Below are 45962 nucleotides of genomic sequence, written 5' to 3'. Positions count from 1 at the left end.
AGCGCTTTTTGCGGTGGCTTGTTTGCATTGCGTATTTTTACTCGCACTGTTTTCTCAATTCTTCTCTTGACATTTACTTTGCAGGCTTATAATTTCTTGCCTGTGCCCTAGCATTGTGCATATTGTCTAGTTAATAATAATTTGATAATGATAACCGTTATCAATAATAGCATAACTGGTCGATCTTGTCAATTCCTTTCTGGCAAACAAAGCTGCGCTTCCGGCAAACTGCCAGGCGTACAAAAATCCCGGTAAGGATCTCAAATCACTGAAATGGCAAAGGCCGAAGGTCTGCTTACCGGATGGTAAACAAACCTTCGGCCTTTTATATTAGTAAACAAACATTAGAACGTACCTGCAAATTATCCAAATTAAGGCTACTTTTCTACAAGTCTTCATTACTGCCGGCTTATCTGTGCTCGCCAGGAGCGCCGCTGCGGCCTTGCCTTACGAAAAAATCCCCATAATTTTTATCTGCAAAATCTATTCTCTGAATTTCCTGATCTGCCACACACTAACCCCAAAAAACAACAGAAAATAGAAGATCAATACCAGCAGCGACTCCCAGGCAATAGCATGCCCGCCGGCGATCCCGCGCAAAACCTGGCTGGTGTGAGTCAGCGGCAACAGCTCAATCAGCCAGCGAATCCAGTCAGGGAAATGAGCGGTCGAAAAAAAGGTGGCACAAAGAAACGACATGGGCAACAGCACATAAGTCCCGAAGTTGCTCATATCCTCGTGGGAATTGAGCAACATGGCCGCCACAAAACCGAGCGCGGCAAACAGCGCACAGTTCAATACCAATACTAAAAGGAACCAACCGCTTATAGCAAATTTAGCCCCAAATACATACGACAAAAAAATAATCACCGCCGAGGAAATCAGGCCCCGCAACACCCCGGACAGAATTTTTCCCGTAACAAACGAAGCTGCTCCGATCGGTGCAATCAAATACTCTTCCAGGGTCTTATGGTACAGCCGGCTCATATTGAGCGGCGAACCGACCGCATTGAAACTGATTGTCATAGAGTTTAGGGCAATAATGCCCGGTACGATATAATCAAGATAATTGGTTTGCCCAACCGGAATGTTACGCCCCACTCCCCAGCCAAAGGCAACCAAATACAGCATGGGTGATATCATCCGGGCAAAAATGTAACGGCCCAGACGCCGCCGCAGAACAATCCAGTCACGCCAAAATACCGTCCAAATATCGACAAGCATCAGCCGGTCACCTTCCTTCCGGTCAGCTCAACAAACACATCCTCCAAATTAGAATGCCTGATAGCCGCCGCACAGGACAAGGTCCCGACGAACTGGGCCGCCGCTTCACGACTGGCAAAGAACTGCGTCCGCAGCGCATCGGCTTCCGTCCATTCCACAACAAACTGCCCAACCCGGTGGCACAGTTCCTTGGGGCTATCCAAAGCAATGAGCCTCCCTTTATCGACAATGGCTACCCGGCTGCATAAATGCTCGGCCTCCTCAATATAATGGGTGGTCAGCAGCACGGTAATTCCCTCTTCATTCATCCGCCGGATTAAATCCCATAACCGGCGCCTTACCTGCGGGTCCAGACCTACTGTCGGTTCATCCAAGAACAGTACCTGCGGCCGGTGCAGCAAGGCGCGGGCGATCATCAGGCGTCGCTTCATCCCGCCGGAAAACTTACCGACCGGATCCTTGGCCCGATCGTCCAGCTCCACATATTCCAGCAGGCTTGTAATCCTTTGCCGCCGTTCAGCCTTGTCCATATGGTGCAGTCTGCCGTGCAGTTCAAGATTTTCCTCGGCTGTAAGCTCGTTGTCCAAATTGAAAAACTGCGGCACTACACCGATCAGCGACTTTATTTTTTGTTCGTCCTCCGGCAGGGAAAACCCGGCAATCCGTACGCTTCCGGCGGTAGCTCTGGTCAGCATGGTCAAAATGCGGATGGTCGTCGTTTTTCCCGCACCGTTAGGGCCTAAGAGACCAAAGGTCTCTCCTTTTTGAATGGTAACGGTCAGGCGATCAATGACCGTCCTGTCACCAAATCGTTTGACCAATTCTTTCAGTTCTATCATGTAGTTGTGTCCACCTTACTTTCCCCAGCCTCTTTCTGTTTTGACACGCCCTGCATAACAAACAAAGGGCGCCGTCCGGTATCCCGCAGAACTTCGGCTTCCACCCGAAACACTTCCCGCAGCACGCCGGCTGTGACCGTTGCCGACGCCGGCCCGGCACTCAAAATCTGCCCCTCTTGCAGTACAACGGCAAAGTCGGCGTACCGTACAGCCTGGTTGATATCGTGCAGGACCATAACAACCGTCATAGCACTGTTTTGATTCAGGCCGGACACCAGTTCCAGCACCTCAATCTGGTGGCAAATATCCAGATAAGTGGTCGGCTCATCCAGGAGCAGCACCTCCGGACGCTGGGCCAGGGCCATGGCAATCCAGGCGCGCTGACGCTCACCGCCGGACAAGGTGCTAAGCAGCCGGTCGGCAAACATTATCATCCCTGTTTCCGCCAGCGACTGCTCCACAACCGCCCTGTCCTCAGCCGAGCCGCCCTGCCACCAGCGACGATGCGGAAAGCGGCCATGCTCCACCAGATCACGGACAGTGATATCCGGCGGTGACTGGGGCGACTGCGGCAATATGGCCAGACTGCGGGCCAGCTCGCTATGGGACAGGGCGGCAATATCCCTGCCCTTAAAATATATTGCCCCCTGAGCCAGGGGCAGATTCTTGGAAAATGCCTTGAGCAGCGTGCTTTTACCGGAACCGTTAGGTCCGATGATGGCTGTGACCTTACCGGCCGGCAGCGTGACACTGACCTGTTTCAATATATTTTTCGCACCAAGCCGCACTGTGACGGCATCGGCGGCCAATATGCCCATCTACATTTCCCTCCTTAACAGGTAAAGAAAAAAGGGGGCGCCGGCGAAAGCCATGATAATGCCCACCGGAAGCTCCACCGGTGCCAGCATGATCCGGGCCAGGGTATCGCTCAGCATAACCACCCCCATACCCAGCAAAGCCGATGCGGGCAATAAAAAGCGGTAATCCGAACCGATCAGCAGCCTGGCTGCATGAGGTACGATAAGTCCGACAAAGCCGAGCAAGCCGGCGACACTGACGGCGCTGGCAGCCAGCAGTGCGGCCACCGCTGTCATGACGGTACGGGTCACTTCCACATCCAGTCCGAGGCCACGGGCCGTATCGTCGCCCAACTGCAGCAGATTCAGGCGGGCGGCCCCCAGATAGGCCAACAGGCTGCCCAACACCGTATAAGGCCAGATAACGGCCACATGGGGCCAACTGCGGGCCGATAAGCCTCCCACCATCCACATGAGCGCCCCATGCACCCGGTCACTGTAAAAAATCATCAAGGCGGAAATACCTGACCCTAAAAAGGCAGAAACCGCCACCCCGGCTAAGATCATCCGCACCGGCCGGATACCGCCCTTCCAGGCCAGGCTGTAGATGGCGGCAGCAGCCAGCATAGCCCCGATAAAGGCGCCCGGCGTAATCAGCGCTTCCAGCTCAGGATAGAGAATCATAACGGCCACTCCGGCCAACCCGGCACCGGCGGAAATCCCGATAATATGAGGATCAGCCAGCGGGTTGCGCATAACGGCCTGCAAAATTGCCCCTGCCACCGCCAGATTACAGCCTACCAAGGCTCCCACAATAGTGCGGGGCAGCCTGATGTTCCAAATGACCTGACTGTAAGCATCCGTTCCTTGATTGACAAGCGTGCGCCATACCCCGGCCGGGCTGATATATACGGCTCCCTTGACAATGCTGAGCAAAGCTCCGCCAAGGGCAATAACGACCAACAAGCCAAGCAGAAAAAAACGCTTGGCTTGCCTGGACCTGCTAAATCGTTCGTCTTTACCCAGAGAAATGACTTCCCTACTGTCCATTCTGTACCGCCCCTGGATAAGCAAGTTTTGCCATATACTCAATGGCTTCCGGATATTTAAGACCCGGATGCAGCAGGAACAGTTCCTGGGGTAAATAATACACCTTGTGTTGTTTAACCGCCGTCAGGCCTGCCCAGGCCGGATTGCTCTCCACATCGGCACGCATTCTTTTTTCAATCTCCGCCGTCTGACCCATGGTGGTCACCATGATCATATCAGGATTGGCTTCCACCAGCTTTTCCAGACTAAACGGAGCGGAATCGGGGTCGGCTCCCGCCATCGTTCCGGCTGCAATATTGGTCAATTTAAGTTCCTTAGCCACATTACCGGCAATACTATTTTCCAGTTCCACCGTAACCGATTTGGCAGTAGTATGTAAAATAGCCACTTTGACCGGCTGTTTAGGCAGGCTGCCCAGCAGCTTCTGTACCCGCCCGTCCATTTGGGCGGCAACTTCTTCGCCCTTTTGCGGCGTTCCGGCAATAGCCCCGAATAATTTCAGCTTGTCCAGAATGTCCTGGTAGGTTTTCAACCTTACCATAATATATGGAATATGGTTGCTTTCCAACAGAGGAATGAGTTTTTCATGAATGCCCTGATAGGCAATGACCAGATCGGGCTGCAACGCCGCAACCTGTTCCATGTTGATGTTATAGACATAACCTATTTCGGTTACCTGCTGGGCAGCGGCCGGGATGTCCCCATTCTTGGAACTGGGCCGCCCCACAGCCTTGCCGCCTACGGCATACAATACATCAAGAAAAGAAGGTGACAGCACCACAATTTTTTCCGGTTTATGCTCCAGCACTACGTCCCGGCCACTATCGTCCTTGATGGTCAGAAAAGCTTTACCGCCGGAACTGTCCTGACTAGCCGCCGGCGCTTTGCCACAGCCGGCCAGCAGGACTGCCAACAGGATAAATACCGTAAACATCCGCCAAACAGGCATTTTCGTTTTCAATGTAAACACCTCACTTATTGTTGGGTCCGCTTACCCCCGGCGCGACAGGATGGTGGACAGATAGTTTATCTTTCTGCCTTTCAGACTGTCCAGATCACAAATAACCTCTTCCTCCGGCAAACCACAGCGGCTGATCATCACTGCCTGGCCGGATAAATTATGTTGGTGCAGTTTATCAACTATGTCGTTTACATTCTTATATACTTTCATAAGCACCACATTATCCGTTACGGACAAAGCCTTGTCCACCTTATCCGGCGAAGCCGTTGCCGGAATAATGCTTAAGATATCATTGCCTTCCACCAGCGGATAGCCAAGTTTACTACCGATAGCGCAAAAGGCCGGCACGCCGGGTATAGTCTCAATCGGATAGCCACAATTCTCCAGTAAGCGGAACACATAAATATAAGTACTATAAAACATCGGATCACCCAAGGTAAGAAAAATCACCTTTTTCCCGGCTTTCAACAAATCGACAATCACATTTTTGTTGTACTCCCACGCTTCAGACAGGGTATCACTGTCCGATACCATCGGAAATACCAGTTTTACAATTTGCACATTTTCTTTTACATATGGGGCAGCGATGGAAAGGGCCACACTGTCCTCTTTTTTTTCCGTCTTCGGCGCAATAATAACATCTGCCTCCCGGATGACGGAAACTGCCTTTAAGGTTAGTAATTCAGGATCTCCCGGGCCCACGCCAATACCATAAAATATACCTGCCATGCCTATCTCCTGCTTTCTTTGTTAAAAAATAAAAACCGGCCTAAATCAGCCGGGAACACGCACATCTCGTGTATAATCCCCTTCCCCATCGCTCGTAGGTAAAAACGGTGACTGTCAAACAGGCAGTTCTCCTGGCTCTGGTTCATCACGCCCTCAACCTTCCCAGAACCATAGTTCCAGTGGCATATTTTGAGGTTGCTCCCCATTACAGTGGCGGGACCGCGCCGGAATAAAACCGGACTTCCCTATTAAGCCCTAGTGCTCTGCCAACTTTGGAACTGAAAAATAATGGCGGGACGAAATTTTGGCCGTCAGCAATTTCTGCTTTCAAGGTTGGTAGAGCACTACGGGCACCTGTTTCATCGGTATGTAGTTGCAAACAGCTTTATAGTACCACATTTCTTGGGAATAGGTCAATCGAACCGGCTAAAACTCCACCCCTTTTTGCGCCTTGATACCCGCCTTATAAGGATGCTTTACTTCTTTCATTTCGGTAACCAAATCGGCCGTCTCAATAATTTTCGGCCGGGCATTGCGGCCGGTCAATACTACGTGTACCAGGTCCGGTTTATGAGAAATCAGTTGCAGAGCCGCTTCTTCGCTGATCAGGTCCATACCGATAGCATAGTTAATCTCGTCCAAAACCACCATATCCCATCGACCGGAAGCCAATTCCTCGCCTGCCGCCTGCATCGCTTCAGCCGCCGCCTGTTTATGTTCTTCCATCATGCTTTCCGACGAACCTCGGACAAAGCCCTCGCCCATCTGCCGGATCACCAGATTAGGGCCCAGCTTTTCCGCTGCCTTTAATTCGCCATACTCCCAGCCGCCTTTTATAAATTGCAGGATGAGCACCCGCATTCCCTGTCCCCAGGCCCGCAATGCCATCCCTAAGGCAGCAGTCGTCTTGCCCTTGCCATTCCCTGTATGCACAATAACTAAACCCTTGTTGTTCATATTCATACTGTTACCTCAATCTGTTTTTGACACTTACTTTTTCATTATAGCACAGAATATAATTTAAATTGGCGTGTAACTCTATTTGCGCAAATTAAATACGACATCGCGCGTTGGATAACTCACAAAAGCCTGCCCGGTGCTGCGATACTTTGCCGGAGTAAAGCGCCATTTTTTCACCCCGGCCACTGCCGCCGCATCCAAATCGGTGTAGCCGCTGGAAACCGCCACTTCTACCGTTCCCGGCAAACCGTCGGTTAAAATTTGAATCCGCACCCTCACTGTGCCTTGCCGTCCTTCCTCGCGAGCCGTCATTGGGTAGGACGGCTCGGGTGAAGAAACGATGCTGGGTGGAATAATCCCTCCCGGCACGGCAGAACCGGAGCCCTGACCGGCCCCGTTGCTGCTGCCTGCACCGCTGCCTGACTGGCTGCCCTGGCCGGACTCCGTGCCAGTTCCAATGCCGCCGCCAGTTCCACCGCCACTGCTATTACCGGCGGAATACCCCTGGCTGCCACTTACTCCGCTCATCAGATGAACTTTTCTCGTCACTTTTTGCGGTAATGGGTTAGATAAATTGGCTTGGTAAGCTTCATTATCACGGCTTTCATCCGGCGAAAACTCATCGTTGTTATCGGTCATTTGATCCAGCGACCCCAGCGCCATGCCTCCTCCGCCACCGCCCCCATCCTCAGCCAGTTCTAATTCCAGATAAGGCTCCGGTTCAACTTCCTTTACCTGAGTCAGGGGAAACAGCCAGCTAAACACGGCAATCACCAGGCCATGGAACAGCAAAGACACAAGCGCAGCCTTCCGTCCCCGGGTTAATGTATACACTGACCTCATCCCCCTGCTCCGGCTTTTTCCACAGCCACCACCACACGCTGTGCCCCGCCACTTTTCAGCGTATCCAAAACAGCGATCACTTGACCATAGGGTAGATTTCGGTCGGCCTGCAATAGAATAACCATATTTCCCTGCCGGCGGACGATTTCCTGTTTTATCCGCTGCTGCAGCAATTCCAGCGGGATCGCTTCTTCACCGAACTGAATCTGTCCATTTTCAGTTACGGTTACAATCACCTTCTCGCCGGTATCAGCCGTTGCCGTTGCCGCCTGCGGCAAAGCGACAGGCAGGCTGCGCTGCTCAACCATATATAAGGTGCTCATCATAAAAAATACTAAAAGAAAAAAGATAATATCAATCATGGGAATAATCATCAACTTAGGCTGGCTTTCACTGCGAAGATTACGAAGCTTCATAATCCCGGTTCCTTTCCAGCACCAGCAGGCAAATCTCTTCCATGGCCGTCACAATTCCGTCCAGACGATGGTTAAAATAACTGTATGCCAGCATCGCCACGGTAGCTACGCAAAGCCCGGTGGCCGTGGCAACCAGTGCCTCGCCCACACCACCGGTAATGGCCAGCGGCTGGCCGTTTTTAATATTAAGAACACTGAACGAACCGATCATGCCGATTACCGTTCCCAGCAAGCCCAATAGCGGGGCAATCGTTACAATGGTATCCAAAAGGCGCAAATGCTTGCGCAGTTGATTGGCCAGCAGGGATGCTTCTCCCTCCAGGACACTTTCCAGATGCCGGCTCTTGCCTTGCTCGCACTGTAATCCTTTTTCGGCCAACCGCGCTACAAAGCCGCCATTTTCCCGGCACAAACGAAGAGCATCACTTACCTCACCTGTTTGCAGCACTCTTTGAAAGTCCCGGGTAAACCGTTCCGGCTTATCCGCTACCGCCCGGTAGAATAAAAACCGCTCCACAGCAATTCCGATAACAGTCAAAGAGCACAATAACAGCAAATACATAACCGGTCCGCCTTTCTGAAACAGCAGCAGACTCTCTCTGATAGATTCCATGACACTCTCTCCCTTCTCCATTTATTACATAACATATTGTTTTTTCTTACCGGCCGAGGAATGGCCGCCGCTGTCCATATATTGCTGCCAAAGATTCTTTACCCAATAAGCGGCTCCCCTTAATCCCATAAAGGGCTGCCGGGGCGCTTCTTCCTCATCAAATACCGGCCGGGCAATCGTTTGACAGCAGGCCAGGCTGACGCCGCGCTGCTGTGCCAAGGCTTCTTCATAGCTACTGGCCAGCAAAAAACCGTTTTCCAGTTTATTCAGACGACCGGCTAACCAGGCTCCAGAAAAAGCCAGTGAAGGCTCCTCGGCGGTTTTCCAGACATTGGCCCTTCCTGTTTGCTGCAGCACCATTAACGAACCAACCTTACCCCATTCGGTTCGCAAGGCACTGGCTACCGCTTCGCCGACCAAGCCGGGAGCACTGATCAGACCGCTCGGAAAATACAGGCTGCCCCAGTTCTTTTCCCAGCGCTTCACCTGTTGGCGCATTGTTCGCCAGACCGCATTGGCTTCCTTCCCGACTGCCTGATGACTTCGCTCACCCATCCACATAACCTGGCCAATAGCCCGAAGCCACCCCAGCGACCCTTCGACACCGTAAGGCAAAAGCGGCAGCGACAAGTAAGGAATGCCATACTCTGTTTGCAATTGTTTGGCCAAAGCCAAGCCTAATTCGGGATGTACCACCAGATTCATTTCGGCCTGCGTCATAACGGAAATTTCCTGCCAGGTACTGCCGGCGCCAGGGCAAGCCAGTATTTGATAGCCGGCCAGCTCCAGTATACGTTTTAACTCGTTTACATCATTTTTTCCGTTGTAGTACCCGTCGGACACGCCTAGCAGATTTAGCGAACAGGGAATGACCATGCTGCGCGACCGCAGTTCAACGGCAGAAAAATAAGCCGCTGCCGCCGCGCAATATCCTTCGGCAAAATCACCGTCCCGCCAGTTTTCTTGCAAAGTGAGCCCCGGACAGTTTGTTCCGGTCCCGCTAAGATAGTCCGCTAACGTTTCTCCCTGTTTATCAGTTAAAAAGGCGGCGAATTGGCTGCTATCTTTTATTTCCTGCAAAACAGCGAAACTTTTTTCAGCCCGTCCGGCTTGAGCTTCTTCCACCTCTTGATACCATCCAGGTGCAGAGTGAATAAAGCAGAAACCTCTATCTATTTGATCAACACTAACCAGCACAGCCGTATCGGTAAACCCGGTAAAAAATGAAACGGCACCGGCCAGCTTTTCCGGCAACTGCCTGGGAACGATCTGATTTTCCTTCATAAATAAGTCCCTGCTTTCTTTATAGTACAAGATACTATAAACTTCTTTTTTCAACAGCCCGCAGCAATTCGTCCAGCTTCATAACCGTAGTCTCCGGTCTGGCAGTTAACTGACGGTATAATAGGGCTGCTTCCCCGGCTGTGCCGTCACGGTTGTCAACCGGGCTGTCTTCCACAATAATCAGCCGGCCAGCTGTAAAGGCAGCCTTTAGATTATCCAGGTTTTCCTGACTAAAATAAAGATTCCCCAGGATGGTATAGTGGGCCTGTGCTATTTTCTGCCGGTTCCGCTCTCCCATTTCCCGCCCGATAGGACCAAAAGCCTGACTTACCAGATTATCGGCACCAAAGGCCCTAGCCACAGCAGTGTCCATATCTCCCTGGCGCAGCACGCCGCAGCTTACCGGATAGGCGTTTTCCCTTAGCGTCCGTATAACGGCGCCAACCGTACCGCCACCGCCAATTACGTGTACCATCTTACCAGGTTGTCCGGCACTTCGTCTGTCATAGGTATGAATATCCAATTGGCCGCTGGTATAGTTCTCATATACGCTTGAGTGCAGTCCAAAAGCCTGATATAAATGCTCCGGTGTTACCACTTTGGAAGGAGGTCCGTCGGCCAGTATCCCGCCTGCCGACAGCAGAATCAGCCGGGAACAGAATTTAGCCGCCAGCCGGATGTCATGAACGACGATAAGTACTGTCTTGCCCTCCTGGCAAATTTGCTGGCAATAACGGAATATTTCCTCCTGATAAGAAAGATCGAGACTGGCGGTCGGTTCGTCAAGAAACAGCAGCGGCGTTTCCTGAGCCAGTGCTTTCGCCAGCATAACCCGCTGCCGTTCTCCCCCTGACAACTCCTGTAACGGTCGCTGAACAAGGTCGGCCACGCCGGTAAAGGACATATATTGCCGGGCAATCGCGTAGTCGTCCGGGCTTTCATTCTGCCACCAGCGCAGATAAGGATAGCGGCCGGTCAACACGGCATCCAGAGCCGTTATCCCGAAGGAAACCTGTACTTCCTGCTGCATATAAGCCACCTGGCGGGCTCTTTCCCGCTCGCTCATCGACAGCAGCAGCCTGCCAAATAAGAATACCTCACCCTTACTGTAGGGCAGCAGACCACACAGACTCTTTAGCAGCGTACTTTTGCCCGACCCGTTGGGACCAAGGATGCCAATAAGCTCGCCAGGGCCTGCCTTAAGCGCTACGTCGTTGATTACCGTCTTTGGGCCGTATCCCACCCGGATACGGCGGGCATCAATGATTGTAGCCGTCTCGCGCATCATGACAGCCCTCCTTTTTGTTGCGCCTTATATAGCAAATACAAAAAATAAGGCGCACCGACCAAAGCAGTCATAATCCCTACCCGAATTTCCAAGGATGACACAATAACCCTGCCCAAGGTGTCACAAAACACAAGAAATAAGCCTCCGGCCAGTGCGCAGGCCGGCAAAAGCACACGGTGCTCCGGTCCCGCCAGCAGCCGCATCACATGGGGTACCAAAAGACCGACAAACCCAATCGTGCCGGTTACACATACAGCGGCGGCCGTAGTCACCGAGGACAGCAGTAAGAAAGTCAGGCGCAGCCTGGCCACAGGCATTCCCACCGCCCGGGCTTCCTGTTCCCCTAAAATCAGAACGTTTAACTGTCGCGCCATACAACATAAGATGATAATACCCAGCAACACCGGCCCGGCAGCCATATAAACATGCTCCCAGCGACGGTAATCCAGCCCTCCAACCAGCCAGAACAAAAACTCTCTGACCCGCTGTTCATTGAGTACCGTCAATATCGCCGACGTCACGGCTCCCAGCAGCATACTGACAGCCACCCCGCCCAGGAGCAGCATGGACGGTGACAGCTTTCCCTGCCGCAGCGCCAACAGCACAATAAGCCCGACAGCCAGGACAGCGCCCAGTAAAGCACATACAGGCATATAAAAGATGCTTACTGAAGTTAAATCCAGCGCAATGGCACTCACCGCCCCCAAAGCAGCCCCGCTGGAAACACCGATAATCCCCGGATCGGCGAGGGGGTTATTAAAAACGCCCTGTAAAACAGCACCGGACACCGCCAAAGCGGCACCAGCCAAGATTCCCACCAGGGCCCGCGGCAGCCGGATATGCCAAATAACGGCTGTCTGCTCCGCCGTAGGCACGGCAGCCTGCCCGACAGGAAGCGCCAGTTGCTGCCCGGCAATCGTCAGTACGTTATCAACCGGCACCGTCACCTGTCCGGTCATCAATGACCAGCCTACCGTGCCCAGCAAGGCGACAGACAGCACGGCAAAAAGTAGGAACCTGCCTCTTAATTTATGCAATATGTTCATTAATCAGCCTCACTTGGTCTTCATATAATCCGGATAAGCCGCTTTGGCCACTCCCTCAACGCCAAATACAATATACTGGGAGGTACAACTGAGATACCGTTCGGGAACGGCTTCCAGCCTGTCTGTTTGTACGGCAGGAACACTCTGCAGTCCCGGATCGCTCAGAATATCAGACCGCGAAGTCTCCTGATTTGTTTTTCCATGATTGTCCCAGGTAGGCAGCAGCAGCACATCAGGCCGGGAAGCAACCAGTTGCTCCTTGGTCATCATATCATAAGGTCCAAGCCCGGCTTTTACTGCAGCACTGACCGTTCTGGCCTGTTCACAGATATCGGCAAAGGTACTATCCTTACCGCCGGTTGCCCCGGCCGCCGTCAGCTTGGCAACCACTTTTTCCTGCCCGGCTTGCACTGGGTTCAGTTTTCGCCGGACCTCGGCCAGCTTCTCCTCCATCATCCTGATCAGTTGTCTGCCCTGCTCTGCTTCCCCCACTACCTGAGCGATGACAGTAATGGTGTCTTCCACTTCCTTAATCGTGTGAGGTGTTTTATAGACGTATACCTGTATACCCGCATCACGCAGCGTCTGGGGCAAATCGGCCGGCAGCCAATCTGCCACCAAAACCAAATCCGGGTTCAGCGCAATCACCGTTTCCGCATCGGCCTTTATTTTATGCGGAACTTCTGCTGCCTGCTCCACAATATTCGAGATACTCGCATCCTCCGCTAAATGGGTCAGTGCGGCAATCCTGGCCGCCGGTACCAGTCCGGTGATGATTTCGTCAGTTCCCAGCGTCAGAGAGACAATACGCTGCGGTTTATGAGTTAACTGCAGAGAGTGCCCCTGACTGTCCGTCACCGTATAACCTTCTGCCACCGGCTGCTGTTGCCCGGCACCATAGCCGCAGCCACTTAGCAACGCCACCGCCAGCCCCCATATCAATAAGACGCTCAGCCATTTTTGTTTCAAAAAGGTTACCTCCTTACGCTAAGGCTTATCTTCAAACTATCCGGAACGCTCCCTACGGCGCTTTTTGTACCATGGATCATTCCGTTAGCTTGAAGACACGCCTAAGGCCTGCTGCTGTCGGTTTATTTTTTCATGCCAGTCTTGCAGCGAAGTCTGGATAAATTCATGTACCACATACTCCGGCTGTATATATTGAATGAGCTGCCGAACTGCCGGGCTGGTAAAAGGCAGGTGTTCATCAATTCGTAAAACATGGCTCATAGTTTCCGCCATGGTATATTCTTTCTTTAGCTTTTGCCTGCTTTGTCTTACATATTCTCCTGACAGGGAGCGGTGCAGATGAATGCCTTTGATGCGTTCCTTATATTTCCCCAGCGCCTTTACTGTGTCGATAATATAGGCCACGCCTTCTTCTTCCGTGGTCAATGACGGATTGGTATTCATCAAATGCCCGGTATCCAGCATAATGCCCACTCTGGGATGGGCAACTCCTTCCAACAGCAGGGCTGTCAACTCCCTGTTGGTGAGAGTCATTCCCGGCCACCAAAGATTTTCCAGGAGCAGCGTCATATGCTCCGGTATTTCTTGGACCAGATTATTCAATACTTCCCGGGCAGCCTCCACCACTTCGCGATCACTATACCGGAAGTTCCAGTCAAATATTTCGTTTGTTGCGGTATGACTGACATGAAACACCGCATAACGGGCACCAGTCTGTCCGGCAGCTCGGATATTCTCCCGGTACAATTGAAGCCAGTCTTCCCGGTTTAAACCACCATAGCAGCTTTTGATTTCCGCCTCATTTTTAAAGTTTTCCGCCAGAGCTTTCGTATCGCCCCGCCAAAAATCCAGCCAATAGGGCCAAAAACGCAAATGTACGCCATAAACCCATTCGGGCCGGTGAATACGGCTATCCCAGGTATCGCAGAGCATAAGCTCCAAACCGTCGAGCTGGTTCTGTTCCAGAAACAATCGCAGGCAGGTGGCACTATGGCTGATTAAATCTAAGTCGGTTTGGTAGTTGGATAAGTTTACAAGTTGCAGCATGACTTCCTCACAAAAATTAAATTACGAGAGAAGATCCCCGTCATCAGGCATCTTCTCTCTTCCCTCTGTTGATTAGAATTGATATTGAACTCCGAGTTGGTAGTTGCGGCCAGGGCTGGTATACCACTCACCTGGATTACCACCCCATCCCGGCCGATTGCTGGCATTAGACTGTTCTGCGTAAAACTTATTAAACAGGTTGTTAACTCTTAGGAAAGTCTTTGCATCTTTACTAAGCTTGTAATTCAATGCAAAATCCCATACCCAATAAGTACTCTCCGGGAAATAGTTGCTATAGGCCGTACCATTTTGCGGACCGGTTTTATCACTTACACCACGCCCCTGTAAATGTATATCATATCGCTCCTGCCGATAATCCGCTCCGACATTCCAGTACCCTTTGGGAACATATCCATCTACGTTTTCCGCCTGTTGTATAGTAGCATCAATAGTGGTATGGGTATAACCAACATATGTACTCAATTGTTTTGTCACCTGTTTGTTTAGCTGAATATCCCACCCATGGACCTTTTCATCCGAATTAACGTATTTCCACAAGTTATAATCATAAAATACGGCATTACTGGAACTTCTCTTGAACATATGAAATGTGGTGCTCAGCGTATCACTTAGCCTGTGATTTACACCAAATTCCAGATTATCCCCTTTTTCTGCTTTTAGGTTATTGTTACCGTAAGTATTATTAAATACTTGATCAGGAGTCGGAACGATAAAATACTTGTTGTAAGAAACATAGTAGCTCGTGTCTTCATTAGCTTTATATCCTAAATTCACATGTGGCGAGGTATTAGACCCATATTGGGCGCTGTCATCGTAACGGACACCGGACGTCAGTTTCCACTGCCGGTCCAAATTCCATTCGTCCTGAACATAGTAGGCAGAATTGCTGAGCTTCTTATTCCCCTTGGAAACTACCTTGTCCCGGGAATACTCAAAACCACCGGTAACCGTATGGTTGTCGGCAAGGGTTTGAGTAAACTCGTCCTGCAGCCGCATAGTTTTTACTTTTTCCATAGACGTACCTGCATTATTACTCCATTGGAACGTATTATCATATACACCGTTATAAAAAGTCAGCCGGTTTTTCAGCTTGTCCGTTAATTGATTATTATAAATCAGTTTCCAATTGTAATTATCCATATTCCCCGGATTACGCTGGTTTAGATAATAATTCGTTCCCGAGTACATATAGTCCGACTGATACTTCTGATAGTCAAAGGTTATATCCGACTTTTCATTAATCGCCTTAGTCAGTTTAAACGTTGTGGTCTCTGCATTACGGTGTTCCGGAACTGTAGTGCCGTTAGCATCCTTATAATCACCCATGATATCTTTCTGGCTGGTAACAACCCAACTGTAATCGCCTGCTTTGCCCTGATTCATAAAAGCATAATTTTCTTTATCATAGCTGCCGCCGGTATAGGTCAGCGTGCTCTTATTTCCCTCCGCTTTTCGCGTAATAATCTGAATAACCCCGCCTTTGGCATTTGCCCCATATAGAGAGGCGGCAGCTCCTTTTAACACTTCAATTTTTTCCACATTATCCAGATCGCTGTAAGCGGCAGCGGCAAAATTGACCCCCGCCGCATCCACTCTGACACCGTCAACCAATACAACGATTTTATCGGAACCGTTGATTCGCAGCATATTCGACGCTTCATGACCAATACCGGTACCATAATTGTTGATAGTTACGCCAGGTACGTTCCGTAAGGCTTCCGATAAATCGGCATAATGCTGTTCCTCGATATCCTTGCGGGTAATTACGGTCATGTTAGCGTTGGATTCCGAAAGCTTTACCGGTGTCTTGGTAGCCGTTACCACGATGGGATCAAAATCAAACAGATTATCCTCGCCTTCCGCCCAGGACAATCCCGGGATTTGGCAGAGAACGGCGCTGCTGAGCAAGGCACAGAGCACGGCCTTACTGTGTTTTCCTTTTCTTTTCAATGTTTTCCCCCCAATAAAATAAGTCCTCCCCACGGGCGGGGTAGGACTTAGAAAATAGGGCCGCTCAATCAAAAATCCCGGCACATATAATAGCCGGGATAATAGATGAAAACGAAGGACCTGCATCTAAAATCCCCTTCCCATCGCTCGTGGGTCAAACGGTGATTGTCAAACAGGCAGTTCTCCTGGCTCTGGATCATCGCTCAGCCAAGCCTTCCCAGGATTTTCGTCCCAGTGGCATTTTTTTGGCTTTGCTCCTCATTACAGTGGCGGGACCGCGCCGGCATTACACCGGACTTCCCTATTAAGCCCTAGCGGGCACCTGTCTCTTACCTATGTAATTTGTACTATTTGTAACTTTCGTGTTAAAAATAGCACATTATAGTAACGATGTCAAATATTCCAGGCATGAAATACTGTATACTATTATGGTATCACAGTAAAATACATACATTTAATAGGCCCTATGCATTTCTCATACACCTAAATAGTGTTTTCCCCACACGTCGGCCGGACTTATTAGCTTAATGCAAGCCCCTATTCTCCTGACCGTTAAGCGTAACTGCAACAATAATTAATCATTAAACAAGCTGACTGGTGCCGGTTGGCTGTCACAAGACTCTGTTTTATTCACCGCAGCTACCACCAGGCTAGACCAGGCTGTCAAATAATCTTCCAAATTCTCTCCGCCAATCTGCGGTGGATACACGCCAATACGGGAACTTACCTGTTCGATTAGCTCCTGCCCGGTCCGCCGAACTTCTTCCGGGTTTAACAGCCCCCAAAGCCATTGGTCCAGTAAATGGACATAGAGTGAAGTGTAGATTACCAGCCGGGAATTAGTATCCAGACATCGCAAGCGCTGCAAAAACCACACTTGATCGGCATCACCGGTTTCTTGCCGATAAAGGGTCCACAAGGTTTCCTCCCCCACACCAAAACGCTTGAGCCGCCGCAGCGAACTATATTGCAGTTTGGGCGACAGTCCGGTCTGCCGCTGCAGCGCTTCCTTTACGGCCTGCTTAACCACACAGCCGATCAGTTCACCCAGCTTGGCATGCTTTCCCGCGCTTTCCAGATACAGGGCTGAGTGAGGATTGGCAATAAGCATGGTCTGATCGGTGCCCGAACCGGTTGCCAGACCGGTGGAATAATTGCTGCCGGCCATCAGCTCCTGCAGGGCGGCGGTTTTAGCTTCCGTACAGGTTACCAGCGCCCGCACCAGCGAGGCCGGCGGCATATCCGCATCAATTACTAAAAAAATATTGATCGTACCCGGCTTATACAGGGTATTTCGTTCCGCCGGTTCAAAATACGTGGCCGGGTCGCCAACCCTTCCCCCGTTCTCCTCAATTCCACCGGTGACCAGCGCCGTAACCTGCAAGCTCTGGTAACAGGCCGTATGGATGGCCACATTGTCCATCGCCGCTGCCGTGGCCATACCGGAAACGGTATCCGGCGTCAACCCAAACTTGACAGCGGCCTGACGCATATATTCCTCATAATTGGCCGCCTGCCAGGTACACTTTCCGTTAGGTACAGTACAATCGTAGTTAAATACGGCCGTCAAATCGTTCCGATACCCGCCATTATATATAGAAGTGCTAAGAACTTTACGGGGCCACTTAAACCGTATGATAATACTTTTCTCCGGCCGGTAAACCGGATCTCCGTTCGATAGCTCATATATCTTCATGACTTCCTCCGTAGCTTAGCGGCACTGATAACCGTAGCCTGGTCTATCCTGCCCTTACACACTCTGCAAAGCCGGGAATAAAAAGGCATTATTGAAAACCATCATAACAACTTGATCAGCTATCACCTTATCATCCAACGGGTAGGTTTCCAATAGCGGCGTAATTTTTTCAGCCACCGCTGCCGGATCGATGGCCAACGCTCTGTTATGCAGCCATTCTTCCTTGCCGTCAACCGGTTTTCCCTGCAGCGAAAGCCGCTCTTCATATTCCTGTTTCAGAGCCGCCACGACCCGCGTTTTATCGACATAGGTCAGATCGTCCGATTTGAACACAGCCAGCATAGCCGCCCGGATGACGGCGTCTCCTTCGCTTCTGTCGGTCATGCCCTTTTCAATGGCTGTATAGAGTAAGCTGTTGTATTCGTCAAAATAACGGAAATCGTCCCGGTACAGCGCCGCTTCCACACTAAACAGCATATAGTCGTAACCGGTAAGCGGTTTAGCCGCTGCCGCATCCTCGCCATAGCAAAGCCGTGAAGCTTTAACCAGCAGCTTTTCCGTGGCAAATTGCCCGGCATCGGCATTTATTACAACAAAATAGCCGTTTGTCAGCGATACACCGCCCAGGCTGTCCGTACCGGCATATTCATTATGATACACCAGACGAATGTCCTTGTCACCACCGTCCAGGAGGTCCTGCAGACTATTGACCGCGCTGTCGACTACTTTAAGGGTGGTTGACAACTGGCCGCTGGTCAGCAGGCTGGAAATACTGTTGGCCAGTGTGATAAACGGCTGAAAATAGTCTTTATTCACATAAGCCAGCAAGGCCGCGCTGACGGATACGGTGCCGCCACGGTAAGGCACCAGGTTGGTCAAGGCATAATTCAGTTCCACCCCTTTGCCTAAGGAAGTTGCATTCAGATTAAGCGAAAGCGGTCCGGCTACACTGGGTAACTGCTGTGCGGCATTGCTGCCGAATTGCAGCTCGACAACGGAAGAAACCACCGGCACATAGCTGCGGAATAATTTGCGGTCATCCTTTAAAAACATTTCCGTCAGGCGCAGCCGGAGATAATGCTGCCCCTCTTTCAACTCGATCCGTTCCACGTCCGACGTTACCGGCGCAAATACATAATGCTTCGACTCTTTGACAAACAAATTGCTGAACCAGTCAATCAGGCTCATAAAACACTCTCCCCCTTTCTCCTGCTGCCGTTGCCATCGTTTCTTTTTACAGGCCAAATTGATCGGCGGCAATCCATTCCATGTTTAAGAGCGACCAAAAGTCTGTCGCCAGCTTGTTCAAGACATATTCATAGGGCAGCCAGCCATAGCCGGCATCGCCCCAGGCGCTGCCCCAGGAATTACGGATCAGCAAGGCTCCGGCAGTTTCCTTATTATATTGGGTGTTTTTCATTGCCAGCGTATCATCATAACCGAAAGCCGCCACGGCATGCCCCCACTGAGCCTGTTCATCCGGACCGGGAGCCGGGATGCCGCCGGGTACATCGGACGCCGCAAAGGAAGCAAAACCGTAGAAACCAAACATGCTGGGAATTCCGGCGGCCAGGTATTTTTTTACGCTGCCAAGGACATCGGCCGGAGCCTGATTAACCCCGGCGGCATCATGGCAAAAGTACTGCAGCGCTTCATAGTTGTCAGCCACCGCATAAACAAAAGATGTCGGTTCTTTATCAAAGTCAGGTACTTTATCAGTGTAGGGCCAGTATTTTTCCGGCGGTACGCCGCACAAGGCCAGAGCTCCCATGGTATCCCGGATATAGGAGCCACTGTCGCCGGCCACTCCCTGTAGATTTCGGGCATTCTTATAGATAAACAGACGGGAAGCGGTCATATTCCGGGAAAAGGAACGATTCTCAAAATACTCGACCATGCCTGCCGCCGCATGAGCGGTGCAGGCACCCAGCGCCCCCTGATCCTGGACAGGTAAGCACCACTGCCTAAGATCCACCCGGTCCGGCAAAGGAGTATCCCGGTCCATTCCCAGCTTTTTCAACGTTTGCTGCAGATTGGGATGGTCCTCATTGTAATCACGTAGATCAGGCAGGGCCGGCAGCCAGCCCGTACCCACCACCCGGCTGTCAGGCAGAATAATTCTGGCATTCATCTTCATACCTCCTCACCATTGGGAAACGCTGCTCCGGCCAAATGCCGCAGCAGCGTTTCCATTTTTATTTGCAAATTTACCAACTTTCCTTATTCATTTACCTATGATCCGCCAGCTAAAAAAAGTACTGCCTGGTCATGCGGCAAGTCCGGCCTTGCTGCGGATAGGCCACGCTGCCGCTGGCATCTAGCCTGTTCACCACTCCGTTGCCGGCATTCGCGACCATCGTCGACTGCCAGGCAGCCCGTCCAAACTAATTCATTACCGTTTCTCTTGGCAAAAATGCAAAGGTCTCCGGATCAATGGTGTGGCTGAAACACATGGACGGTATACCGCCATGCTGCACCACTTCCTGCTGCATAGCTTCCATAGCCGCTTTGGCGGCAGACGCCAGCGGCAGACCCGAACAGATATTGGCGTAAAAACGCGGCATAAACAGACGGGAAGCCAGAGGATTATAACCTTGTTCCATACCAAGCATGGCATAAAGCTGCCCCATATTGCCCAAATCCCGGTTGTCCAGCTTACTGTTCAGCGTAATTAATGTAAGAGTTGGCGCTGTTTCCCGCAAATTTCTCACCAAATGAATACGGTCCATTTTCTGATTTTCTTGCTTGCCGCCGGCAAAAATTAATTGTTGGTCATCACTGCGGCCGACAATATGGACCCAGTCCGGCTTGCCGTCAGTCACGGCAGCGATCATAGCCTCCGGCTGTTCGCAGTCGGCAACCTGCACGCTTACCAAGCCTGCGGCTGTCTGCGCAACGATTTGCCGGAGCGTATCCACTTCCCGCATTTCATCGCGCAAATCCAGTTTTAGAATCAACAGCCTACGTATAGCGTCCATCCTTAGTCCCTCCTTGGTTGATTGACTCCGTGCGGCAGCCAGCCATAGCTGCCGCACGAAGCCATCCTCAGAATGAGTATTCCATCGTCATATAGTAGGTCCGGCCCTGCTGTGGATAGGCGACATTGCCTAATGTCCCATTACCAGAATGTGACTCATACAAGTACTGTTGTTCAGGCCCCTTGTTGGCAATATCGTTGATCCCGGCAATCAGTTTGAATTGCTTATCAAAGCTGTATTTCATACCGATATTGAACAGTCCCAGCGCTTCATAATAGGCCCTTTCGCCTGAACCATTATACCAGCTAAGATCATCCGTCCAGTTGTATTCACCGAAGACGCTGAGCTTATCGCCGGGGAACCGGTAGTCCAGTCTGGCATTGAACGTCCACTCCGGCGTCCAGGGGAAGGGCTGCCCTTCCCAGGCGGCATTGCTCATATTCGCATACGGCGTATAGCCCTTGGTGATCAGCGAATCCTGCCAGGTGGCGCTTAGGGTAAAATCGTAGCGCCGCCAATGCAGCTTATTGCTCAGTTCCACACCCCGGATGTTGCCGGCGCCGTAATTGGCATACCAGGTCGCGCCGGTCAAGGGATTAAAGACGGTGGTTAACAGGTTTTCCGACTGACGGTGGAAATAGGTCAGGGTAGTGTCGTTGTCCGTACCGAACAGCTTGCCGGTCCGGTTAACGGATACATCCCAGTTTTTGCCGTGCTCCGCATAGGTTTCCGGGCTCCATTTAGACGCGCTGTTGAATTCATACCATTTGGACACCAGGTTGACCCCGTCGCCAAACACCTCATACCAGCTTGGCAGGCGGTGATAGGTGCCGTAGGTGGCCCAGGTAGTCCACTGGTCATTCAGTTTTTTCTTCAGGCCCAGGTTATAGCTGTACAACCAGCCTTCGCCGTCCTTCACGTCAATGCCGATATCGGCTTTTTGAGCCCGCACCAGCGGCGTAAAGGTCAGGCTGCCGGCATCGTCCAGCTTCATGGTATCCTGCAGTTGGAAATAGTAGTTGCTCAGATTATATTTCGGCAGGAACAAATGCTCAAAGCTTTTTTTCCAGGCTGTGCTGGAATATTGATCAAAGTCAAAATTCACCTTCATCGTTTCCTTGCTGGCTGTGGTCAGGAATTCCAGCAGATGGTGCTCGCCCATCTTCCAGGTGCCGTCAATACTTGCGTTGTAGGTGTCATTGCGGAAGGTGTTGCCGCCAAGGACAAAATCCCGGTTGCCGTTCCCATATCGCATCCAGAGCGCTTCTTTATCCTGATGGATTGTACCCAGCTTCCAGCCCCATTCCACCTGGCCGGTTTGCTGACGGCGACCGAAGGACAGCTCGGTTTTTTCCGTATCCACCGTACTGTCCCGCATCGTCCTTTGCGCCGTACTAAAGGACGCGGGCCAGTACTGTTCCGGTAGGTCGGCCAAATAGGAGCCGACTGCCTGCGGCGTGTGGGTTTTGTTATTAACATAGTTTAGCTTGACAAACCAGTTATCGTCCTGCCATTTGGCAAGGATATTGTTGTCTTCATAGCCGTTATTCTGACGCCAGCGGGTTAGAGGCAGAGTTGATTTGACTCCAAAACCGCCACCAGGCAATGGCTCCCACCCTGTAACGTCATCCTGGGACAAGACTTTATGATATTTGAAATCACCGGTGGCCTCTTCATGATTCACCGCGAACAGCAGACTACCGTCGCCTACCGGCGCCGTGGTCTCCAGATTAACCTTCTGGCCGCCGAAGGAACGCAGGCCATAACTGAGCTTGCTATCGGTTTTATCCGGTTTTTTTGTTATAATATTGATCGCGCCGCCCATGGCCGCGCCGGCGAAGCGGGCCGGGATATAGCCGCGATAGACCTCGATGCGCTCCACGTTGTCAATGTTGAGGTTTTCCAGATTGACCGCCTGCTCGCTGCCGGTATTGACCAGGACGCCGTCGATATAGATATTAACCTGGCTGGCCGAGGAGCCGCGGATACGGGCCGTCGTATAGTGGCCGGTGCCGCCGCCGGAGAGCTTGTCGATATAGACGCCCGGCACCGTTTGCAGCAGGTCGGCCAAAGTTTTCTGTTCGCCTTTGTATTTCGGCACGTCAATGACGGACACCGTACCGGGCGAGAGCTTTTTCTCCCAGTCCGGCCGGGCGGCTTCGACGACTAAGGGCGCGAAGGTAAATTCCTTCGTATCGCCCGGCGGCGGCGCAGCGGCTGCTTCCGGGCTGCCCGTACCGTCTGCCGCGACGGTTTTTTCAGTGTCAGAAGCCGGTTGGTCCGGGGCGGCGCCTTCGTTGCCCGGCGCTACCTGAGACGTGTGGGTGGTAACCACGCTATTTGCTGCTGTCGGCGCCACTTGTGCAGGAAGTTCCGCATTGACTTCGGTCGCCAAACCGTTCGCCGGTTGGTTCAAATTTAGGCCGCCGGATTTCCGGAAGGTCCGGTCCACTGCTTTGTCGGTCTGCGCCGGGCCGCCCCAGCGCCAGGAAACGCCGCCGTTCAATTGCCAGTCGGTATTGACCTGGCCGCCGAAGGATTTATTGACCTCCAGCCAACCGTCCCGGCTGTCGCCCAGCTTGAAATGACTGCCCAGCGTCACATCGTACCAGGTGTCCTTGCCGGCCAGATTGTCCGCCTTTTGTGAGGCCAGAGCAACTTCATTCAGACTTGGATTCGAGCTGTTCTGCATGGCGTACATCATGGCATTGCCGTTGTCCAGGAAATCATGGTTGGCCGACAGCTTGAGATAGGCTTCGCCGGTATGCTCCCCCTGCCCGTAGCGTTTGCCGACAGACAGTCCGGCGCGGCCGAGCAGCATGTCCGTTTGATCCTGCCCATATTTCAGGCCGTTACTCAGGCGGAAGTCAAAGGAGCGCATGACGCCGTAAGACAGACCGGCCTCCGGTTCCAGGTACCAGCCGTTGCCTTTATCCATCCGAAGGCCGTAGCGAGCGCCGAGTCCGTAGGTTTTCGCGGTGAAATCCTTCTGATAGCTATCGCCAAAGGAGTCGGTATAGGTATAGGTATTATTAATCGTACCCCAGCGCACCATGGTGTCCAGGTAATGTCCTTTGTTGCCTACCCAGAGCGCATAGGCGCCAAGACCGGTACTGTCGAGATCACCTTGACCGCTGTTATAGTCGGCGCCGCCGGCATTCTGGGCGCTAAAATCGGCATCGGAGGTCATTTTGCTGAAAAACAGTCCGTTGTAGACTTTGCCGCCGAGCAGTTCCCTGTTCCGCAGCTTATCGTAGCCGACCTGGAGGCCGTTATAGATCTGACCGAAGCGGGAGTTCTGCACGCCGTCATAGGTGTACTTGCCCCGCCAGGTATTGGCCCACACGCTTTCCCGGTCGCTGAAATCATCCCGGACGATGCTGCTGTCGGCAAACCGCCGGTCGTCGCCGCGCTTCCAGAACAGGCCGTCTTCAATGCGCCACAGATTGCGTGTCGCCAGGGCCGCGTTGGCGGCGGAGTAGGCGCCTTGGGATAGAAAGTCTTGTTGTTGCGCCGTCCAGTAGACGGAGTAGTCTCTATAGGTAGTACCATTTGAAGTATCTTCCTCGTCAAGCTTTAGCTCGGTTGAAATGATATATTTATTTAATGCCCCATCTACTTGATTCGTTGCTGTACCTATAACATTAAATTTGTCTATATTGGTGTCATAAATACCAAAAACGCCCTCTACCTTTCCCCTGAGCATGGTATCAGTAACTGTATCCCAGGAAAAACCGGTGGTATTACCTGCTCCAAAGTTTTTATTTAATATATATTCTAGGTTTACATTCACCATTGCTTCCGAATCTTTATCTATCAGTGTGGGACTCATAAGATAAACAGCATCACTATAGCCTTTGGAAGCTGCGTATGTCCCGTCGCTTTTAAGCTGTGAATTTTTAGTACCAAGATTAAGGCGGAACGTTACATTGTCACCAAAGCTGCCATTCGTTATGGTTAGTGTGCGTGCCGGCATCCTTGATCCTGTTGTAGTAATCTCCCAAAATTTTCTTCCGGTAGGAACATTGTCTTTTGTATAATCATTGCCGGCACTATACTTATAGGCTAAATCTATCGTGCTGCCCGAATTCATAACTAAATTCGTTGCACTTAAACTACTCGTTGAATCTAAAGGGCGCCAGGTGCTGCCTGAATTCAAAGTAATAGGGATTGTGTAGCTCCCCCCTGGTGACTGCGAACCACTGGAATAGGTAGTTTTAGCATCTCCCGCACCTATCGTATATGAAGATTTTGAATTAATATTAATATCATCAGAACTTGGTGCTATTTCTGTAAGTTGCAAAGCAGCATAACCCGGCATGGTATAAATAATATGAAGCATAAATGCCAACGAACATACTTTAAGGGCCTTGGCCATGCGTTTTTTACGATATTTCCCCCGCAAAACTCTTCCTCCTAAAACAGTTAAAAAGAGGGGCGGATTTTCCGCCCCTTATTTAGAGCTGGTACTTATTGTTTAGCAAAATGGGCACTGATAAATTTGTCGAAATCTTCCGGTTTGATACCGGCGCGGGAAGCCAGCAATGGATGCACGAAACCACGCACCGACTTGATGGAAGCAGGCGCTGCGCCGGCTTTCAGCTTGCTAATGGAAGGCGTCGCCAGGGAAATAGCATTGAATGCCGGACTGCCAATGGGATCACCACTACCATCAACCCATTCAGATGCGTTAGCCGCATCAATGGGATCACCAACAAGACCGGTTGCATCATAAATAGTGAGATTATCACCAAGCATTCCCCATACTTTACTAAGATCATTTGCAGGTAGTAAAGCCCACATGAAGCCCGGAAGATCTGCAAGACTTTCAATAGCAGTGGCACCAGATAAACTGCTGATCAAGGCATTACTTGCCGCAAACAAAGTGCTCGCCGACACTTTCCACAAACGACCATTTAACAAATAATTATAAGCTGATTCCGTATAATAGGAACCAGTCAAGATATACGCAGTGCCATCCGAAACGAGGCCCAAAGCACGAATATCGAATTTATCGTTATTGTATGTGCTACCAGTCTCCGAGGCATTGGCCGGACGGACCAGATCGGTGACGGTAAGACCGGTAGTCACCTTTTGGATGCGCGAAGCGTAATTCCATTTTACAGTATTCGGGTATGAGGTGCCGGTGCCATACCACTGGGCGCCGCCCAGGGCGGTTGCATAGAGATTGCCGCCGTAATATTGGAGGTCGAACACATTGGGCGCCAGAGTGGCCGACGGGCCGCCGCCGGTAACCGGTGCAAGAGTGCCGGCATCCAGTTTAACAATGATACTGTTGTAGTACGTGTAATTAGCCGGGTCAGAACCGGAACCGGATACGGCATATTGCTGCGCTACCGCGTAGACATAATCTACTGAGGATTCGGTATTGAATACCGTATCGACGCTGTAAGCGGTAGCCCCGGAGCCTGTGGCGGCAAACTGATAATACGGGGTATCCAGAGTCAGGGTTTCGGTACCGCCGGTTTTGCCATGAACCAGCTTGAACACCCGGCCGGCGGAATAATCGGCGCCATAGAGCGTGCCGCTGGCTGTCCCGCCGGGGGAGTTAAGGTTGTAGATATTGAGCAGGTCTGTGCTATCGCTGTATTGATAGGCCGCTGTATTGGGCGCTACTGTTTGCGTCCAGGTACTGGGATCATAGACTGAGAGATAGCAGAAAATCTGCACATAGCTTGCATTATAGCGCCTTTGCACCAGCAACACCCTGGTCCCGGTGCTGCTGCCGCCATTGAAGTAAAACGCGATAGGATCAGTATTGGTAATATCCACACCGGAACCACTGACAACTGCCGGTGTAGAACCTGATGAGGAAATTAGTCTAACACGTCCCTTATTTGCACCAGTTTCTCCAAAATTATAAAACGTCGCAATTACATTTGACATACTAAACACCTCTCCCGAGTGCTCCACCAACTCTGAAGCTGCCATTTCTTCACGGGTCTTTTTCCGTAAAGCTTCGTTGTCGTCGGCTTACCTATGTCCGATAGGCGCGCCTTCTCCGCCTTGCCTTACGAAAAAATCCCCGCAAATTAATTTGCAGTTTCAAAGTCGGCGGAGCACCCTTTTTATTTTTCTTACCTTGCGCCCCCCAACAGCTTATCGGCCGCTGAGGTCTCTTCCTTACTGCTCATGGGAAAAGAACTCACCTCCCTGGATCCGAATTCCTATCGCAGCCTGTCCGGGCGTCGTTATCACGGCCGGACAGGACGGTTAGGCTTAATTGGGCCATTGCTGTTGCTTATTGTTTTACTTTCGCGATCACGTCGGCGGTAATATCAACTCCGCCATAGACTATGATTCCTGCATCAACGATGGCGGGCAAGCCCTTTTCTCCGGCTACCGCCTTGATCGACGCCTCGATTTTATCGCCTACCGGTTTCATCAGGGCGTCCTCCCGCTGCGCTTCCTCGCGGGCGATGGTATCACTCAGCGCTTTTCGCTCCCCGGGCGACAGATCTTTGCTCCGGGCGTCATAGTCTTTTTGCGCCGCCTCCCGCATGCTTTGAATCTGCCGCAGGAGGTCCTGAATGCCGGGATAACTGTTAAAAACCTGCTGCCGGTCGACATAGCCGACGCTTGGTCCCGGGGCGGCCTTAGCGGCCAGAGCCGGGGCCGGCGCAATCAGTCCGGCCAGGAGCAAGACCGCTGCCACCAGAGAAATCATTGGGGATATTTTTTTCATATACTCTCTCCTTACCATAATCTCTATCTGTTATGTACAGCCGGCGGCGGGGCTTGTCTACGGCTAACCCCTGCCTTGGCTACAAAGCAACCTGCCAAATAAAAAAACTCCCTTTACGGGAGTGTGCTTACGCCAACCAGGCGGACACGGTCCCTGGTTTTAAGCGTAATCCCCTCCCCGGTCCATCGCGGGTTCTGTGTGCAACAAGTTCCTATTTTGAACTGGTCCACACTAACGGTGATTGTCGGATAAGGCAGTTCTCCTGGCTCTGGTTCCTCGCTCCCCTGCGCCTTCCCAAAGCGTTCGCTCCAGTGGCAGAGTACAGTACGATCAGGTTTAAGATCGACACTATACTGCAAGTCGCTCCCCATTACAGTGGCGGGTCCGCGCCGGTCTTCAACCGGCTTCCCTATTAAGCCCCGTAGGGCACCTATCCCAACGCTATATAGTTGTGTTACTTTCTTCTTCCTATGCGGTACTGCGCGACTGCCTCACTATAAGCTCCAATCTGTTGTGTAAAGCCATCGCAAAGCTTGTACACGGCTAACCCTTTACCAGGTCCAGCGGTCCAGGCGTACCAAATAAAAAAACTCCCTTTACGGGAGTGTGCTTACGCCGACCAGGCAGAAAGCAGCCTAGTCCAAAACGTAATCCCCTCCCCGATCCATCGCGGGTTTCGTGTGGCAACAAGCTCCTATTTTGAACTTGCCACAACACTAACGGTGATTGTCGGATAAGGCAGTTCTCCTGGCTTTGGTTCCTCGCTCCCCTGCACCTTCCCAAAGCGTTCGCTCCAGTGGCAGAGTACAGTACGATCAAGTTTAAGATCGGCACTATACTGCAAGTTCGCTCCCCATTACAGTGGCGGGTCCGCGCCGGCCTTCAACCGGCTTCCCTATTAAGCCCCGTAGGGCACCTATCCCAACGCTATATAGTTTTCGTCACTTTCTCATCCTATGCCGGCCTGCGCATCGATATGCTAGGCAACCAATGATTAGATAAACCTGTCGGCCTGGCGAGAGATTTTTTCGTCTGGCAAGGAAGTAAACCGCCGGAATAGCGGCCCCTATTGCAAGGTTTTGCTGACGCAGCCAGGCGGAAAAAGCTCCGTTAGTGGTTCGCCAACTTTGAAAGTGCAAATTAGTTTGCGGGAATTTTTTCGTAAGGCAAGGCGGAGGAGACGCACCTATCGAACATAGGTAAGTCGACAACAACAATGCCTTGCGGAAAAAAGACCGTAAAGGAATTGTATTTTCAGAGTTGGTGGACCACTTAGCTGCACAGTGTGAATTAATCAGTGGTTACCTTGGTTATACGACCTGCCGATAAACAAAAGAGCGTCAATCGTTCCGTCCGGCGGAACAATTGACGCTTTACTTTTTTCAAAGCCGCCTGCTGTCAATGCCGGGTTAAGAACCTACATGCTGTTAAGGCGAAAAGGCTCATCTTAATAAGCCTACCGTCAAGTTATAACTCAGAGAGCTATCTCCATGCCTGCAAGTGTTCTTAATCCCAGACCTGTCCATCGCAGGCTGTACGGATGCTAAAACCAGGCAGTACCCTGACTTAGGGTCATGGCCATCTTCCTCCTTGGTAAAAGGCTTACAGAAACATGGCTCTCCTTCACAGTTGCGAGACAGCGCCGGAATCACACCGGACTTCCCTTTTAAATCCGGCCTACTGCCGGATACCTGATTTCCTATGAAATTTGATAATAATTCTTTGTTTTACTTTCAATTAAAACTTACCACGAATGGGTAATTTTGTCAATATATATACAGTTGTATACAATATATTCTAACCGTATCACATTCTGCCGCATTCACCAGCTCACACTCATACTGTCTTTCGGTGTTTCATATAATGAACTGCATCAGCCATTTCCATTCCCAGAAAAGGAGGCTGTTCCTTGAAAGTTCCGCCCAACAATCTGCTGCGACTTTCTCTTATATACTGGGTTTCCGGCAAAAGCTACGTAGCCTGGTTTCTCGCTTTGCTGGTTATCGGCTGCACTGTCGTCATCGTATCCCTCAATCTGGCCTTAAACAACTGGCAGGCAGGCTTTTACAACCAGTTGCAGGCTTATGACCGCCCCGGCTTTCACCGGACACTGCTGCAGTTTCTGCTCATATCGACCCTCTATATCCTGACCTCAGGCTACCAGTCTTACGGCAAGCTGCTGCTTCAGCTCCGTTGGCGGCAGTGGCTGACTGACGTATTTACCCGTCTTTGGCTGACTAACCGGACTTACTATCATCTGAACCTATTGCAAACGTCCCTTGACAATCCGGGCCAGCGAATCAGTGAAGATATTCGTATTTTCATCAATACCACGGTTGATATTGTGGTGGACGTGCTGCGCCACTTGACTACACTGGCCGTATTTTCCACTGTCCTTTGGCAATTATCCGGTACGCTGACACTACCCTTTTTTCCGTTTGCTCTCCCCGGCTATCTGCTCTGGCTGGCCCTTCTCTACTCACTTACCGGAACCTGGTTTACTTTCCGGGCCGGCCTTCCGCTGGTTTCCCGCAATGTAATCCAGCAAACCGCCGAAGCCGATTTCCGCAGTCACCTGGATCATCTGGGCGGCCATGACGAAAGCGTGGCCCTCTACAGGGGGGAGGCCGCGGAACAAGTAACTCTCACCAGGCACTTCAAAAGGCTGGCGCAAAATTATCTGGCCATTGCCAAGGCTACGAAAAATCTTACCCTGCTGTCGGTAGCCTACTCTCAGTTATCCATCGTGTTCGCCTTTCTGGTATCGTCGCCCCGTTACTTTTCCAACGAAATACAGTTAGGCCAGTTATTTGAAATCTCCGGTGCCTATTGGTATGTTCACGCCTCGTTGTCTTATATGGTGGAAAACTTTAATAAGCTGGCTCTCTGGAAAGCCGTCCATATCCGGCTTACCCATTTTATTCATATGATGTCGGCTGTGGAAAAGCTGGCCAAGGCCGATGGAACTACCGTCCCGCAAAAAGCAAATCAGTTTGAACTAAAAAATGTTACTTTATTTTCACCTACCGGCGACGTTCTACAAAAAAACATCTCCTGCACACTTCACCCACAGGAACACCTGCTAATCAGCGGGCCGCCAGGCTGCGGCAAAACAACGCTGCTGCGGACCATTGCCGGCATTTGGCCTCACTTCAGCGGCCTGGTGCTAAAACCGGGCCGGCAATCCCAATTTTTCCTGCCGCAAACGCCTTATCTCTTCAAAACCACGTTGCGGGAGCTTCTTCTTTATCCTCATCATCCGCCGGTCGACGATGAAATCCTGCAAGAATTGTTAATTTGCTGCCAATTGCCCGCTCTGTACGCCAGACTGAATGAGTATGAAGACTGGCCTAAAAGCTTATCCCTTGGCCAGCAGCAATGCCTGTCCCTAATCAGAGCAATCCTGCACAAGCCCGCCTGGCTTTTTTTAGATGAAGCAACAGCCAGCCTCGATCCTGCTACGGAAGAACGGCTTTACGCCTGTCTCCGGCAAAAGCTTCCGGCAACCACGCTGATCAGCGTTGGCCACCGGAAGAGCTTGCTGCCCTATCATCAACGCCTTTTACAATTACGCACTGATTAATTTACAGCCTATGAGGCCAAAATTTTTACCTGGCTGTGTCAGATGGTTGGACAATCACACCCATTGTACAACGGAAGCCAATGACTGCCGTGTTTTGGGACGAGGCTCAACGGCGCGATAGCCAAAGCTGACCATGGCCGATACACCAAAATGTCCGGTATCCAAGATTCCCTCTTCTGTGAGAATTGTTTCCACAGCCGCCCGGTTGAAGCCCTCAATCGGACACGAATCTATTTTTAACAAAGCAGCCGCTGTCATCATATTGGCCATAGCAATATAGGTTTGTTTGCAGGCCCAGTCAAAAACCGCCCGGTCACTCTCTAATAAAGCAAAGTCATATTTTTGAAAATCCTCGAAGGCTTGTTTTTTTTGTTCCGCTCTGTTCTGCGGCAATTTTTGTATATCTTTCATTATGTAGCTAACATAGTCCGAACTATAAACAGTATCCGCTTTTTTCCTTGCCAGTAAAATTACAAAATGACTGGCGCCGTTAAAGCTGTTCTGAGCTCCCCAGGCTACAGGGAAAAGTTTCTCCTTTAATTCGGCACTTTGTACAACAAGAAATCGCCAGGGTTCAAAACCAAAAGAGCTGGGCGAAAGACGTGCTGCCTCCAGAATAACTGAAAAGTCTTTTTCCGATACGACTTTCGTCGCGTCGAAATGCTTGCAGGCATGACGGAATTGAAATATCTCCAAAATATACTCCTGTTTACTATCCATAACTACCTTCCTGCCTTTCTAAATGAATTTATCGTCAGTATATCATGCCATATTTTTTAGTTGAAGTACGCACATTTTTTATATATAATATACAAGAAGTTACCTAAGTATCTTTTTTATCCTTACTCTACCCAATGCTCCACCAAGCTTGAAAGTAGAAATTGCTGACGGTCCAAAATTTATCATCCTCTTCCAGTTTCAAAGTTGGCGGAACACTCCCCGGCGAAGGAGGCCCTGAGATGGAAAACACAGAAAAGTCTGTCTGCACTCACAAGCCTTGTCCTGTTGAAACGACGCTAGCTATTATCGGCGGTAAATGGAAGGGAATTATTCTATATCGTTTGCTTAAAGGCAAAAAGCGGTTTAATGAGCTGCAGCGATTAATGGTAACAGTGACGCATCGTACCTTAACCCTGCAATTGCGGGAATTGGAGCAGGACGGGATTGTCAAGCGTACCGTCTATGCCGAAGTACCGCCCCGGGTAGAATATGAACTGACCGAACTGGGGCATTCTATGCATCCCATCATTCAGGCGTTATATAACTGGGGCAACGATTACCAGCAGCGAAAAGAATAATTCTTTAAGTATAAGTTAAAGCCCGCTCTCTTGTCATAAGCCAAGAGAGCGGGCTTTATTTATTATAGCTTATCATCATACTGCAGAGAGTCGGTTAAGCTTCAGAGAGTGTTTTTACACTCTCTGAAGCTTAACCGGACTTACCCTGTGCTCATGGGTATAGCTCCTGCTTAAAAGCGTGAGTTATAGAACAGGCTACTTATCGGATAAAGCCCCGAGCATTAGCCCTGGCAACATCAACGGTGTTCTACCGCCGCTGCTTAGCGGCATATGGATGAGTCGCCCGGCCCGTTCTGTATCGACAGCAGCCGGATACGCATCGACTGCCAGCGTGATAATCGCCGGCAGTCTTTGCCGACCGGTAAGAACCATGCCGCCTCCGTCTACCTTTCTTTTAACCAATAGATCGGTGCCATCAAAACCAGCCTGTAAAGCATCATGAATCAGCCTCATCGGCAGCCGTACAGCCAATGCCATAGCCAAGTCCCTGCCGCGCAGAGTATCATCCAGTAAGATAACGGCAGGTTCTTCCCTCAAGGCAAGCTGAATTATGCTTTGCGAATAGCTAACGGTATAGCCCAGATATTCCCGTAAAATCATCCCTTCATCGGCGCCGCAATCAATGTATTCCAGTCCTGTTTTCGCCTCAAAGCAAAAAACCCGCAGCGGCTGGCCCATCGCCTGCCTAAGCTCTGTTCCCAGTGTAATCAGCCGCTTTGCTATTTCCACCTTTTCTGAAAAAATCCAAATCCCCGCCATCGCAACCTCCTGCCTGCTTCTCTTCTCTATTTACTGTATAATCAAAGATCAGTCTTCAGCGCTCCGCCGTACCGCCAAAGAAGTCCTTTATTTTCCGGATAATATCCGCAACGATCTCCGGCTTGCTGACAAACCAGCCGTCCACCATTTCACCGGCTACACAAACACCCGGTATGGAGTCCTCGCGCTTTTTCCAGCTGCAGCCCGCCGTACAACCGCACAAGTACACAATAAAATCGGCTTTATTAGTATTAAATAAAACCGTATAATCGCGGGACAACGAACGGATCAGTTGTCCCGCTATTTCGTCTCTGTTAATGCGTGGGTTGCAACCCCCACAAAAATAAATGGCAATCCGCCGCCTTTTATTCATCCGAATCACCCCTATACCTGCCGTCTCTCACGATCCGCAACGTGCCTTCTGTGAAAAGTTTTTAACCAGCCGCTGCGTTACCCGGACATCATTCATCGTTCCCGGACCGCCGGAACAGCCGCCGCTGCAGGCCATTCCTTCCATAAAATTAGCTGTCAGTTCACCTTTTTTTAGTTGTTTCAGCATAAGCTGGCAGGCCTCCAGTCCTTCGCTTTGGCAGGCTGTTACAGTTACCTCTCCTTCCTGCGCCTGTACTGCCTGGGCTACTGCCTGAGCCACACCACCGGCTATGGCAAATAAATTGCCATTTGCCGTAGCCTGGCTGCCCATCGCTTCGCCCGGCATCATTGCCGCCTGCAGGTCTGCTCCTGTCAGCAAAGCTTCCGCTTCCTCAAAGGTCAATACAAAATCCACATCTGCCGGATAAGCAAGGGCTTCCGCTTTTTTGGCAATACAAGGTCCGATAAACACCGTCACAGCTCCCGGATCTTTTTCTTTAAGCAGCCTCGCCAACGCCACCATGGGCGAAACGGTTGTCGAAAGATGTTCTTCGTACTCTTTGGCATGTTTTTTGATCATTCCCACAAAAGCCGGACAGCAGGAACTGGTCATAAATGGTTTGCTTGCCGGCACCTGTTCGGTAAATTCTGCCGCTTCGCGGGCAATCACCCAGTCGGCGCCGACAGACACCTCGGCCACGGCATAAAATCCGGCTTTACGCAAGGCGGCAACCACCTGAGCGGCTGTGACTTTTACACCAAACTGGCCGATAAAGGAAGGAGCCAGCATGGCATAGGTCCGCCGTTTTTTTAATGTCCGAATGACCTGCACCAGCACCGAGCGGTCACCAATAGCTCCAAAGGGACAGGCTATTTTGCAGGCACCACAGGCCACACATTTTTCATGATCAATAACAGCCTTTTTATTCGGCGCCGCCGTAATTGCCTGCACCTCGCAGGCATGTTCACAGGGATGCTTGATTTCAACAATCGCACTGTACGAACAGGCCGTTTTACATCTGCCGCAGGAGCAGCATTTTTCCCGGTCGATATAAGCCCGGTTCCTTACGATGAATATGGCGTTTTTGGGACAACTGACGATACAATGATGAGCCAGGCAATTCCGGCAGGCATCAGTGACCATAAACTTATCGGCCAGACAGCGGTCACAGGCCGACGGCAGCATGGACATAACCGGTCCTTTCACTATTTCCCCTTGCAAAGCTTGTGCCGCTGCAAGCTCCAGCGGAATATCCATCGGCTGACTAAGCGCCAGATGGACCCGTTCCTCCAGAATACTTCTCTCCCGGTAAATACAGCAACGATGTCGTGGTCCATCATCGGTCACAACTGTATACAATATATCCCGTACAGTATCCTTCAGCGTCCCGTCATAGGCCTTCTTAGCCAGTTCTTTTAAGACTTCCCGCCTAATCTTCACAGCTTCACTAATATTTGCCATAGATTATCCTCGCCTTACCGTTTTTTGTTAATCTTCTGTTTGGGCTTTTAGGGCTTGTTTGTAAATTATCCGAAACGCCCGCTGACGGTGCTTTACAGACAAGCCCTGGTCGAAACTCTGTTCATATGAGACGATTCCGGCAGTTCTCCCGGAAAAAAGGTTTCAGTCACAGCAGACACCGGAATCACCATAACAGGCAGTTTAGCCAATGCCGCCACCGCTTCGCCGATGGCTGCCACCCTGCCGTTGCCAATCGCAACAATGATGCTGGCGTTTACCTTGCATATGGCCAGGGCAACCATTCGGTTAATTTCCTGCCTGGAATCATGACCATTAAACCGTTCCATGACAAACTCCACTTGATGCAACCGGCAGCTATCAGCCAGTAACGGCTTGACAGCGGCAAGATTGCTCTGCGTTCCTAAAACAAAGGCTTTTCTGCCGGTAAGCGCAATATACCGGCCAATATCACTGATTGTTTTCTTCCCCGATACATAATGGCAGCGGGTTAACGCACTGTTTTTCATCCTGCTCCTCCTTCAGGAACCACTGGCGGATCTTTTTCCGACTGGCTGCGTCAGCCAAACCTTGAAATAGGGGCCGCTATTCCTGCGGTTTTACTTCCTTGCCAGCCGAAAAACCTCTCGCCAGGCTGGCAGGCTCATTAAATCAGCGGTTCCATTACGGCTTCGTTCTGTTGGCAGCCAACCGGCCTTTTCAATCCTCTTCTTAAAGAAGCTTTTTCTGCTTTGCCTGTTCCGTCAATGCTGCCCGGAAATCCGGATGAGCAATGGCAATCAATGCCGCTGCCCGTTGGCGGAGCGTTTTTCCCCGCAAATCGGCCATGCCGTATTCGGTAACAACATAGTGCACATCATTACGCGAAGTGGATACGGCAGCTCCCTCATCCAGCGCACAGGCAATGCGGGATATTTTCCCGCCGGCAGCCGTCGCCGGCAATGCAATAATCGAGATACCCTGTTTGGAACGACCGGCGCCGCGGATAAAGTCAATCTGACCGCCAATACCGCTAAACTGCCTGCTGCCGATCATCTCCGCATTGACCTGGCCCATCAGATCTACCTGCAAAGCGGAATTAATGGAGATCATCCGGTCATGCTGGGCAATGACAAAGGGATCATTGGTATAATCGGCAGGGTGGAGTTCCACCGCCGGATTGTTATGCACAAAATCATAGAGCTTTCTCGTTCCCATCAGAAAGGTGGCAATGAATTTTCCGGGATTAAGGGTCTTTTGCCGGTTGGTGATCACTCCGGCTTCCGCCAGCGCCACGACACCGTCGGAAAACATTTCGGAATGGATGCCCAGCTCCTTCTTATTGCCCAGAAACAGTAAAACAGCATCAGGAATCGCGCCAATACCCAATTGCAGCGTCGCTCCATCCGATACCAGACTGGCAATTTGCTCACCGATTCTTTTTTCCACCTCGCCAATGACCGGCGGCGGCAGTTCAATCAGCTCCGCATCCTGTGCCACCACAATATCAATATCACGAATATGAAGTCTGGCTCCGCCGGTGCGGGGCAGCCGGCTGTTAACCTGGGCAATGACCGTTTTAGCGCATTCCGCTCCTGCTACCGTATAGTCGGCGGAAATCCCGTAGCTGCAATAACCTTCTGCATCAGGCGGCGTTACTTGCAGCAGGACTACATCAACAGGCAGAATATTATTCTTAAACAGCCGCGGTATTTCAGAAAAAAAGCAGGGAGTATAGTCGGCCCGCTGCTCTTCCACAGCCTTTCTGGTTGATTTTCCGACAAACAGGGCATTATGGCGGAAATTATTTTCCATGCCCGGTCGGGCATAAGGAGCATCGCCCATCGCCACCATGTGAACAATTTCCACGTCTGCCAATTCCGGCGCCCGTTCGGTGAGCGCCTCGACCAATACCGTCGGCTCACCGCAGGCATGACCGACCACAATCCTGTCACCGTTTTTAACCGCCTGCACTGCCTGCCGGGGTGACATAATTTTATTTTTATACGTTTCCTGCCAGGTTTTCATGACTGTTTCCCCTCTTTCCCCACCCTCACCGTTCATGTCTCAGCAGCCGTAAGGCCTCGGCAATCAGTTCAGAACTAACCGACTGCTCCACCAGCACGACCTTCTTTATTTCCGGCAGGGCTTCTTTTATCTGCGTTTCCACGATATCGGCCACCGTAGACCGGGAACCGGGGCATGTTGCACAAGCCCCGGTCAGTCTTACGGTTACGATGCCAGCTTTAACATCCACTACCTGGATATTCCCTTGGTGAGCGGCCAATAAAGGACGAACTTTTTCATCCATAATTTGCTTTAGTTTATCCTCCAGAGCGTTCTCACTCATCTCAGTTAGCCTTGTCCTGAGTAATTCCCGCGATGGCTTTAGCCAGTTGTTTTTTCTGCTCCAGATTACCCTGGCGGGCAATCATGATGCGCTGAGCCTGGGGTGAACCGGCTCCATGCATCGATTCCGTCCGGTAGCCGACCGCCGCCGTGCCCAGGGTAAGGTTTTCCACCAGACGCAAAATCCGCATCCGCTGCTCCATCGGCACATCAGACACACCCTTAAAGTATTTCTCCACTACTTTGCCAATTTCAGGATTATGCAAATCTTTTTCCGACGGCATGGTAACCATCAGACCGCCGGCAATGTCTTCAGCCAGTCTGGCGATTTCGTAAGGATAGCGGGTAACATTCTGCTTACAGACATTGGCCAGCAGCAAGTTGATCAGATAATTGCCTGATGCCGTCTTATGGCCTTCCGCCGAGCAGGCAATGCCGCAGGCATATAAGGTTTCATTCAAATGGGTCATTTCAATCAGCTTATCTTTTACATGGGAAGCTTTAGCCGCGCCGTTATATTCGGCAGCCACGGCGGCGGCCCCAATCAGGACGTCACCTACGCCAACCTTACAGCCGCCATAGCTTTGACGGTGGTAACCGGCAAACCGCTCGACCAACAGACCGCTAAATTCAGTTTCACCGCACATGAACACGTTTTCCCAGGGAACAAACACATCATCAAACACCATCAACGCTTCATGGCCGCCAAATTCACGGTTGCCTACATCAATCTTGCCGCCTTCCAGTTTCCGCGTATCACAGGACTGGCGGCCATAGATATAAAAGATACCTTCCGCATCAGCCGGTGCGGCAAAGGAAAGCGCATAGTCGGCGTCGTCCTTACCCATGGCGATGGTCGGCATAACCAAAATCCAGTGAGAATTGATCGCGCCTGTTTGATGTGCCTTGGCACCGCGTACCACAATGCCATCCTGACGCTTTTCCACAACATGAACATAGAGATCGGGATCGGCCTGTTTACTGGGGGACAGACTCCGGTCACCCTTGGGATCGGTCATGGCCCCGTCAACCGTCCAGTCCTCCTGCTGCATTTTCAACAAGAACTGATTAAACCGTTCATGATAGTCAGTACCTAATTTTTGGTCCATCTCAAAGGTCACACTGTCCACGGCATTGATCGCGTCCATCCCCACACATCGCTGGAAGCAAGCCGCAGTCTGCTGGCCCAGCAGACGCTGCATCTTCACTTTATTCACCAAGTCTCCGGTACTTTGATGCAAATGGCAAAAACGGTTGACCTTTTCTCCCGTCAAATGTGATACAGCCGTCATCAGATCGGCATATTCCGGCTTCTGGGCAAGTTCGTAGGTTTTTTTCACCGAATTCATTGACGGCCGGATAATTGGATGATCTACCGGATTCTCCACCAATTCTCCCTGCAGATATACCTTAAGTTTAAGTTTACGCAAACTTTCCTCGTACTGTTCCGGTGTTTTCAACGCCATGGTTAAACCCTCCTTATTTTTGTCTGTTTCAGTGGTTCCTTCGGGCGTGTCTTCTATCTGGATCATTCCGTTAGTTTGAAGACACGCCCCGGGTAAAAAATTTTATTCTCGCTGCACGTTCTGACGGATCTTCTTTCGTCCGGCCATGTTAGAAAATCTTCGAAGTAGCCTGTGCGGCTTTACCTCCGTACCAGACGAAAAATCTATTCGTCATAACGACAGGTTCATTAATAGCATCTAGTACAACTCGGTGTAAATGGCGATCATCTGCTCTCTGGACAAAGGAACATAATTGTTTTTCAATAACCGCTGCTGATTTTTTATGACACTGTCGGTAAAGAGTGTGATGTCTTCCTCTCTCATACCGTATGCTTTGAGCGGTTTTCTGGGCAGGATAGCCTCCAGCAGGCTGTCAAAGGACGGCCATACTTCGCGTGCAGGAACTCCTAAGTTGTACGACAGGATTTCTTCCAAGGCTTCGATTTTGCCCTGGGGCTTGATCTCTTTATAGGCCCGGAAGATGGTGGTAAACATCTGCTGATTGGCTTCGCCATGGGGTACGTGATATACGCCGCCCAGCGGATAGGACAAGGCATGCACCGCCCCAACCCCGGTATTGCCGAAGGCGATACCGGCATAGGTGCTGGCCAGCAGGAAGTCGCCCATAAGCTCCCGCCGAGCGTCCTTCCCTCCCGCAGCAATGGTTTTATACCCCTGCAGAATCATGGCAATGGCCTGTATGGCATATAATTCGGTCAGAGGATTTGATCCCGGTGCCACAAACGATTCCGTAGCGTGAATCAGGGCGTCGATCGAGCTGGTGGCAAATACCTGATAAGGCAGGCTCGCTAAGAGCTCCGGAATTAAAACGGCATAGTCGGCGAAAATCGCATCTGTCGCCAGACCTTTCTTGGTTTTCTGTTCTCTGATCTCCATAATGGCAATGTTGGTTACTTCACTGCCGGTCCCGCAGGTTGTCGGGATAATAATCAGTTCCCTGGCTTTTTCCACCGGGATGCGTCCTTCAAAATAATCCACCGTGCTGCCGCCGCCGCCCAAAGCCAACAGCTTGGCCACATCGATGACCGTACCGCCGCCTACGGCTATGACCCGTTTATAAGGCTGGCGACGCGCTTCCTGAAAGATGCTGTCCATCATCACATTGGAAGGTTCGCCTGTACCAAACCGTTCCTGAAAAACAACCCGGGCCGCCAAATCGGCCGGTTTCACGCCGGTCTGAATAAATTCGTTAGTAACAATTAAGTCCTCTCCACTAAGCTGAAATTCCTTAATAAATTCCGCAAAGCTCGAATGCAATGCGATACGGGGAACCAGTCTAAAAGGTACCATGTTTATCAACCTCCTCTGTTTTAGCCCCAGATTTCTTTGGCCGTGGGAATGGTAATATCTTTCATGAAAAAGCCGATACGGGATACATTAATCAAATGCTCATAGTTCAGGTTTTCAGAGATGCTGTTATTGCCCCAGGAACCGCAGCCCAATGTGGTCGTCGGGTTAAAGCCGTTATAGAAGCTGCCGCCGGCACCGGTGGAAGACGGTTGATTGACTACCAGGCGGCTGATCGGCAGCACAGCTCCGGCATGGCGGATATGCTCTTCATTATGGGAATGAATGGCCGCCGTATGACCGGCTCCCTCATAAAGCAGATTGGTATTGGCGATTTCAACCGCTTCTTCAAAGGTATCGTAGGGCAGGGTGATCATAATGGGGAACATTTTTTCCTTGCATAATAAATCTGCCGTACCCCGTCCCTGCGGTTTCAAAACGATAATCTTCGTATTTTCCGGCACGCTGACTCCGGCAGCATCAGCAATGTACTGCACCGACTTGCCAACCAGCGCCGAATTGATTTTTCCTTCGGGGAACATGACTTTTCTAAACTTATCAACGGTGGGTTCATCCTGAATATAGTAAGCGCCGTTGCGTTCAAAAGCGGCCATAACAGCTACATGATCTTCCTTCGGCGCAATAATGCATTGTTCACCGGAGCAAATAATCCCATTGTCAAATTTACGGCCCGCAATAACATCCTTAGCCGCCTGATCATAATCATAACCGCGGTCGACGATAACCTGCACATTGCCGGCGCCCACGCCGTAGGCCGGTTTACCGCTGGCATAAGCAGCTTTGACCAGACCCATACCGCCGGTGGCAACCACCACGTCGGCAGCCTTCATTAATTCCTGGGTCAACTCCATCGTCGGCTCCTCAATCACCTGGATCAAATCTTCCGGAGCACCCAGTTTTTTCAGCTCGTTCCGCATTAAATTCACCGTATGAGCGGAACATTTTTTCGAGCGGGGATGGGGTGCCACGATGATAACATTCCGGCCCTTTAAGGCAAACATGGCATTGCACATAGGCGTAACAACCGGGTTGGTGGTTGGAGTAATCGCAGCAATAACGCCTTTAGGCTTCGCCACATAAAGCAAACCTTTTTCCGGTTCCTCTTTAATAATGCCTACTGATTTCTTATCCTTCAGGTTGTGCCAGATAGTTTGCGATTTACCCCGGCATTTAGCTACTTTGTCTTCATAGACACCCATCCCGGTTTCGTCTACCGCTTCTCTCGCCAGCATTTCGGCATTGTCATAGACCACCTGGCCAATGACCCTTACTAATTGATCGATCTCTTCCTGCGTGTAATCCTCAATGGCGCTCTGCGCCGCCTTGGCCTTCGCCATCAAAATGTCTATAGTTCCTTCCATTTAAATCCTCTCCTTACGTATGTTTTATAATTAAGTCGTACTTTCAGTCTTTCAGCAGCGCACCGGCAATAACCATTCGCTGCACCTGGTTGGTTCCCTCAAATATCTGGGTGATTTTAGCATCGCGCAACAGACGTTCCACCGGAAATTCCCGCCGATAGCCATAGCCGCCAAAAATCTGCACTGCATCAGTAGCTGCCGCCATAGCAATGTCGGAGGCAAACAGCTTAGCCATCGCCGCCTCCTTGGCGCAGGACTTCCCCAAGTCTCTGGCGGCCGCCGCCTGATAAGTAAGCAGCCGCGCCGCCTCCACTCTCGTCGCCATATCGGCTAATAAGAAGGAAATCCCCTGATTGGCAACGACCGGTTTGCCAAACTGTTCTCTTTGCTTGGCATAGGCCAACGCATAATCCAGCGCGGCCTGGGCGATCCCCAGCGCCTGAGCCGCCACGCTGACGCGTCCGCCATCCAGCGTCGTCATGGCGATCTTAAAGCCCTGCCCTTCGGCTCCCAGCAAATTCTCCCCGGGTACATAGACATCCTGGAAAATCAATTCCCTGGTCACCGAACTGCGGATGCCCAGCTTTCGTTCGGTTTTACCAAAGGTAAAGCCAGGCATGCCCTTTTCCAGAATAAAAGCACTGATGCCTTTGATTCCCTTGCTTTTATCAGTCATGGCGAATACGACGTAGGTTTCCGCCTCACCGCCATTGGTAATGAAAATCTTATTGCCCCGCAGCCGGTAGCCGTCGCCCTGGCGGGTGGCTGTGGTCTGCTGCCCGGCCGCATCAGTACCTGCCTGCGGTTCGGTCAGCGCAAAAGCCCCCAGCTTCTTGCCTTCCGCCAGCAGTTTCAGATAACGTTCCTTTTGGTCTTCCGTGCCATATTGGTAAAGCGGCCATTGGCAAAGCATAACGGAAGCTGAAAGTGACACCGCCAGGCTGTCATCCACCTTGGCCAATTCTTCTGCCGCCAGGATATAGCTGAGGCAATCGCCGCCACGACCGCCATACTTTTCCGGAAAACAAATCCCGGTAAGCCCCAGCAGTCCCAGCTCATCATACAAAGAGCGGGAAAACTCCTCCGCCTCATCCCGTTCCTGAACGGTAGGAGCAATATATTTCACAGCAAACTTCTGACTCAACCGGCGCCATGCTTCTTGTTCCTTGCTCAGCTCAAACTGCATGTCTTTTCCCCCTCCTTAGTCGGCATCAGGCAAGCTTGCAGACCTCATCTTCATCATTTTTTTGCAAGCTTTCAATAACCAGCGGCAGAATAGTCGCGGCATCGGCAATAACACGAATATCGGACACTTCGAAGATAGGAGCCTTTTCATCTTTATTGATGGAAATAACCAGCCCGGCGTCCTTCATCCCGCAAACATGGTGGGTGGCGCCGGAGATGCCTACGCCGATATATACTTTGGGACGAACCGATTTGCCGCTGGTGCCGATCATCTGATAATCCCTGGCCCAGCCTTCATCCAGGGGCGGTCTGGTGCAGCCCACGGCGCCGCCCAGCAAGCTGGCCAGCGTTTCCACCAACTGCCAGTTTTCTTCGGTAGCTGCGCCAAAACCGCCGGCCACTACCACGTCCGCTTCTTCCAATGGAACGCCCTGCACCGGTTCATAGCTGATGCCCAGCGCCCGTACCAGGCCTTTGTCCTTAGTCAAGGCAGACGAGGGATCATAATGTTCTATCTGATAGTTCTCATGGGGGAAGCAAAGCGCTTTGCCCAAAATGCCGGGACGAACAGTTGCCATTTGCGGCCGGAGTTCGGGACACAGAATGTCGCCCAATACTTTGCCGCCAAAAGCCGGCACCACGGCCACCAAATTACCTTCATCGTTTAATTTCATATCCACGCAGTGAGCGGCTACGCCGGTCCACAATTTAGCGCCCAAGGTAGGCGCCAAATCAGAACCGGCTGCCGTGGCGCCCATCAGAACGATTGCCGGTTTTCTTGCCCCCACCAGTTCTTTAAGCACCAAGGCATAGGTTTCATTCTGGAAATAGCGTAATGCGCTATGATCCACAACAATCACGGCTTCCGCGCCGGCTTCGGCCAGTTTGGCCGGAAATTTGGCCAGATTGGTTCCCAGCAGCACGGCAGTTACCGGTTCGGTAAGCTTGCCCTGTTCTTTTAATTCTCTGGCTTTGGTTAAAAGCTCCAGACTCACGTGGTTGACCCGGTCACCATCCTGTTCGGCGATAACCCATATGCCGTGATAATCTTCCCGCTGATAGCTCTGCGTCATTATTTACGCCTCCTTCGCAGCAACCGGATTGATCCCGGCAGCACGTATTTTTTCAATTAAACCGGCAGCAATTTCTTCCGGTGTACCGGTCAGGGCCTGACCTCTACGCGACAGGGAAGCGATAAAAATATCACCCGGCCAGGTTGGCGAACCCTTTTGGCCGATTTTTTTCTCGTCTGCCTGCAGTTCCCGGTTATCCAGCACAGTCAGTTTTTTGCCCCTGGCCTTAACAATGCCGAAAGCGTTGATATAGCGCGGTTTATTTGCTTCCCGGGCAATGGCCAGTACCGCTGGCAAAGTAACAAGATATTCGCCGGTAGCCGCATCCAGCTTCACCTTCGCCTGTATTTGACGCTGCTCAGTCAGGGAAAACTCTTTCACATTCCACAAATGGGGCAGTTCCAGACACTCAGCCAACTGGGCCGGTACCTGGGAGGTAGCGCCGTCGGCGCTCTCCGTTCCCGTCAGCACCATATCAAAGTCGCCGCTTCTTTTCAGCCCTTGAGCCAGTGTGTACGAAGTAGCCAGCGTGTCGGCACCGGCAAAAGCCCGGTCGCTTAACAGCACGGCCTCATCAGCCCCCATGGCCAGCGCTTCATATAATTCCTTTTTTGCTTCCGGCGGCGCCATGCCAATGACGGTAACTGTACCGCCATATTGATCCTTTAACTGCAGAGCCGCTTCCAAAGCGTGCTTATCTCCCGGGCTGATAATGGCCGGAATTCCTTTACGGGTAATAGTTTTCGTCTTAGGATCAATGCTGATCTTATCGTAATAAGCCGGATCGGGTACCGATTTGATACACACCGCTATGTTTAGTCCCATAACAATCTCTCCTTATGCCTGATATAAATTAAGCTTCCAGGGAACTACTGTTTCACCGTTTCACCGGCAATGACCACTTTCAGGACATCTGAAGTCCCGCCGGCAGTCGAACCGGCCAGGGCGTCTCTTAAATATCTCCCTACGGGATATTCATTAATCACGCCATAACCGCCCATGAGATCAATGGTCCGTTTTGCCGCCCGGATTGCTCCTTCGGTAGCCGCATATTTGGCCATGGCAAACTCGGCAGAACAAGGGACGCCTTTGTCCTTCATGGACGCAGCCCGATAGGTCAGCAAACGGGCCGTCTCATAATCCAGCCGGTTTTCCGCCAGGGCAAACTGGATATTGGTCATGTGGTGCAGCGGCTTGCCATAGATAATCCGCTCATTGGAGAACCGGACCGATTCCTCCAGACAGCCACGCAGAATCCCCAGACTAATGGCACTCATGCCGGCACGGCCTACTTCCTGAATGGTGCTCAGTGCCACTTTGGCACCTTTGCCCCGTTGATCGAGCATTTGGGAAGAATCCACCCGGACATTGACGCAGCTTACATCACCGGTGTTAGACGAGCGCATGCCCAGTTTGTGTTCGGCTCTTCCCGGCGTATGCCCCGGCGTTCCCCGGTCAATCAGGAAGGCACTTAGTTCAGGCCGGCCTTTGGCATTTTTCCCGGTAACAACCGTCCACAGGTCAAGATCGGCAAGGTGGGCATTGGTGATAAAACACTTACGGCCATTGAGCACCCACTGACCGTCTTTCCATTCCCCATTAGCTGTCTGTCCCATGAAATTAGAACCGCCGGTAGCCTCCGTCAGTGACAGCGCCCCGATTTTTCTGCCTCTGGCCAAATCAGGCAGATACTTTTGCTTTTGCTCTTCTGTGGCATAGTTCATGACACCGCCCATGCACAGTTGATGGGCCATCACCGTAATCGCCAGACCGGCACAGTGGCGGGCCAGTTCTTCCAGGCAGATAACCCGCTCCACGTAGCCCAAGCCTACGCCGCCATACGTTTCCGGCACAAAAATCCCGGTTATCCCCATATCGCCTAGCAGAGGAAACAGTTCTGCCGGACAATGATCCTGCTCATCCCATTCCTGTGCTTTAGGAGCCACTTCCGCTTCCACAAACTCACGTACGGCACGGCGAAGCATTTCCTGCTCTTCAGTAAATGTAAACATGCGTATCTCTTCTCTCCTTTTTGTCTTTGTCTTAAGTCAAATAAAAATAGGTTTCCTTTGCCATCAACCGGCCTGCCGCCGTAAAAGTTGATCACAAAAGAAACCTATCTTCCCAGCACTATTTTCGGTATCCTTAAAAAGGACAATTTGAAAATAGCCTATGGCTATAGACTTTCCGTCGTAATCGCCTCCCCGTCGCTCGCAGGTCAACCGGTGATTGTCAGATAGGCAGTTCTCCTGGCTCTGCGTCATCGCTCCCC

Annotated in this window: 40 protein-coding genes and 5 riboswitches; of the genes, 2 read left to right on the top strand and 38 right to left on the bottom strand. The window is 51.2% G+C overall.

Going from position 1 to position 45962, the window contains the following annotated elements; all coding sequences use genetic code 11:
- Nucleotides 1-483 precede the first annotated feature (483 nt).
- From F3H20_RS14705 to F3H20_RS14595, 23 genes are all read right to left on the bottom strand, one after another.
- Complete coding sequence (locus F3H20_RS14705; protein WP_149735666.1) at nucleotides 484-1224, bottom strand: ABC transporter permease; 741 nt, start codon at nucleotides 1222-1224, stop codon at nucleotides 484-486.
- Nucleotides 1224-2063 (bottom strand): ABC transporter ATP-binding protein, encoded by an 840-nt coding sequence (locus F3H20_RS14700; protein ID WP_149735665.1) that lies wholly within the window; start codon nucleotides 2061-2063, stop codon nucleotides 1224-1226. The genes F3H20_RS14705 and F3H20_RS14700 overlap by 1 nt, the downstream gene beginning before the upstream one ends.
- A complete protein-coding gene (locus F3H20_RS14695; protein ID WP_149735664.1) occupies nucleotides 2060-2881 on the bottom strand; it encodes an ABC transporter ATP-binding protein in 822 nt (273 codons plus the stop codon). The genes F3H20_RS14700 and F3H20_RS14695 overlap by 4 nt, the downstream gene beginning before the upstream one ends.
- Nucleotides 2882-3910 carry a FecCD family ABC transporter permease gene (locus F3H20_RS14690; RefSeq protein WP_149735663.1) on the bottom strand — a complete coding sequence of 343 codons (1029 nt, stop codon included), beginning with the start codon at nucleotides 3908-3910 and terminating at the stop codon, nucleotides 2882-2884.
- A complete protein-coding gene (locus F3H20_RS14685) occupies nucleotides 3900-4871 on the bottom strand; it encodes an ABC transporter substrate-binding protein (RefSeq protein ID WP_223191784.1) in 972 nt (323 codons plus the stop codon). Before F3H20_RS14685 ends, F3H20_RS14690 begins: the two co-directional genes overlap by 11 nt.
- A gap of 30 nt (nucleotides 4872-4901) precedes the next feature.
- The gene (cobI, locus tag F3H20_RS14680) at nucleotides 4902-5600 is read right to left on the bottom strand and encodes a precorrin-2 C(20)-methyltransferase (RefSeq protein ID WP_149735662.1); all 699 of its coding nucleotides are present in this window, start codon (nucleotides 5598-5600) and stop codon (nucleotides 4902-4904) included.
- A gap of 104 nt (nucleotides 5601-5704) precedes the next feature.
- Nucleotides 5705-5886, bottom strand: a riboswitch (cobalamin riboswitch).
- Nucleotides 5887-6026: 140 nt separating this feature from the next.
- A complete protein-coding gene (cobO, locus tag F3H20_RS14675) occupies nucleotides 6027-6557 on the bottom strand; it encodes a cob(I)yrinic acid a,c-diamide adenosyltransferase (RefSeq protein WP_149735667.1) in 531 nt (176 codons plus the stop codon).
- Between the two features lie 81 nt (nucleotides 6558-6638).
- Nucleotides 6639-7394 (bottom strand): energy transducer TonB, encoded by a 756-nt coding sequence (locus F3H20_RS14670; protein WP_188128357.1) that lies wholly within the window; start codon nucleotides 7392-7394, stop codon nucleotides 6639-6641.
- Between the two features lie 5 nt (nucleotides 7395-7399).
- Nucleotides 7400-7819, bottom strand: coding sequence for an ExbD/TolR family protein (locus F3H20_RS14665; protein WP_149735660.1), 420 nt, complete (start codon nucleotides 7817-7819; stop codon nucleotides 7400-7402).
- Nucleotides 7806-8432, bottom strand: coding sequence for a MotA/TolQ/ExbB proton channel family protein (locus tag F3H20_RS14660; RefSeq protein WP_149735659.1), 627 nt, complete (start codon nucleotides 8430-8432; stop codon nucleotides 7806-7808). Before F3H20_RS14660 ends, F3H20_RS14665 begins: the two co-directional genes overlap by 14 nt.
- Before the next feature lie 24 nt (nucleotides 8433-8456).
- Nucleotides 8457-9716 carry a nitrogenase component 1 gene (locus tag F3H20_RS14655; RefSeq protein WP_149735658.1) on the bottom strand — a complete coding sequence of 420 codons (1260 nt, stop codon included), beginning with the start codon at nucleotides 9714-9716 and terminating at the stop codon, nucleotides 8457-8459.
- A gap of 34 nt (nucleotides 9717-9750) precedes the next feature.
- Nucleotides 9751-11004, bottom strand: a complete 1254-nt coding sequence (locus F3H20_RS14650) for an ABC transporter ATP-binding protein (RefSeq protein WP_149735657.1) — start codon at nucleotides 11002-11004, stop codon at nucleotides 9751-9753.
- Nucleotides 11001-12050, bottom strand: a complete 1050-nt coding sequence (locus F3H20_RS14645; protein ID WP_149735656.1) for a FecCD family ABC transporter permease — start codon at nucleotides 12048-12050, stop codon at nucleotides 11001-11003. The genes F3H20_RS14650 and F3H20_RS14645 overlap by 4 nt, the downstream gene beginning before the upstream one ends.
- Nucleotides 12051-12059: 9 nt before the next feature.
- Entirely contained in the window at nucleotides 12060-13019 is a 960-nt protein-coding gene (locus F3H20_RS14640) for an ABC transporter substrate-binding protein (protein WP_149735655.1), read from the bottom strand.
- Nucleotides 13020-13103: 84 nt separating this feature from the next.
- Nucleotides 13104-14066 carry a sugar phosphate isomerase/epimerase family protein gene (locus F3H20_RS14635; RefSeq protein WP_149735654.1) on the bottom strand — a complete coding sequence of 321 codons (963 nt, stop codon included), beginning with the start codon at nucleotides 14064-14066 and terminating at the stop codon, nucleotides 13104-13106.
- Between the two features lie 72 nt (nucleotides 14067-14138).
- Nucleotides 14139-16037, bottom strand: a complete 1899-nt coding sequence (locus tag F3H20_RS14630) for a TonB-dependent receptor (protein ID WP_223191783.1) — start codon at nucleotides 16035-16037, stop codon at nucleotides 14139-14141.
- Between the two features lie 158 nt (nucleotides 16038-16195).
- Nucleotides 16196-16378, bottom strand: a riboswitch (cobalamin riboswitch).
- Nucleotides 16379-16611: 233 nt separating this feature from the next.
- Entirely contained in the window at nucleotides 16612-17733 is a 1122-nt protein-coding gene (locus F3H20_RS14625; protein ID WP_149735652.1) for an adenosylcobinamide amidohydrolase, read from the bottom strand.
- Between the two features lie 54 nt (nucleotides 17734-17787).
- Nucleotides 17788-18921 carry a hypothetical protein gene (locus F3H20_RS14620; protein WP_149735651.1) on the bottom strand — a complete coding sequence of 378 codons (1134 nt, stop codon included), beginning with the start codon at nucleotides 18919-18921 and terminating at the stop codon, nucleotides 17788-17790.
- Nucleotides 18922-18967: 46 nt separating this feature from the next.
- On the bottom strand, nucleotides 18968-19864 hold the full coding sequence (locus tag F3H20_RS14615; RefSeq protein WP_149735650.1) for a C1 family peptidase: 897 nt from the start codon (nucleotides 19862-19864) through the stop codon (nucleotides 18968-18970).
- Between the two features lie 253 nt (nucleotides 19865-20117).
- On the bottom strand, nucleotides 20118-20711 hold the full coding sequence (locus F3H20_RS14610; RefSeq protein WP_149735649.1) for a hypothetical protein: 594 nt from the start codon (nucleotides 20709-20711) through the stop codon (nucleotides 20118-20120).
- A 67-nt stretch (nucleotides 20712-20778) separates the two neighbouring features.
- Complete coding sequence (locus F3H20_RS14605; RefSeq protein ID WP_188128356.1) at nucleotides 20779-24687, bottom strand: TonB-dependent receptor domain-containing protein; 3909 nt, start codon at nucleotides 24685-24687, stop codon at nucleotides 20779-20781.
- Nucleotides 24688-25181: 494 nt separating this feature from the next.
- The gene (locus F3H20_RS14600; RefSeq protein WP_149735647.1) at nucleotides 25182-26618 is read right to left on the bottom strand and encodes a hypothetical protein; all 1437 of its coding nucleotides are present in this window, start codon (nucleotides 26616-26618) and stop codon (nucleotides 25182-25184) included.
- Nucleotides 26619-26973: 355 nt separating this feature from the next.
- Nucleotides 26974-27417, bottom strand: coding sequence for an OmpH family outer membrane protein (locus tag F3H20_RS14595; RefSeq protein WP_188128355.1), 444 nt, complete (start codon nucleotides 27415-27417; stop codon nucleotides 26974-26976).
- Between the two features lie 235 nt (nucleotides 27418-27652).
- Nucleotides 27653-27866, bottom strand: a riboswitch (cobalamin riboswitch).
- A gap of 271 nt (nucleotides 27867-28137) precedes the next feature.
- A riboswitch (cobalamin riboswitch) is annotated at nucleotides 28138-28352 on the bottom strand.
- Between the two features lie 600 nt (nucleotides 28353-28952).
- Nucleotides 28953-29127, bottom strand: a riboswitch (cobalamin riboswitch).
- A gap of 199 nt (nucleotides 29128-29326) precedes the next feature.
- On the opposite strand from F3H20_RS14595, the gene F3H20_RS14590 reads away from it, so the two are divergent.
- The gene (locus tag F3H20_RS14590) at nucleotides 29327-31000 is read left to right on the top strand and encodes an ABC transporter ATP-binding protein/permease (protein WP_149735645.1); all 1674 of its coding nucleotides are present in this window, start codon (nucleotides 29327-29329) and stop codon (nucleotides 30998-31000) included.
- A gap of 54 nt (nucleotides 31001-31054) precedes the next feature.
- Here the strand turns inward: F3H20_RS14590 and F3H20_RS14585 are convergent, their stop codons facing one another.
- Nucleotides 31055-31720: an NAD(P)H-dependent oxidoreductase gene (locus tag F3H20_RS14585; protein ID WP_149735644.1), complete on the bottom strand. Its 666-nt coding sequence runs from the start codon at nucleotides 31718-31720 to the stop codon at nucleotides 31055-31057.
- Between the two features lie 239 nt (nucleotides 31721-31959).
- On the opposite strand from F3H20_RS14585, the gene F3H20_RS14580 reads away from it, so the two are divergent.
- Nucleotides 31960-32298, top strand: a complete 339-nt coding sequence (locus F3H20_RS14580; RefSeq protein WP_149735643.1) for a winged helix-turn-helix transcriptional regulator — start codon at nucleotides 31960-31962, stop codon at nucleotides 32296-32298.
- A 195-nt stretch (nucleotides 32299-32493) separates the two neighbouring features.
- On the opposite strand, the gene F3H20_RS14575 is transcribed toward F3H20_RS14580, so the two are convergent.
- From F3H20_RS14575 to F3H20_RS20205, 14 genes are all read right to left on the bottom strand, one after another.
- Complete coding sequence (locus tag F3H20_RS14575; protein WP_149735642.1) at nucleotides 32494-33057, bottom strand: adenine nucleotide alpha hydrolase family protein; 564 nt, start codon at nucleotides 33055-33057, stop codon at nucleotides 32494-32496.
- A gap of 55 nt (nucleotides 33058-33112) precedes the next feature.
- Nucleotides 33113-33430, bottom strand: coding sequence for a hypothetical protein (locus F3H20_RS14570; protein WP_149735641.1), 318 nt, complete (start codon nucleotides 33428-33430; stop codon nucleotides 33113-33115).
- A 27-nt stretch (nucleotides 33431-33457) separates the two neighbouring features.
- Nucleotides 33458-34891 (bottom strand): monomeric [FeFe] hydrogenase, encoded by a 1434-nt coding sequence (locus F3H20_RS14565; RefSeq protein WP_149735640.1) that lies wholly within the window; start codon nucleotides 34889-34891, stop codon nucleotides 33458-33460.
- Nucleotides 34892-34983: 92 nt separating this feature from the next.
- Entirely contained in the window at nucleotides 34984-35418 is a 435-nt protein-coding gene (locus F3H20_RS14560) for an iron-containing alcohol dehydrogenase (protein WP_149735639.1), read from the bottom strand.
- A 202-nt stretch (nucleotides 35419-35620) separates the two neighbouring features.
- Nucleotides 35621-36916, bottom strand: a complete 1296-nt coding sequence (locus tag F3H20_RS14555) for an acetyl-CoA hydrolase/transferase family protein (protein WP_149735638.1) — start codon at nucleotides 36914-36916, stop codon at nucleotides 35621-35623.
- 25 nt (nucleotides 36917-36941) lie between these two features.
- On the bottom strand, nucleotides 36942-37238 hold the full coding sequence (locus F3H20_RS14550; RefSeq protein WP_149735637.1) for a NifU family protein: 297 nt from the start codon (nucleotides 37236-37238) through the stop codon (nucleotides 36942-36944).
- 1 nt (nucleotide 37239) lies between these two features.
- The gene (locus F3H20_RS14545) at nucleotides 37240-38703 is read right to left on the bottom strand and encodes a 4-hydroxyphenylacetate 3-hydroxylase family protein (RefSeq protein WP_149735636.1); all 1464 of its coding nucleotides are present in this window, start codon (nucleotides 38701-38703) and stop codon (nucleotides 37240-37242) included.
- Between the two features lie 237 nt (nucleotides 38704-38940).
- The gene (locus F3H20_RS14540; protein WP_149735635.1) at nucleotides 38941-40053 is read right to left on the bottom strand and encodes a 4-hydroxybutyrate dehydrogenase; all 1113 of its coding nucleotides are present in this window, start codon (nucleotides 40051-40053) and stop codon (nucleotides 38941-38943) included.
- Between the two features lie 20 nt (nucleotides 40054-40073).
- Nucleotides 40074-41432, bottom strand: coding sequence for an aldehyde dehydrogenase family protein (locus F3H20_RS14535; RefSeq protein ID WP_149735634.1), 1359 nt, complete (start codon nucleotides 41430-41432; stop codon nucleotides 40074-40076).
- Between the two features lie 43 nt (nucleotides 41433-41475).
- Nucleotides 41476-42618 (bottom strand): acyl-CoA dehydrogenase family protein, encoded by a 1143-nt coding sequence (locus F3H20_RS14530; RefSeq protein ID WP_149735633.1) that lies wholly within the window; start codon nucleotides 42616-42618, stop codon nucleotides 41476-41478.
- Between the two features lie 25 nt (nucleotides 42619-42643).
- Nucleotides 42644-43690 carry an electron transfer flavoprotein subunit alpha/FixB family protein gene (locus F3H20_RS14525; RefSeq protein ID WP_149735632.1) on the bottom strand — a complete coding sequence of 349 codons (1047 nt, stop codon included), beginning with the start codon at nucleotides 43688-43690 and terminating at the stop codon, nucleotides 42644-42646.
- 3 nt (nucleotides 43691-43693) lie between these two features.
- The gene (locus F3H20_RS14520) at nucleotides 43694-44515 is read right to left on the bottom strand and encodes an electron transfer flavoprotein subunit beta/FixA family protein (RefSeq protein ID WP_149735631.1); all 822 of its coding nucleotides are present in this window, start codon (nucleotides 44513-44515) and stop codon (nucleotides 43694-43696) included.
- 44 nt (nucleotides 44516-44559) lie between these two features.
- Nucleotides 44560-45702, bottom strand: a complete 1143-nt coding sequence (locus tag F3H20_RS14515; RefSeq protein ID WP_149735630.1) for an acyl-CoA dehydrogenase family protein — start codon at nucleotides 45700-45702, stop codon at nucleotides 44560-44562.
- A gap of 63 nt (nucleotides 45703-45765) precedes the next feature.
- The coding region (locus F3H20_RS20205) for a hypothetical protein (RefSeq protein ID WP_223191782.1) at nucleotides 45766-45962 on the bottom strand (197 nt) is incomplete at its 5' end.

Origin of the sequence: Propionispora hippei DSM 15287, from assembly GCF_900141835.1 — a bacterium.
In the GTDB taxonomy this organism is placed as follows: Bacteria; Bacillota; Negativicutes; order Propionisporales; family Propionisporaceae; genus Propionispora; species Propionispora hippei.
Note: the sequence above shows the minus strand (reverse complement) of the source record. Positions and strands in the feature narration are given on the sequence as shown.

Bases quoted from the DNA above. Each gene is read 5' to 3' on its own strand.
- F3H20_RS14545 (WP_149735636.1), bottom strand. From the start codon at position 38,703: ATGGCGTTGAAAACACCGGAACAGTACGAGGAAAGTTTGCGTAAACTT.
- F3H20_RS14620 (WP_149735651.1), bottom strand. From the start codon at position 18,921: ATGAGCCTGATTGACTGGTTCAGCAATTTGTTTGTCAAAGAGTCGAAG.
- F3H20_RS14700 (WP_149735665.1), bottom strand. From the start codon at position 2,063: ATGATAGAACTGAAAGAATTGGTCAAACGATTTGGTGACAGGACGGTC.
- F3H20_RS14585 (WP_149735644.1), bottom strand. From the start codon at position 31,720: ATGGATAGTAAACAGGAGTATATTTTGGAGATATTTCAATTCCGTCAT.
- F3H20_RS14635 (WP_149735654.1), bottom strand. From the start codon at position 14,066: ATGCTGCAACTTGTAAACTTATCCAACTACCAAACCGACTTAGATTTA.
- F3H20_RS14650 (WP_149735657.1), bottom strand. From the start codon at position 11,004: ATGATGCGCGAGACGGCTACAATCATTGATGCCCGCCGTATCCGGGTG.
- F3H20_RS14570 (WP_149735641.1), bottom strand. From the start codon at position 33,430: ATGAATAAAAGGCGGCGGATTGCCATTTATTTTTGTGGGGGTTGCAAC.
- F3H20_RS14660 (WP_149735659.1), bottom strand. From the start codon at position 8,432: ATGGAATCTATCAGAGAGAGTCTGCTGCTGTTTCAGAAAGGCGGACCG.
- cobO (WP_149735667.1), bottom strand. From the start codon at position 6,557: ATGAACAACAAGGGTTTAGTTATTGTGCATACAGGGAATGGCAAGGGC.
- F3H20_RS14550 (WP_149735637.1), bottom strand. From the start codon at position 37,238: ATGAGTGAGAACGCTCTGGAGGATAAACTAAAGCAAATTATGGATGAA.
- F3H20_RS14555 (WP_149735638.1), bottom strand. From the start codon at position 36,916: ATGAAAACCTGGCAGGAAACGTATAAAAATAAAATTATGTCACCCCGG.
- F3H20_RS14595 (WP_188128355.1), bottom strand. From the start codon at position 27,417: ATGAAAAAAATATCCCCAATGATTTCTCTGGTGGCAGCGGTCTTGCTC.
- F3H20_RS14655 (WP_149735658.1), bottom strand. From the start codon at position 9,716: ATGAAGGAAAATCAGATCGTTCCCAGGCAGTTGCCGGAAAAGCTGGCC.
- F3H20_RS14625 (WP_149735652.1), bottom strand. From the start codon at position 17,733: ATGAAGATATATGAGCTATCGAACGGAGATCCGGTTTACCGGCCGGAG.
- F3H20_RS14690 (WP_149735663.1), bottom strand. From the start codon at position 3,910: ATGGACAGTAGGGAAGTCATTTCTCTGGGTAAAGACGAACGATTTAGC.
- F3H20_RS14530 (WP_149735633.1), bottom strand. From the start codon at position 42,618: ATGCAGTTTGAGCTGAGCAAGGAACAAGAAGCATGGCGCCGGTTGAGT.
- F3H20_RS14575 (WP_149735642.1), bottom strand. From the start codon at position 33,057: ATGGCGGGGATTTGGATTTTTTCAGAAAAGGTGGAAATAGCAAAGCGG.
- F3H20_RS14580 (WP_149735643.1), top strand. From the start codon at position 31,960: ATGGAAAACACAGAAAAGTCTGTCTGCACTCACAAGCCTTGTCCTGTT.
- F3H20_RS14665 (WP_149735660.1), bottom strand. From the start codon at position 7,819: ATGAAGCTTCGTAATCTTCGCAGTGAAAGCCAGCCTAAGTTGATGATT.
- F3H20_RS14565 (WP_149735640.1), bottom strand. From the start codon at position 34,891: ATGGCAAATATTAGTGAAGCTGTGAAGATTAGGCGGGAAGTCTTAAAA.
- F3H20_RS14605 (WP_188128356.1), bottom strand. From the start codon at position 24,687: ATGCCGGCACGCACACTAACCATAACGAATGGCAGCTTTGGTGACAAT.
- F3H20_RS14610 (WP_149735649.1), bottom strand. From the start codon at position 20,711: ATGGACGCTATACGTAGGCTGTTGATTCTAAAACTGGATTTGCGCGAT.
- F3H20_RS14645 (WP_149735656.1), bottom strand. From the start codon at position 12,050: ATGAACATATTGCATAAATTAAGAGGCAGGTTCCTACTTTTTGCCGTG.
- cobI (WP_149735662.1), bottom strand. From the start codon at position 5,600: ATGGCAGGTATATTTTATGGTATTGGCGTGGGCCCGGGAGATCCTGAA.
- F3H20_RS14615 (WP_149735650.1), bottom strand. From the start codon at position 19,864: ATGAATGCCAGAATTATTCTGCCTGACAGCCGGGTGGTGGGTACGGGC.
- F3H20_RS14560 (WP_149735639.1), bottom strand. From the start codon at position 35,418: ATGAAAAACAGTGCGTTAACCCGCTGCCATTATGTATCGGGGAAGAAA.
- F3H20_RS14525 (WP_149735632.1), bottom strand. From the start codon at position 43,690: ATGACGCAGAGCTATCAGCGGGAAGATTATCACGGCATATGGGTTATC.
- F3H20_RS14535 (WP_149735634.1), bottom strand. From the start codon at position 41,432: ATGGAAGGAACTATAGACATTTTGATGGCGAAGGCCAAGGCGGCGCAG.
- F3H20_RS14705 (WP_149735666.1), bottom strand. From the start codon at position 1,224: ATGCTTGTCGATATTTGGACGGTATTTTGGCGTGACTGGATTGTTCTG.
- F3H20_RS14520 (WP_149735631.1), bottom strand. From the start codon at position 44,515: ATGGGACTAAACATAGCGGTGTGTATCAAATCGGTACCCGATCCGGCT.
- F3H20_RS14515 (WP_149735630.1), bottom strand. From the start codon at position 45,702: ATGTTTACATTTACTGAAGAGCAGGAAATGCTTCGCCGTGCCGTACGT.
- F3H20_RS14695 (WP_149735664.1), bottom strand. From the start codon at position 2,881: ATGGGCATATTGGCCGCCGATGCCGTCACAGTGCGGCTTGGTGCGAAA.
- F3H20_RS14600 (WP_149735647.1), bottom strand. From the start codon at position 26,618: ATGTCAAATGTAATTGCGACGTTTTATAATTTTGGAGAAACTGGTGCA.
- F3H20_RS14540 (WP_149735635.1), bottom strand. From the start codon at position 40,053: ATGGTACCTTTTAGACTGGTTCCCCGTATCGCATTGCATTCGAGCTTT.